Raw genomic sequence first — 57671 nt, 5'->3', positions numbered from 1 at the left:
CAATGCGATTGCGCGCCCGCCGAAAACCACCGGAGAAACGAAGAAGCAGGTCGGCGCAATGCCGACCTGCTTCTTCGTATTGTGCGCCGCCAGGGACTCGAACCCCGAACCCGCTGATTAAGAGTCAGCTGCTCTGCCAGTTGAGCTAGCGGCGCTCGGACTTCCTTGCTCCGTCCGACGCGAAGAACATTAGCACAGCGTCTCTCTCAGCTCCCAATCGCCTGGTCAGGGCAGGTGTGCCGCCCTGGTGCAGGGGGAACTTCGCCTTGGTAACGATCCAGCATCTCGGGCAACATCGTCAACCCTCCAGGCGTCACCTTGTCAGGGGACGCCGACAGGCTCTCGTCGCGGGCTGTCAAGGCGTTCTGGGGACGAAGCGGAGGACGGGATGTACCGCATGCGGGGGGCGCGCAGAGCGCTGGGGATCGTCGCGATCGGGTTGGTCGCGACGTTGATCACAAGTTGTTCGTCGGGCTCCGCCTCGACCGGGGCCGCGTCCGGTGAGACGTCCACCACTTCGTCCACACCGCCGCCCAAGCCCGTGTCGTTGAGCACCGGTCCCGCGGACGCGGCGGTGGACGTGGCGCCCGGTGTGCCGGTCGTGGCCACGGCCACCGACGGCAGGATCACGGCGGTCTCGCTGACCAACCCCGAGGGCAAGGTCGTGGCCGGCCAGGTGAGCCCGGACGGTCTCCAGTGGACCAACACCGAGCCGCTGGGCTACGAGAAGACCTACAAGCTGGCCGTCACCGGCGAGGGCGCGGACGGCAAGCCCGTCACCAAGACCTCGACCTTCACCACCGTCAAGCCGCGCACCCAGACGCTCCTCGCGGAGGTCTTCCCGTTCGACGGCATGACGGTCGGCATCGGCCAGCCGGTGCACTTCCGGTTCGACGAGCCGGTCACCGACAAGGCCGCCGCCGAGGCGATGCTCTCCATCACCACGGAACCGAGCGTCGAGGGTGCCTTCTACTGGTTCGACGACCAGAAGGTGCACTGGCGCCCGAAGGCCTACTGGGCGCCCGGCACCAAGGCCACCATCAACGCCAAGATCTACGGCAAGCACCTCGGCAACGGCGTGTACGGCCAGGAGGACCACGTGTCCACCTTCACCATCGGTGACGCGGTCGTGCACGAGGCCGACGGCCAGTCGCACCAGGTCATCACCAAGATCAACGGCCAGGTGGCGCGCACCATGCCGACCTCCATGGGCGACGCGCAGAACACCACCCCCACGGGCGTCTACGTCACCATGGAGAAGCACGACCACATGGTGATGGACTCCCGCACCTACGGCCTGTCCCTGGACGCGGGCGGTTACGTCACGCCGGTCGACTGGGCCGTCCGGATGTCCAACTCCGGCATCTTCTTCCACGGCGCGCCGTGGTCGATCGGGGACCAGGGCAGGCGCAACGTCAGCCACGGCTGCCTGAACCTCTCGCCCGAGAACGCCAGGTGGGTCTACGACATCTCCAAGCCCGGGGACATCGTGGTCGTGACGAACTCCGGCGGCCCGGTGCTGGAGCCGACCGACGGCTACGGCGACTGGCAGATCCCGTGGGAGGAGTGGGTCAAGGGCGGCGCGAAGTAGCGCTCACAGGTCCGTGACGCGACCCGCCGCCACCACCAGGCGGCGGGTCGTGCGCACCGCGTCCAGCATCCGCCGGTCGTGCGTGACCAGCAGCAACGTGCCGGTGTAGGAGTCCAGCGCGGACTCGAGCTGCTCGATCGCGGGCAGGTCGAGGTGGTTGGTCGGCTCGTCCAGCACGAGCAGGTTCACCCCGCGTGCCTGCAGCAGTGCCAACGCGGCACGCGTGCGTTCACCGGGCGACAGCGAGGCCGCCGTCCGCAGCACGTGCGCCGCCTTCAGCCCGAACTTCGCCAGCAACGTGCGCACGTCGGCGGGCACCAGGTCCGGCACGGCCGCCCCGAACGCCTCCAGCAGCGGCTCGTCGCCCAGGAACAGCCCGCGCGCCTGGTCGATCTCACCCACCACGACGCCCGACCCCAGGGAAGACGACCCGGACGTCAGCGGCACGCGGCCGAGCAGCGCGGCCAGCAACGTCGACTTGCCCGACCCGTTGGCCCCGGTGATGGCGATCCGGTCCGCCCAGTCCACCTGCAGGTCGACCGGCCCCAGCGTGAACGACCCCCGCGCCACGACCGCCGCCCGCAGCACGGCCACGACCGCGCCGGAGCGGGGCGCGGCGGCGATCTCCATCCGCAGCTCCCACTCCTTGCGCGGCTCCTCGACCACGTCCAGCCGTTCGATCAGGCGCTCGGTCTGCCGCGCCTTCGCGGCCTGCTTCTCGGTCGCCTCGGTGCGGAACTTGCGCCCGACCTTGTCGTTGTCGGGCGCCTTGCGGCGGGCGTTCTTCACGCCCTTCTCCATCCACGCCCGCTGGGCCCGAGCGCGCTCCTCCAGCGACGCGCGCGTGGACGCGAACTCCTCGTACTCCTCACGCGCGTGCCTGCGGGCGATCTCCCGCTCCTCCAGGTACGACTCGTAGCCGCCGCCGTAGGACCGCACCTGCTGCTGCGCCAGGTCCAACTCCACCACCCGCGTCACCGTGCGGGCCAGGAACTCGCGGTCGTGCGACACCACCACGACGCCCGCGCGCAGCCCCGTCACGAACCGCTCCAGCCGGGCCAGGCCGTCCAGGTCGAGGTCGTTGGTCGGCTCGTCGAGCAGGAACACGTCGTACCTGCTCAGCAGCAACGACGCCATGCTCGCGCGGGCCGCCTGCCCGCCGGACAGGGCCGTCATGGGCAGGTCGAGCGACACGTCCAGCCCCAGGTCGGCGGCGACCTCCAGGGACCGCTCCTCCAGGTCCGCGCCACCGAGCGCGAGCCACCGCTCCAACGCGTCGGAGTAACCGTCGTCACCCTCGCCCGCGGTCAACGCCTCGGTCGCCCGGTCCAGCTCGACCTGCGCCGCCGCCACGCCCGTGCGGCGGGCCAGGAACGCCCGCACGGTCTCGCCCGGACGCCGGTCCGGCTCCTGCGGCAGGTGGCCGACGGTCGCGGTGGTGGGGGAGAGGCGGATCACACCCTGCTCGGCGGGCAGCAGCCCGGCGAGCGTGCGCAGCAGCGTCGACTTGCCCGCGCCGTTGGCCCCGACCAGGCCGACCACGTCACCGGGTGCGACGACCAGGTCCAACCCCGAGAACAGCACGCGGTCGCCGTGCCCGGCGGCCAGGTCTTTCGCGACGAGTGTGGCGCTCAACGACGACTCCAGGGCAAAAGAAGACGCCCCTCGACGGCGTCGAGGGGCGTTCCGCTTGGGGTGAGTGACGGGACTTGAACCCGCGACACCTGGGATCACAACCCAGTGCTCTGCCAGCTGAGCTACACCCACCAAGACCGGTTGACCCGGCGCGTGAAGCATACAGTGCCCTACCGCCGGGTCTGAAATCGACCCTATTTCTGCCCGTCGGCGGCCAGCAGCTCGGCGGCCACGGCCTGCGCCTGCTCCGACGTCGGCCCTGGTTGCGGCACGAACGCCGTGCGCCGGTAGTAGGCCAGCTCGCGGATCGACTCCTTGATGTCGGCCAGAGCGCGGTGGGCCAGCCCCTTGCCCGGCTGCGCGTAGTAGATGCGCGGGTACCACCGCCGGCACAGCTCCTTGATCGACGACACGTCGACCATCCGGTAGTGCAGGTGGGCGTCCAGCTCGGGCATGTCGCGGGCGATGAACCCGCGGTCGGTGGCGATCGAGTTGCCCGCCAGGGGAGCGGTGCGCGGGTCCGGCACCCACTCCTTGATGTAGGCCAGCACCTGGGCCTCGGCGTCGGCCAGCGTCACGGTGGACCGCCGGACCTCCTCGGTGAGCCCGGACTTGGCGTGCATCTGCATGACGACGTCGGGCATCGAGTCGAGCGCGGTGTCGTCGGCGTGGATCACCACGTCGACCCCCTCGCCGAGCACGTTCAGCTCCGCGTCGGTCACCAGGGCCGCGATCTCGATCAAGGCGTCCTTGCCCAGGTCGAGGCCGGTCATCTCGCAGTCGATCCACACCAAGCGATCCATCACCCGCGCGAGCCTAGTCGCCCGGTCCGACCGGCCCCGCGTCGCTTCGGGTGGCGGCCCCTTCCAATCTCATTACGCTCAGGGCGATGACGGCCCAGAGCGACATCGCTGCCGGTTACGCCTCCCAAGGCGCGGCCATCGAACTCGGTGCAGTGCTCGTCGGCGGACAGGTGGAGGCCACCGCGCACGTGCGGCTCCCGCTGGCCACGATGAACCGGCACGGCCTGGTCGCCGGCGCCACCGGCACGGGCAAGACGAAGACGTTGCAGCTGATGGCCGAGCAGCTGTCGGCGGCGGGCGTGCCCGTGGTGATGGCGGACGTGAAGGGTGACCTGTCGGGGCTGTCCCGGCCGGGCGAGGGCGGTGAGCGGGTCACCGCGCGGGCCGCCGAGACCGGTGACGACTGGCAGCCGGCGGCGTGCCCGGTGCAGTTCCTGTCCCTGGGCACGGGCGGTGCGGCGGTGCCGGTGCGGGCGACCGTGACGAGCTTCGGGCCGATCCTGCTGGCGAAGGTGCTCGGCCTCAACGACACGCAGGAGTCCACGCTCGGGCTGATCTTCCACTGGGCCGACTCGCGCGGCTTGCCGCTGCTGGACATCAAGGACCTGCGGTCGGTGATCGGGCACCTCACGTCCGCCGAGGGCAAGGCGGACCTGAAAGGTCTGGGCGGGGTGTCGTCCGCGACGGCGGGGGTGATCCTGCGGTCGTTGGTGAACCTGGAGGCGCAGGGCGGTGACACGTTCTTCGGCGAGCCGGAGCTGGATCCGCGGGACCTGATGCGGGTGGTGGACGGCCGCGGCGTGGTGTCGTTGCTGGAGCTGGCGGAGTTGCAGGCCAGGCCGGCGTTGTTCTCCACGTTCCTGATGTGGTTGCTGGCGGAGCTGTTCGAGGTGCTGCCCGAGGAAGGCGATCTGGACCAGCCGAAGCTGGTGTTCTTCTTCGACGAGGCGCACCTGCTGTTCGCCGACGCGTCCAAGGCGTTCCTGGAGCGGATCACGCAGACGGTGAAGCTGATCCGGTCCAAGGGTGTCGGTGTGTTCTTCTGCACGCAGTTGCCGACCGACGTGCCGAACGCGGTGCTGTCGCAGCTGGGCGCACGGGTGCAGCACGCGCTGCGGGCGTTCACGCCGGAGGACCAGGCGGCGTTGGCGAAGGCGGTGAAGACGTACCCGACCACGCCGCACTACGAGCTGGACGAGGCGTTGACGTCGTTGGGGATCGGCGAGGCGGTCGTGACGGTGCTGAGCGAGAAGGGCGCGCCGACACCGGTCGCGTGGACGAGGTTGCGCGCTCCGCGGTCCTTGATGGACACGATCGGGGCGGACGCGATCAGGCAGGCCGCCGAGGGGTCCGAGCTGCACGGCAAGTACGCCGGGACGGTGGACCGCGAGTCGGCCTACGAGAAGCTGGCGGCGAGGGTGGCGCCGCCTCCCGCGCAGGAGGAGGCGGCGCCACCTCGGGAAGACCGGGCCGAGCGCGAGGAACCCGGCGTCGTCGCGCAGGTGCTCGGCAACTCGGCGGTGAAGTCGTTCCTGCGTTCAGCCGCCGGTGCGCTGGGTCGTGAGATCACCCGAGGGCTGTTCGGGACCTCCCGCAAGCGCCGGTGAGCGCTTGATCCTCATCGACAGGAACGCCGCGACGATGCTGAGCAGGCCGGCCGCGTACCACGTCGAGGAGTAGTTGCCGAAGTGGTCGCGGGCGATGCCGGCGGCCGTGGCGGCGATGGCCGCGCCGATCTGGTGCGAGGCGAAGACCCAGCCGAAGACGACCGGGGCCGAGAGGCCGAACACCTGGCGGCACAGGGCGACCGTCGGCGGCACGGTGGCGACCCAGTCCAGGCCGTAGAAGATGATGAACACGAGCATCGACGGGTGCACCGAGTCCTGGAACAGCTGCGGCAGGACCAGCAGTGACGCGCCGCGCAGCGCGTAGTACACGGCGAGCAGGACGCGGGAGTCGACGCGGTCGGTGAGCCAGCCCGACAGGACCGTGCCGACGATGTCGAAGATCCCCACCAGGGCGAGCAGGCCGGCGGCGGTGGTGGTGGGCATGCCGTGGTCGTGCGCGGCGGGGATGAAGTGGGTGCCGACCAGGCCGTTCGTGGTCGCGCCGCAGATCGCGAAGCCCGCCGCCAGGAACCAGAACGGTCCCGTGCGCGCGGCGCCGGCCAGCGCGCGGACGGCAGTGCGGGCGGCACCGCCCGCGGCCGGCGGCACGGGCACGACCTCGTCACCGCCGTACGGCGGAACGCCCAGGTCGGCGGGGTGCTCGCGGAGGAACAGCAGCACCAGCGGCACGACCGCGAGGGCCGCGACGGACACCACGACGCACGCCGTGCGCCACCCCGACGACTCCGACACCGCCGCCACGACGGGCAGGAACACCAGCTGGCCCGTGGCGCTGCCCGCCGAGAGGATGCCGGTGACCAGGCCGCGGTGCTTGACGAACCACCGGCCGGTGATCGTCGCCACGAACGCCAGCGCCATCGAGCCGGTGCCCAGGCCGATCAGCACGCCCCAGAACAGCACCAACTGCCAGGCCGCGGTCATGAGCACGGTCAGCCCGCTGCCCACCGCGACCAGCGTCAACGCCGAGGCCACGACCTTGCGCACGCCCAGCCGCTCCATCAGCGCGGCGGCGAACGGCGCGGTCAGGCCGAACAACATCAGGTTCACCGACACGGCGAAGCCGACCGTGCCGGTGGACCAGCCGAACTCGCGTTGCAGCGGTTCGATCAACGCGCCCGGGGTGGCCCGGAACGCCGCCGCGCCGACGAGCGCGACGAAGCCGACGCCGGCGACCACCCATGCCCAGTTCTGCCTGCTGCGAATCACGTGGGCCAGCGTCACCGATCGGGCCCCGATCAGGAAGTGGCTCGATGGCCATCATGTGCAAGAATCCGGCCATGGACCGCCGTCACCTGGTCGCCGTGCTCGCGCTGGACGAGGTGGTGACGTTCGACCTCGGCACCCCGACCCAGGTCTTCAACGCCGCCCGCGACGAGCACGGGCGGCGGCACTACCGGGTGCGGATCTGCACGCCCGGCGCTCGGCCGGTGCGCAGCGCGGCCGGGTTCACCATCACCCCCGACCACGGGCTGGAGCTGGTCGCCGAAGCCGACACGGTCATCGCGGTCGGGGTGAGCTACGGCGCGCAGGTGCTGGACGACGGCACGCTGGAGGAACCGGTGCGCACGGCGCTGCTCGCGGCGGCGGGCCGGGGCGCGCGGGTCATGTCGATCTGCACGGGCGCGTTCGTGCTGGCCGCCGCCGGTCTGCTGGACGGCCGCGCGGCCACCACGCACTGGGCGCACGCGGACAACTTCCGCCGCCTGTTCCCGGCCGTTGAGCTGGACCCGGACGTGCTGTTCGTGGACGGGGGCGACGTGCTCACCTCGGCGGGCGTGGCCGCGGGCGTCGACCTGTGCCTGCACCTCGTGCGGCAGGACCACGGCAGCGAGGTGGCGAACATGGCCGCGCGCCGCTGCGTCGTGCCGGCGTGGCGGCCGGGCGGCCAGTCGCAGTTCATCGTGCGGCCGATCCCGGACCAGGCCGACACGTCCACCGCGCCTGCCCGCGCGTGGGCCCTGGAGCACCTGGGCGAGCCGCTCGACCTGAGCGCGCTGGCCGCGCACGCCCGGATGAGCGTCCGCACGTTCACCCGCCGCTTCCGCGAGGAGGTGGGCGTCAGCCCCGGCAAGTGGATCACGCAGCAGCGCGTCGAACGGGCGCGCCACCTGCTGGAGACCACGGACCTGGCCGTCGACCAGGTGGCCAGGCACGCGGGTTTCGGCACGGGCGCGGCGCTGCGGCAGCAGATGAGCGCGACGCTCGGCGTGTCGCCCAGCGCGTACCGCACCACGTTCCGCTCAGTCGGCTAGCTCCAGGAACGGCCGCAGCAGGTCCGGCACCGCCTCGGCCGCCAGCGCCAGGCCGTCGGCCTCGGCCACGTCGACCACGTGGTACGCGCCGTCGCCCGCCGCCGTGGTGGCCGTGATGGTGACCAGGCCCGCGCGGCGCTGGAAGAACGAGCGGGAGACGCGCCAGCCGATGATGCCGGTGCGTTGCAGCGCCACGGTTTCCCGCACCGCCGAGCCCGCGCGGGCGAGCAGGTACCGGTCGGTCAGCGCGTGGCCGAGCGAGCGGTACCGGTCCCAGCCCAGGGCCGCGGAGAACGGCACGAGCGCCAGCACGACCTGCCACGTCCAGCTCGGCGCCGACCAGGCCAGCGCCGCCGCGAGCACGAGCAGCGGCACGACGGCGCGCACCATCCGGCGGCGCAGGGCGGCCATCGGGTGGCGCCGCAACGGCGTGCGGGTCGGCGGTTCGTCGGTGCGCAGCACCTCCGCCGACACGCGGTGCGCCTCGGCGACCGGAGCGGGTGGCAGCAGCAGGTTGCTCTCACCCTTGCGCCCCAGGCCGGTGGTCACGGTCTTGGCGTGCGCGCCCCGCCCGGTCCGCAGCAGCAGCGGCTCGACCAGCTCGACGCCGCGAAGTCGTTGCTCGGCAACGGAAACCGAACGGGTGGTGAGCAGGCCGCGGCGCACCCGGACCGTGTCGTCCGGCTCGCGCGTCAGCCGATAACCGTGGAACTGCACCACGTACACCAGCACCGAGCCGAGCGTGGCGACCAGCAGCACGACACCGGCGAACACCGCGATCGTCAGCCCGAGCGGCTGCGCGGCGACCCAGTGCGCGGCCTCGGTCATCGGCTCCAGCACCTCGATGTCCAGCTCCCGGGCGAAGTTCACCACGAACCCGAACAACGCACCGGCGGCCACCAGCCCGGACAACGTCAGCGGCGCGTACCGCAGCCACTGGTTGTCCCACTTGGACAGCTCCACGCTCGGCCGCTCCTCGGCCGGTTGGGCCACCGCGACGGGCGCCTTGGCGATCGTGAGCAGCAGCACCCGCAGCCGTTCCGCTTCGGCCGAGGACACCGCGTCCAGCGTCAGGCCGTCCTCGCCGGGCTGGTCGCGCTGCCCGGTGCCGACCCGGATCGCGGACAGCCCGAACAGCCGGTGGCCGAGCTTCGCGGTCAGGTCGACGGTGCGGATGCGGTCGCGCGGCACGGCCAGGCGCTTGCGCACCAGCAGCCCGGTGTGCATCTCGACCTGCTCGGTGGTGATCCGGTACCGGGTGGTGATCCAGCGCAGCAGGCCGAACAGCACGATCGCGACGATCACGCCGACGCTGACCAGGATGCGCCACGTCTCGCCCTTGCCCAGCACGAGCAGGCCGACGAACACCGGCACCAGGCCGAGCAGCTCGTTCAGCGGCCGGACGACGAGCATGCGCACGTCCAGCCGGTGCCAGTCCACGACCGGCTCGGCGTGCTCCGGCGCGGCGGGCAGCTCGGTGGTCACGTGGCATCACCCGGCGTGGCCTGGGTGGTGGTGGTCAGCTCGTCGGCCAGCCGCACCGCGTCACCGTGCTCCAAGCCCTCGATGAGCACGGGGCCGGCGGCCGAGGCGGTGGTGACGGTGACCGTGGACAGGCCGAGCAGCTGTTGCAGCGGACCGCGCTTGGTGTCCACGGTCTGGATGCGCGAGACCGGCGCGATCCGCCACTCCTGGTTCAGCCAGCCCGCCAGCGTGTAGACCGCGTCCGGGGTGGCCTCCCAGCGGTGCACGCGGTAGCGCCAGCGCGGCATGACCAGGGTGTGCGCCGTGCCGAGCACGAGGGTGGCGACCGCGGCGGCGACCTGCCACGGCGTCGCGGTGAAGACCAGCACGACCACTTGCGGCACCAGCAGCACCGCCCAGCCGATCAGCGCGTGCAGGGTCCAGAGGGTGATCGACTTGCGGCTCACCCGGTGCCGCGGCGCACGCAGGCGCAACACTTCGTTGCTCACGCCGTCCACTGTGCCTCACGGCCGAGCCCGCGTGCGCGCGAACCCGGCCGGGTCACCGACCGGTCAGGGCTGGGGTGAGTACGGCGCCTGGAAGACCCGCGCGTCGGCGCTCTGGCCCGAGACGGCCACGGCGGCGGGCACACCGGCGACGACCGCGAGACCGGCGCAGATGGCGAGCGCAGCCATGATCTTGTGCAGGGAGTGCACAACCATCGTCGAACTCCGTTCGATCGTAGCGGCTTTGTCGGCAGGGGGGAGCCGGACCAGATCCGCGGGCGACGCCCGGAAGCGTCCAAGCGGAGCATGGCACACAGGTGTCGTCACGGTCATCACCCACTTCTGCCTCTGCCCGCTGGGCAATACCCCCGGAGCGGTCGCCCCGATCGTCGGGGACATCCCACCATTACCGGTAACGAGCCGGAAAGGCGGAAGTGACTCAGTCGACCACCGCGCGTGCCCGTGCCTCGTCCTCCAGGTCGACCCACCACACCGCCGCCCCCGCGCGGTCGCGCACGTCGAGGGTCCGGTAGATGCGCTGGAGGTGGTTCTGCACGGTCTTCGGCGACAACGACAGCTCGGCCGCGATGGCGGCGGTGCTCTCACCTGCGGCGACCCGACGTAGCACCTCGATGCCGCGCCGGGTCAGCCCGGCCCGCAGCGCCCGCGCGATGCGCCGGTTGTCCTGCTCCGCGGTGGCCGAGCTGCGCAGCGGGTCCGGCGCCGACCGGGTGTCGCGGCGCAGCCCGACCGTGCGCTCGGCCAACTGGTCGACCAGCCGGGCGGACAGGTCGTGCTCCCGCATCCGCAGCAGGTCCCGACCTTCCTGCAGCTCCCACAGCCGGTACTGCTCCAATTGAGACCGGGCGTGTCGCAGCGCCGGTTCCAGCTTCCCGGCCCGCTCGTAGGCCTGGCTCAACGCGCCGTGCGCCCGCACCGCGACCTCACGGGCCAGCACGCCCATCGCCAGCTCCGCCGCCCGGGTCAGCTGCCGCACCTGCTCGTCGCACCGGCCGCGGGCGCCGCTGATCCGGGCCCGCGCCATCAGCAGCTCGGCCCGCAGCACGGGCCGGTCCTGCCCGGTCAGCAGCTGGTCGGCCCGCCGGCACGAGCGCAGCGCCCGGTCCACCTCGCCCAGGTCCAGCCGCACGTGCGTGAGCAGCAGGTTCAGCCGGGCCATCCGCAACGGCTGGTCCAGGTGCTTCCACCGGTCGCGGACCTGCGCGCACAGCGCCTCCGCGCGGCGCAGCTTGCGCGTGCACGGCTCCCCGTCCGGGCTGCACCGGCTCGCCGGCGAGCGCACCATGCAGTGCTCGTGGTACTGCGTGCGCAGCACGGTGGCCTGCTCGTACAGGATCGAGCCGATCAGCTCGACGTCCTTGGTCAGCTCGGCCAGGCCCAGGGCGCGGGCCAGCGAGTGCAGCGACCGCTCCCGCGAGTCCAGCCGCAGCTCCACCACGGCCTGCGAGAAGCTGCACCACGCCTGGAGCCCGACGTGCCGGTTGGCCGCCGCGATGGCCTGCACCCGGTCGATGGTGTCCAGCGCGCCCGGCAGCAGCCCGCGCTTGCCCAGCGCCACGGACTGCGCCAGCACGCTGTGCGCCACGCCCTCGGCGTCGTCCAGCCACGAGAACGCGGCCACGGCCTTCTCGGCGAACTCCAGCGCGTCGCCCGGGCGGCCCTCGTCCAACGCCATCCGCGCCTCGCGCAGGTTGGACACCGCGGCTTCGCGCGGGTCGGCCGCTCGCTGGACGGGAATCGTCATCGTTGCCCCCGCGCCGAGGGTACTCACCCCAGCTCGCGCTTGAGCACCTTCCCGGTGGCGTTGCGCGGCAGGGCGTCGAGGAAGACCACCTCCCTCGGCACGGAGAACTTGGCGAGGTTGCCGCGCACGTGCTCGCGCACCGCCTCCTCGTCCAGCACGCCCGGCTCCTCGCACACGACGTACGCGGCGAGCCGTTGGCCGAACCTTTCGTCCGGCACGCCGACCACGGCCACCTCGCGCACCCCCGCCAGGCCCGCCAGCAGGTCCTCGACCTCACGCGGGTACACGTTCTCGCCGCCGGAAATGATCATCTCGTCGTCCCGGCCCGCGACGAACAGCAGGCCGTCCTGGTCGCGGTAGCCGACGTCACCGGTCGACATGAGGCCGTCGCGGACCTCCTTGTTGCCGCCGTTGGTGTAGCCGTCGAACAGCATCCCGTTGGCCACGAAGATCCGGCCGGTCGTGCCCGCGGGCACCCGGTTGCCCTCGTCGTCCAGGATCTCCAGCCGGGTGCCGTGCGGCGGCCTGCCCGCGGTGTCCGGGTGCCGGGCCAGCTCGTCGGGCCGGGCGATGCTCACCCACGACACCTCGGTGGAGCCGTAGAGGTTGTAGAGCACCGGGCCGAAGTCGGTCAGGCACCGGCGCGCCACCGGCGGCGGCAGCGCCGACCCGCTGGAGGCGATCACCCGCAGCTTCGGCAGGTGCGGGCGTCCGGTGAGCTCCAGCACGCGTTGCAGCATCACGGGGACCACGAACAACGCGTCGCTGCCGTGCCGGCGGGCGTCGGCGAGCACGAGGTCCGGGTCGAACTTGCGGCGCAGCACGAACGTCGCGCCCAGCACCAACCCGATCTGGAACGCGGCCAGTCCCCACGTGTGGAACAGCGGCGCGGGCACGGAGAACCGGTCGCCCGCCTTGAGCGGGATGCGGGACAGCAGCGCGGCGGCGGGCGTGAGGCTCGCCGGTTCCGGCCGCTTGGCGCCCTTGGGCGCGCCGGTGGTGCCCGACGTCAGCACGATCATCCGGCCGCGCGGCGGTCGCCGGGGCAGGGGCGTGTCGGGTGAGCCGGCGATCAGCTGCTCCAACGTCTTGCTCTTCGTGGTGCCGTCCACCCACGCGATCACCCGGCGCACCTTGCGCGGCGCGTTGGTCAGCAGGTCGCGGAACTCGGTGTCGGCGACGACGACGGACACGTCCTGCTCGCGCAGCACCACGGCGATCTGCGCGGCGCTCAACCCGGTGTTGAGCAGCACGGCGTGCGCGCCAAGCTTCACGCACGCGGCCACGGTCTCCACGAAGCCGCGGTGGTTGCGGCACAGCACGGCGACCTTCGAGCCCGCGCGCACGCCCAGGTCGTGCAGGCCGTGCGCGAGCCTGGTGGTGCGCTCGTCCACCTCGGCGTAGGTGAGCGTGCCCGCGTCGTCGATGATCGCCGGCCGGTCGGGGTGGCGGGCCGCGCCGGTGGCGAAGCCGAACGCGACCGTGATGTCCCACCGGAGGAAGGCGTCCACGACGCCGAGCAGCCTGCCGGGGCCCATGGGCCGCACGACACCGGCGCGCACCAGCGTCGCCAGCGCGCGCAGCGCTCCCACGACCCGGTTCACCGCGTCGCCCGCAGGACCAGGCGGGTGATGCCCGCGGCGACGGAGGCGAGCGGCGGCGTGCGCGGCGCGCCCTGCTCCGGCATGGCCCGGTAGACCAGGTGCAGCAGCGATCGGACGGTCTTCGGCGCGGCCTTGCGCGCCAGCTCGACCAGCACCCCGGCCGGGAGGTTGACCTCCTCCGGACGGCGTTCCAGCGCGCGGACCACCCACTGCGCCGCGCGTTCGGGCGTGGCCGCGGGGAACGCGTCGTAGACCTTCGTCGGGCCGATCATCGGCGTGCGCACCAGCGGCATCCGCACGGAGGTGAACGTGACGCCGTCGGCGACGGTCTCACTGGCGGCCACCCGGCTGAACGCGTCGAGTGCGCTCTTCGAGGCGAGGTAGGCGGAGAACCGGGGTGTGTTGATCTGCACTCCCATGCTCGAGATGTTCACGATGTGGCCGAACCGCCGTTCCCTCATGTGCGGCAGCAGACCGAGGACCAGTCGCAGCGGTGCGAAGTAGTTCAACGCCATGGTGCGCTCGTAGTCGTGCAGCCGGTCCACGCTCAGGTGCACGCTGCGGCGGATCGACCGGCCCGCGTTGTTGACCAGCGCGTCGACGCCGTCGTGGTCGGCGAGCACCTGCTTGAGCAGCGCGCCCACCGCCTCCGCGTCGGTCAGGTCGCACGGGTAGGTGTGCGCCGTGCCGCCCTCCGCGCGGATCCGCCCGGCGACCTCCTCCAGCTCGTCGGCGCGCCGGGCGACCAGCAGCGGCACGGCGCCCTTGCGCGCCACGGCGAGCGCGCTGGCCGCGCCGATGCCCGAGGACGCGCCGGTGACGAGCACGGTCCGCCCGGCCAGGCCGTGCCCTCGGGCGGCGCGCAGCGGGTCGAGGTGGTCGGCCCAGTAGCGCCACAGCGTGTGCGCGTAGGTGGTGAAGTCGGGTGGTTCGAGGCCGGTGACCGCGCGGGTGGCCGTCGAGTCGAAATCGGCGTGCAGCGCGAGGTGGGGCACGAGCCGCGGCGGGACGCCCAGCTCCGTGAGCACGCCGGTGACGACCGCGCCGGTGGGTTCGGCGGGCAGCGGCAGCGGCACGCTGAACCGTACCTTCGGCGCGCCGGCGGCGTCGGCCAGCGCGTTGTAGACCTCGTCCATCCGCTGCGAGCGGCGGGCGGTGAGGTGGAACGTGCTGCCGGCCGGCACGTCGGCGTGGATCAGCCGGTCCAGCGCGGCCACCACGTAGTCGACCGGGACCACGTTCGCGACCCCGAAGTGCGGCGCGACCAGCGGCAGCCGGCGCGGCAGGCGGGCGAGCGCGGCCAGCGCCGCGAAGAAGTGGTACGGGCCGTCGACCTTGTCGACCTCGCCGGTGCGCGAGTCGCCGACCACCGCGCCCGGCCGGTAGATCCGCCACGGGACGCCGTCCTGGCCCCGGACGATCTTCTCGGCCGCGTGCTTGGTCGCGTGGTACGGCGAGCCGAGGTGCTGGCCGAGGTCGAAGTCGTCCTCGGTGAACGAGCCGCGGTGATCGCCCGCGACCGCGATGGACGACACGTGGTGCAGCAGGCCGGAGCCGGTGCGTTCGGCGTACTCGACGACCCGCCGGGTGCCCTCGACGTTCACGGCGTGGTGCGCCTCCGCGGACGCGGTGAAGTCGTACACGGCGGCCAGGTGCACGACGTGGTCGACCCGGTCGGCGTCGATCGGCGAACCGAGGTCGCCCAGCACCGGCGTCAGCTTCCCGTGGCGGTCCAGCTTGTCCGCCGAGTGCGGCCTGACCAGCGCGAACACCCGTTCGCAGTCCGGTCGCCGCAGCAGCTCGGCGACCAGGCGCCTGCCGATGAAACCCGTCGCGCCGGTGACGAAGTAGGTACCCACGTCCCCGATACTGGCATTACCTACCCGTGAGTAGGAAGAGTCCGGGGGGAATTCGGAACGCCGGCGATCAGTTCTCCGGCGTGCCGGAGGCGTTCACCACCGCGTCGCGCAGGGCCGCGCGCAGCCGGCCCACCTCCAGCGGCGTCAGCACGGCCGCCTCACCCGGCGGCACGGTCACCACGACGTGGCCCTGGCTGACGAAGACGGTCATGTCACGGCGACGTGACGCGATGTCGCGGCAGGCGATCTGCCACTCCTTGCCTGTGCTCACGGCACCCAACCTCCAGCTGTGTCGACACGGGGTGCTCGGACCAATCCGGGCGCTCTCGGGAGGAGACGCGCGTGGGTTGGTGCCATGACGGGACTTTCCGCCGGGCGACCGTGCCGAGCTGTCGCTAGCGTCGCATGAGGCTGTCCTCGCAGTCACCTGAAGGGGTGAGAAAGATGGCTGAACCGCAACGGATCGTGATAATCGGGTCGGGTCTGGCGGGCGCCTGGCGTTGCGGGCCGAGCTGACCGGAGGGGCCGAGGTCGTCATCGTCGGCGCGGGGTGGATCGGTTGCGAGGTCGCCGCCGCGGCCCGGCGGCACGGCGCTTCGGTGACCGTGGTCGACCCCGTGGACCTGCCGCTGCGCCGGGTGCTCGGACCGCGGATGGGCGAGGTGTTCCGCGACCTGCACGCCGAGCACGGCGTGAGGTGGCGGCTCGGCATCGGCGTGGACGGCTTCACCGAGCACGGCGTCCGGCTCGCCGACGGCGGCGCGCTGACCGGTGACGTGGTGGTGGTCGCGGTGGGCGCCGCGCCGAACCTGGACCTGGCGCGGGACGCCGGGTTGGCCTCGGACGGGGGCGGGGTGGCGGTGGACGGCGCCCTGCGCACGTCCGCGCCGGACGTCTTCGCCGTCGGCGACGTCGCCGCGCACGACCACCCCCGGCACGGCCGGCGGATCCGGGTCGAGCACTGGGCGAACGCCCAGGGCCAGGGCGAGCACGTGGCCGGTCCGGTCCTGGGCTCGGACGAGCCGTACGAGGCGTCGCCGTACTTCTTCACCGACCAGTACGACCTCGGCATGGAGTACCGGGGACTCGCCGACGCCGAGCACGACGAGCTGGTCGTGCGCGGTGACGTGGACGCGCGCGAGTTCACCGCCTTCTGGCTGCGCGAGGGGCGCGTGCAGGCGGCGATGAACGTCAACCGGTGGGACGACGGCGAGGCGTTGCAGCTCCTGGTCGACGCGCGGGCCGAGGTGACGCCGGAGCAGTGCGCTAGGCGTCACATGCAGGAGCCGTGGTCGGGCCCGTGACCCGACGCGATCAGGCGTTCCAGCAGCACGCGCAGCGTGCGCGCCTCCTCCGGCCCGAGCCCGGCGGTGAACTCCCGCTCCACCTCGACGTGCAGCTTCTCGACCTCGCCCTGGACGGTCCGGCCCTGCTCGGTGATCACGGGCACCCGCACGCGCCGGTCGTGCGGGTCCGGCTTGCGCATGATCAGGCCCGCGCGTTCCAACCGGTCCAGCTCCGCGGTCAGGGTGGTCTTGTCCACGCCCAGCGCGTGGCCGAGCGCGAGCTGGGTGCGCTGGAACTCCTCGCTGACCAACGCGGTCAGCACGATCTGCCCCCGCGTGGTGATGCCGTGCCGCACCGCGGCTTCCTGCGAGACCGCGCCCAGCTTCTGCGCCGCGCGGTGCAGCAGCCAGTTCAGGCCCGCGCGGCTGGTGCAGCCCAGGTCAGGGGCGAGGTCCATGCCCGCGAGCATACCCGTCGGGCTAGGTATTCTTAGGTCGGAACATCTTGACTCGTAACTCCTCAGCCAATATGTTCCGAGTTGAGAATTCCTAGGGGGATCGTGGCCCACCTGCCGCACACCGACACCAGCCTGCGCACCGCCGGCGAGGAGTTGGCGGCCGCTTCGCGGGAGGACGCGCACCGCTCGGTGCGCGAGCCGGCCGTCACCTGAGGGGGAGGCGGGTGACGGGCCGTCGTCGAGGGGGACGGCCCGTCACCCGATAGTGCAAGCCCGGAGGGCCTGCCACGATGTGGGCCATGTCGGAGCCGATCGCCGCGGTCGTGGTGCGTGCCGCCGAGCTGACCGCGCGCGGACTGCCGCGCCAGGCGATCGACCTGCTCCAGCCGGCGCTCGTGGTCAACCCCCTGCACGGTGAGGCGTGGTGCCGGCTGGCCGCCGCCTACCTCGACGCGGGCGAACCCGACCCGGCGCTGAACGCCGCCAAGCGCGCCTTGGTGCTCGACGGCGACCCGGCGTGGGCGCAACGGCTGACCGCGCTGGCGTTGAGCGAACTGGGGCGGCACGCCGAGGCGGTCGTCGCGGCACGGGAGTGCGTGCGCCGCAAACCCGGCGACTGGCGCTGCCAGGTGGTGCTGGCCGAAGTGCTGGCGAACAGCCCCGACGGCCGGCGGGAGGCCGTGGAGGTCGCCCGGCAGGCAGCGCACCTCGCGCCCGGGCAGGCACGCGCGTTCCAGGTGCTCGGCGACGCCGCCCTGCGCGTGCGCGACTGGGGCACCGCCGAACGCGCCTACCGCACCGCGTTGCGCCTGGACCCCGAAGCCGGCGACGTGCGCGCCAACCTCGACACCGTGCGGCGCAAGCGCGGTGGCGCGCCCATCCCGCCGCCGTCCGCCGAAGCGCTGCACGCCGCGCACGCGCTGGTCTGGCCCGCGTTGTCCCGGCTGGCCGCGCTGCTCGTCGCGGGCGGGCTGGTGCTGCTGCTCGGGGGCATGCCGCGGCCGACGCCGTTCCTCGGCTGGTTCTCCGGCCTGCTGGTCGTCGCCTGCGCCGCGGTCGTCGGGCTGGTGCTGGTCAAGGCGCGGCGCGGGGTGCGGCGGGCGCTGTTCCGGCTGCCCCGGCACCGGCCCAAGGTCGCCTTCACCGCGACCATGTTCGGTCTGTCCGCCGTCATCCTGACCGGCTGGACGGTGGCGCTGCTGCTCGGCGCGACGACGATGCAGCCGCTCGTCATCGCCTGGCTGTGCGCCCTGATCGGCGGAGCCGTCGTCGTCCTGGCCGGCGGTCGCTAACCTGGACGACGGGAAGGAGGCCGATGACCCGACGCGCGCTGCTCGCGATCCTGGCGTTGATCGCGGGTTTCGTCGTGTCCGGACCCGGCCCCGGTACGCCCGTCGACGTGGTCGCCGTCTCGTCCACCGTGGACGCCGCCCACCTGCCCGGCACGACCGCGCGCGCCACGAACGCCACCCACCCCGTGCAGGTGCACCCGGGTCAGCCGCTGGACGGCGTCCAGCCGGCCGTGCACGTCACGCCCGCGCCGCCGGTGCGGGTGGACGTGGTCGACCCGACCCACCACCTCCTCGAGCGCAACGGCCAGACCTCCCTGGGCGAACGCGCGCCGCCCGTGACCTCCGGTAGCTGAACCCACCCCGTTCACCTCACCCGGAGGTTCCTCCGCCATGCCGCGCTCCAACGCGCGGCGAGCTCTTGTCGTCCGCGGGCTGCTGGCCCTCGGCGTGCTCGTCGCGTCCACGTTCACCCTGCTCACCGTCCAACCGCGCCTCGGGCTCGACCTGCGCGGCGGCACCCGGATCGTGCTCGAGACCCCGTCCGAAGCCACCTCCGACGCCACCGACCGGGCGATGGAGGTGCTGCGCCGCCGCGTCGACGAGCTCGGCGTGGCCGAACCCGTGCTGGCCCGGTCCGGCGATCACCGCATCGTCGTGGAACTGCCCGGCGTGCAGGACCCGACCGAGGCCATCGAGGTGCTCGGCCGCACGGCCCAACTGCGCGTGCAGCCGGTGACCGGGCTCGGCGACGTGCCCACACCGACAGGTGACGCGGTCGCCCTGGGCGAGGTCGTGATGACCGGCGAGGGCATCGAGGACGCCCGCGCCACGCCCAACTCGCAGGGCGTCGGCTACCTGGTCGGCGTCGACTTCCAGGGTGACGCACCGCGGGCGTGGCAGCGGGTGACCGCCGAGGCCGCGTGCTCGCCACCGGGCGACCCGAAGCGGCGGGTGGCGTTCGTGCTGGACGGCCAGGTCGTGTCCGCGCCGCAGGTGGACCCGTCGGTGGTGTGCGGCACCGGCATGATCGGCGGCAGCACGTCGATCACCGGGCAGTTCAGCCAGGCCGAGGCCGAGGAGCTGGCGCTGGTGATCCGGTCCGGTGCGCTGCCCGTGCCCGTCGAGGTGGTGGAGCAGCGGACCGTCGGGCCCACGCTCGGCGCCGAGGCGATCGAGGCCAGCGCCCGTGCGGCGATCATCGGCGTCGCGCTGACCGGGCTGTTCCTGGTGTTCGCGTACCGGCTCGCCGGGCTCGTGGCCGTGCTGGCGCTGGCCGGCTACGCGGCTCTGGCGTACGCCGCGATGCTGGCGATCGGGGCGACGTTCACGTTGCCCGGCTTGGCGGGGTTCGTGCTGGCCATCGGCATGGCGGTGGACGCGAACGTGCTGGTGTTCGAGCGGTCCCGGGAGGAGTACGCGCGCCGCAAGCGCTTGCCCCGGTCCGTGGACCAGGGGTTCCGCGGCGCGCTGAGCGCGGTCGCGGACTCGAACGTGACCACGCTGCTGGCCGCAGGGCTGCTGTTCTGGCTGGCCACCGGGCCCGTGAAGGGTTTCGGCGTCACCCTGTCGATCGGTGTGCTGGCGTCGTTGTTCAGCGCGTTGGTGCTCAGCCGGGTGCTGTTGCGGTTGGTGATGCCTTTGCTGGAACGGCGGCCGACGTGGAGCGGGCTGCACTCGCTGGGACGGGTGCGCACGTGGCTCACCACACGCGGGATCGCGCTGTACCGGCGACCGCGGCGGTGGCTGCTCGCCGCCGGCCTGGTGCTGCTGGCGGCCGTCGGCGGCCTGGTCGTGCGCGGGTTGGAGCTGGGGGTCGAGTTCACCGGCGGGCGGATGCTGGAGTTCACCGCGTCCTCCGTCGACACGAGCCGGGTGCGGGCGGAACTGGCATCCGCCGGGTTCGGCGACGCGGTCGTGGCGACCTCCGGCTCCGACGGCATCTCGGTGCGCACCGGTCCCATCGACTCGGCCGCCGCCGTGCGGCTGGGTGAGGCCGTCGACCGCGCGACCGGCGGCGCGGAACAGGTCAGCAACGAGCTGATCGGGCCGAGCCTCGGCTCCGAGCTGCGGCGCAACGCGTTGATCGCGCTGGCAATCGCCGTCGCCGCGCAGCTCGTCTACCTGGCGGTGCGGTTCGACTGGCGGCTCGGCGTGGCCACCGTGGTCGCCCTGGTCACCGACGTGGTCGTGCTCGTCGGCGCGTTCGCGTGGCTGGGCAAGACGGCCGACGCGGTGTTCCTGGCCGCGCTGCTCACCGTGATCGGGTACTCGGTGAACGACTCGGTGGTGGTGTTCGACCGGGTGCGCGAGCTGAAGCGGACCAAGGCGCCGTTCCCCGACGTGATGAGTTCCGCGGTGCTGCAAACCCTGCCGCGCACGGTGAACACCGGCATCGGCGTGCTGTTCGTGCTGGCCGCGCTGCTGGTGCTCGGTGACGGCTCGCTGGCCGACTTCTCCACCGCGCTGCTGGTCGGGCTGGTCGCCGGCACGGCCTCGACCGTCGTGACGGCGGCGCCGGCGGCGATCGTGCTGGAGCGCCGGTAAGCGCGGGCCACGCGCTGCTCGTCGTTGGGGCGTTCCCGGCCGCCGCCGTCCGGATCGAACTGCCGACCATCCCGCTGTTCATGGTGGCGGGCATCCTGTTCGGACCCATCACGCCCGGTCCGTCGCTTGTGGACGACCCCGGCGAGCCGGCCCGCGGTCGCGCGCCGGGGCCGCCGGGTGGTGACCGGTCTGTTCCGCTCGGCGGACGACGAGCTGCTGGTCGTGGCTCCTGCCGAAACGCCTGTTCTTGTAGCAAGGTGTCCCCATGACCGGATTCGCCTCGTACCAGAACGAGATCTACCTGCAAGGCCTCGCGGGCAACGTCCCGCCGTTCACCACCGACCCCGAAGCGCTGGAGGCGTCCGCCCGGGAACGGCTCGGGCCCGGGCCGTTCTGGTACGTGGCGGGCGCGGCCGGTGGGGGTGCGACGGCGCGGGCGAACCGGGAGGCGTTCGACGACTGGCGGATCGTGCCGCGGATGCTCACCAACGCCACCGAGCGGCACCTGCGGACCTCCGTGCTGGGTACCGACATGCCCGCGCCGGTGCTGCTCGCGCCGGTCGGCGTGCAGTCGATCCTGCACCCGGACGGCGAGCTGGCAACGGCACGGGCGGCGGCCGAGTTGGGGGTGCCGTTCGTGCTGTCCACGGCGTCGTCGCACACGATCGAGGAGGTCGCGGAGGCTGCCGGTGACGCCGCCCGCTGGTTCCAGCTCTACTGGCCCAACGACCCGGACGTGGCGGTGAGCATCCTCGGCCGGGCGCGTGAAGCCGGGTACCGGGTGCTCGTCGTCACGCTCGACACGTGGACGCTCGCCTGGCGGCCGCACGACCTCGACCAGTCCTACCTGCCGTTCCTGCGCGGCGTCGGCACGGCGATCCCGTTCTCCGACCCGGCGTTCCGGGCCGGGCTCGCCGCGTCACCCGAGGACGACCTGCCGATGGCGATCCTGCGGTGGGTGCAGCTGTTCACCGGCACCGACAAGTCGTGGGACCAGTTGTCGTTCCTGCGCGAGCACTGGGACGGTCCGATCGTGCTCAAGGGCATCCAGCACCCCGACGACGCGCGCAAGGCGGTCGACGCGGGCGTGCAGGGCATCGTCGTGTCCAACCACGGCGGACGGCAGGTGGACGGCGCGGTCGCGTCGCTGGAGGTGCTGCCGGAGATCGCCGACGCCGTGGGTGAGCAGGTCGAGGTGCTGTTCGACTCCGGCATCCGCAGCGGCGCGGACATCGTCAAGGCGCTGGCGCTGGGCGCGAAGGCCGTGCTCGTCGGCCGCCCGTTCGCCTACGGATTGGCGCACGGCGGCCAGGTCGGTGTCCGGCACGTGCTGCGGAGCCTGCTCGCCGACTTCGACCTGACCCTGGGCCTGTCCGGGCACCGCAGCCCGGCCGAGCTCAGCCGCGAGGTGCTGCGTCGGCGCTGAGCTGCCGCACCCGGTTCTGCAAGGTGGTGAAGTCGGCCGGCTGCACGGTGATCCACGGGGTGCCGTCGCGGCCGGGCGTCTTCGCCGACAGGTAACGACCGGTGATCGTGTCGAAGTACGTCAACGGCGCGGCGCACCGCTGCTTGCGGCCGAACCGGTCCCGGCGCGCGGCGTAGAGCTGGCCGCCGCCGGTGCGCTGCTCGGCCAGCAGCCTGCGAACCTGCTGCACCTCGGCGACGTGCGCCCCGGTCGGCCTGCTGGCCTGCAGGAACGACCCGCCGTCCTCGTCCGGACGGGGCTGGCGCGGCTTGTCGTCCAACGCGTCGGCGGGCAGCGAGACCACGCCGCCGCGTCCCGGCTTCACCTCCGGCAGCGCGGACACCAGCGACTGCACCACGTCCTCGACCCGCACGGGTTCCAGCACGAAGTGCTTGTCCGCCCGCAGCACCACGCGCAGCGCGTCGTCCCCCGACTGCACGACCAGGGCGGTGCGCGTCTCGTCCCCACCCTGGTTGAAGAACGCGTAGTACTCGGCGCTCGCGTTCGCGATCAGGCGCAACGACCGGCCCAGGTCGGCGTGCACCTGCCGGCCGCGGGCGAGGCCGAGCCGTTCCAACTCGGCCCACCCGCGGCGCGCGAGGTCGGCCAGGACCGTGACGTCACCCTCGGCGAGCTGGTCATCGTCGAAGTCGACCTGCGCCAGCAGCGCGTTGTGCAGCGTCGGCAGACCTTCGGCCTGCCAGGCGTTGTAGAGCGCGACGACCGGGATGGCGACCCTGGTACGCAGCACTTTCCCCCCTGTTCCCGCTATTCGCCGATGACCGGTGGGGCCACCATCGTGCCGTCGCCGAAGATGTCCTCGGTCTCCTGCAGGTAGGACGCGGACTTGTGCTCCTTGTCCTCGTCACCCCCACCGCGGGCGCCACCGGCACCCATGCCGGCCATGCCGGCCGCACCCGGAGCACCACGACCACCGGCCGCGCCACCGGGCCCGAACCCGCCCGCACCACCCGGCCCGAACCCACCTCGGCCCTCGCCGTGGCCCAACGCGCCGGACGCGCCGCCGGGGCCGAAGCCACCCGGCCCCATGCCGCCGACGCCCATGCCACCGGGTCCGCCCATACCGGGGATGCGCCCACCGCCGAACCCACCGGCGCCACCGCCACCCCCGCGACCGCCGCCGCCACCGGGCATGCCGGGCGGCGTCCCCGGCACCCGGTTGCGCGGGTTGTTGGGGTTGTTGGGGTGGTTGGGGTTGCGGGGGTCGTTCGGGTTGCGCGGGTCGTACGGCAACCTCGGGTCATAGGGCAACCGCGGGTCGTACGGCAGGCGGTCCTTCGGCAGCTCCGGCGGCCGGTAGCCGATGTCGGGCTTGGGCCCGTTGGGATCGGGCTGCACCCACGACGGCCTGGTCGTGTTGTCGGTCGTGCCGGGCGGCGGGATCGTCGGCTCGGTCCACGACGGCTTGGTCGTCCCCGTGCCGTTGCGATCACCGCTACCGTCGCCGTCACCCGTCCCGTCACCGTCACCGGTGCCGTCGTCCTTGCCCGGCTTGGGCGGCGGGATGACGATCTTCTCCTTCTCGACGTCCGCCCCGATCTCGTCGGGTGACTGGAACGTCGGCATCCCGGCGCCCGCCGTGTTCGCCGCTTCGCCGTAGCTGCTGAGCACGGCGACGTTGTGCGAGTTGACCTGCTGGCTCTCCTCGACCGCGTCGTCGTAGTCGGTGTTCCACGGGATCGCGTCGTTGTACCAGGGCTTGTCGGGCACGTCGACGGGCTTTTGCAGGCTGTCCTTGGCCTGCCGGAAGGCCCGACTGATTTCCGCGGTGTTGTCGCTCGCGGTCAGGGCACTGCTGCTCGCCGCGTCGGACCAACTGGCCAGCGGCGTGGTGGCGGATCGCGCCCGATCACCGGCCGCGCCTTCCCACGCCGCGCCGGAAGCCCGGACCGCCTGGTTGATCAGGTCGCTGACCTCGGTCTGGCCGTTGGAGATGGTGCCCCACGTCTCGAGGCCGGAGTCCGTGGTCTGCTCGGGCCCCTTGCCGTCGTGGAACCAGCCGTAGATCTTCTCCGCGCCCATGCCCATCTGAAGGAGCACGAAGCCCCCCAGGTCCATGTCCACATCGCCGGCCATGTCCCTACCCCTTCAGGTTCCCGACAATCGTCTCCGCTATGGCGCCGGAGACCGAGCACGGGTTCTTGTACTCGGGCAGCTTCTCGTCGTTCACGATGCTCTGGACGAGGAAGCCCTGGCCGTCGGCCACCCCGACGCCGGTGGTGCAGGACCCGCTCTTGAGGTCGGTCTTGCTCGCGTTGAAGCCCGGGTAGCCCGCGACCTGGATCTCCTCGAACTCGGCGTAGTCGTCGCGGTTCTCGTAGTAGCCCGCGATGCCGTCGGTGTTCTCCAGGATCGTGGCGCTGAAGCTGGTGCCGAGGACCCGGTCCTGCGGCCGCCACTGGCACGTTTCGCCGGCGGCGTCGGTGGTGACCTCGCCGGGCTTGGTGACGTCGTGGGAGGCCAACTGGTCGGCCTTGAGGAGTTCGCACGCGCCGGACTTGGACAGGTCCAGCTCCGGCCCGCTGATGGGGGGCATCCCGTTGCCGTCCGGGGCGGAGGACCGAGTGGTGGTCGAGCCGCCCATGGTCGTCGCGGCGGGGCCGGGGGTGCCCCCGGTCGACGTGCAGCCCGCGACGATCGCGACCAGGGACAGAACTGCCAGAACTGCTCGCCTCACGACTACTTCCCCTCGCCCTTGAAGGCGTCGGCGGTTGCTTCGTCTTGGCCCTTGTAGTTCTCCAGGGCCGCTTGGATGTTCAGGATGGTGTTGGTGAGGGCCTTGTAGGCCTCCTTGTTCGCCCACACGTACCCGCCCGGCTCGCCGCCTGCGGATCGGCGGATGGCCAACGTGGCGAAACCGCTGTACGGGTCCTTGCCGGGTGACTGGACGCCCGCGAGCCGCTCGGCCTGCAGCACCAGTCCCTGCAGTTTGTCACGAGCCTCGATCAAGCCGTCGATCAGCTTCTGCGCCTGCTGCGGGTCGACGGTGAACCGGGTCTGGCTCGCCACCAGCCCCGAACCCGCTGGTCCCGCCGCCACGGTGTCGGCGATGAAGCCGATCTGCTTGGCGCCCCCGCCGCCCCCGGCGTCCAACATCGTCGTGCTCCCCTCACACGCTGAACTGCCCGAAGCGATGATGGCACAGGGTCTTGGCCCCATCGGGACTATCGCCGCAGTTACTCCTACCGGGGGATGGACGGCCGATTCGTTCAAGACGCAGCAAGGCGGACAGGCCTACCGTCGGGGCATGATCGAAGCGGCACGTTCCTTCATCCGGCTCAACGCGCGCGTCCTGGAGCAGCGGCGGTTCGGTTACCTGTTCGACGGTGGGCCGGCCGACGCGGTGGTGGCGGCGGTGGCGGCGTATCGCAACGACGACGGCGGGTTCGGGCACGCGTTGGAGCCCGACGGGCGGGGGCCGGAGAGCCAGCCGTTGCACACCTACACCGCGTTGTCGCTGCTCGAAGAGGCGGGCAGCACCGAGTACGCGCGGGAGGCCTGCGACTTCCTGGCCACGATCACGAACGCGGACGGCGGGGTGCCGAACTGCCTGGACACCGGGCGGGCGGACCTGCGGGCGCCGTGGTGGCAGCCGTCGGGCGACAGCGACCTGCTGGTCACGGGGCTGCTGGCAGGAGTCCTGCACAAGATGGGCGTCGAGCACGGCTGGCTGGACGGCGCGACGGACTTCTGCCGGCGGCGCATCACCGACCTCACGAAGTCGCACCCGTACGAGGTTAACGCCAGCGCCCGGTTCCTCGACCACGTGCCCGACCGGCCGTGGGCGGAACGGGAGGCGGCGCGGTTGGGCGCGTTGGTGCGCGAGCAGGGCCTGGTCGACCTGGGGGGCGGCAAGGCGCACGAGGGGTACGCGGAGGGGGAGACGCACAAGCCGCACCACTACGCGCCGACGCCGGACAGCCTGGCCCGCGAGTGGTTCACCGACGCGGAGATCGACGCGGACCTGGACGCGGTGGCGGCGGCGCAGCAGGACGACGGCGGGTGGACGTTCCCGTGGGCCTCGTGGACGCCGGTGACGACCTACGAGTGGCGGCCCATTGTCACCATCACGGCGTTGCTGGCGCTGCGCGCCTACGGCCGGATCAGCTGACCCAGCGGCACGCCCGCCAGCTCGCGCACCTCGCGCGACAGGTGCGCCTGGTCGGCGTACCCGGTGCGGTGGGCGATGTCGGCGAACGGCACGCCCCGCCACGCCAGCTTGACCGCGCGGTCGAACCGCAGCACGCGGTGCAGCACCTTGGGGCCGTAGCCGAACGCGGCCAGGCTGCGCCGGTGCAGCTGGCGGCTGCTGAGCCCCAGCGACCAGGCCAGATCGCCGACGCTGCCCGAGGACGACGCGATGACGCCCACCACGGGGTCCGGCGGCGTCTCCCGCAACCGGGCCAGGGCGGCGGACGCCAACACCGAGCACGGGTCCGCCGCCGCGCCGAGGGCGTCCTCCAGGCGAGCCGACGGTCCCCACAGCTCCGACAGCGGAACGCGCTGGTCACGCAGCTCCACCGCGGGCACGCCGAACGCCGGGGGCCCCACGCCGGGACCGAACCGGACGCCGAACAGCTCGCCCGGCCTCGACCGCGTCACGTGCCCGACCGTGTCCGGCCCGGCCACGAACACCTCACCCGTGCCCGCCGAGTAGATGATGTCGGTGCACCCGTCCGGCACGACCCGCCCCACGGCGGTCGACGACGTGGTCCGGCGCCACACGCAGGCCAGACCGGGGAACGGGCGTTCCGCGTACACGCCCACCGATGGTAGTGGCGGGCCGCGCAGGAGGAGGCACGCGCGGCCCGCCACGAGCACTCACGTGCCGAACCGGATCCAGTTCAGGCTCACGTACGGCGAGGGCTGGCCGCTGGTGAACGTCACGTAGACGTCGTGCGTGCCGGTGACACCCGAGATGTTCGCCGGCACCGTGCGCCAGCTCTGCCACCCGCCGGTGTTGGCGATGGCGAAGCTGCCGATGGGTGCCGCGGTCGGGCTGTCCAGTCGCACCTCGACCAGGCCGCTGGCCCCGCCGGACGCCCCGGACGCGGCCCGTGCGACGAACTGGGTGGCCGTGCGCGAGCCGAACCGGACGCCGGAGAACCGCAGCGAGTTGCCGTTGCGCAGCTGCGCCACGGTCTGGCCGCCGTCACCGGCTTCGAGGTAGCCGCCGGACCGCGAGGTGGCCTGCTCGGCCTGGACGTCGGCGAACGCGTCCCAGCCGCTGCCGCCGGGCTGCGTGGTGGTCGTGGTCGTGGGCTGCGTGCCGCCGCCGGTGGACCACACCGCGACGTAGTCGACCACCATCGAGTGACCGGACTGGGTGGCCGAGGTCGGCGTGCCGAAGCCCGCCACGCCGTTGGGGAACGCGCCGCCCATGGCCAGGTTCAGCAGCAGGAAGTAACCGGCGTGGCCGGTCATGTTGTTCCACGTGGTCGCGTCGAGCTGGGCCTGCGTGACGCTGTGGAACTGCTGCCCGTCCACGTACCAGCGCAGCGCCTTGGCGCCGTCGTCCCACTCGAACCGGTAGGTGTGGAACGCCGACTGGCACGTCGAGCCGGGGCACGCGCGGCTCGCGCCGAGGCCGTTGGTCTCGTTGCACGGCCCGCCGGGGTTGACGCCGCAGTGCAGCACGCCCCACACGGAGTTGATGCCGTTGACGTTCTCCATGATGTCGAACTCGCCGATGGCGGGCCAGTTCCAGTAGTTGCCGCGGTAGGGCGAGCCCAGCGCCCAGAACGCGGGCCAGTAGCCGAGCGCGGCCTGGCCGGTGACGTTGGGCATCTGGATGCGGCCCTCGATGGCGAGCTTGCCGCCCGCGGGCGGCTTGAAGTTCGACCGCTGGGTCTCGATGCGGGCGGACGTCCAGTTGCCCGAGCCGTCGCGCAGCGCGGTGATGCGCAGGTTGCCCGCGCCGTCCAGCTTGATGTTGTTCGTGCTGTTGGTGTAGTTCTGGATCTCGCCGGTGCCCCAGTTGCCCGGGCCGCCGGGGTAGCCGTGGCCGAGGTCGAAGATCCAGTTCGAGGACGACGGCAGGGTGTTCGCCGCGCCGGTGAAGTCGTCGCTCCACTGCAGGGTCCAGCCCGACGGGGTGGACGGTACCGAGGCGTCGGCCGACATCGTGGCGACGACCGCCAACGGCACGGCGGTGATCAGTGCGGCAGCGGTCGCGAGGGCGCGTCGTCGTCTGCTCGGGCTGAACTCCATGAGCGGTGACCTCCTTGTCACTGTCCTCCAGCGTTCGGCACGACAACACATTGCCGTGCAATCATGAGAGCGCTCTCACCAAGATCGTTCAAGCGACCGAACGGCGCAAAGCGGCTATTTCGCGTCCGCGTAGGAGTCCACCGGCACGGCCTTGAGCGGGAACCGGACCGGTGTCGCGCCGAACACCAGGCGGGACGCCTCCGCGCCCGCCGCGGTCACCTCGGCGCACACCACCTCGGCCAACTCCGCCGGGCAGTGCACCAGCACCTCGTCGTGCTGGAAGAACACCAGGTGCGCGCCCCGCGCCGACTCGTGCAGCCGCCGCCGCAGCACGCCCAGCAACGCCGCCGTCCAGTCCGCCGCGCTGGCCTGCACCACGAAGTTGCGGGTGAACCGGCCCCAGTCCCGTGCCGCCCGCCGCGACCGGCGCACCGCGTCCTCGCCGTCGTCCGCGCTGCCGGTCACCTCGCGCCACGCCTGCGACGGCGGCGGGCTCGTGCGGCCCAACCGCGAGCGCACCATCCGTCCTTGCTCACCCGCCAGCGCGGCGGCTTCCACGTACCCGACGGCTTCGGGGAAGCGGCGGCGCAGCACGGCCATCGCGGGACCGGCGTTGCCGCCCGTGCCGCCGTACATCGCCGACAGCATGGCGAGCTTCGCCTTGCCCCGGTCGCCGTCGAACGCCTCCTCGGCCAACGTGGTGTAGAGGTCGTCGTCCGACGACACCTCGGTGAACTTGTGGTCGTTCGCCAGCGCCGCCAGCACCCGCGGCTCCAGCTGCGCCGCGTCGGCCGCGACCAGCTTCCAGCCAGGGTCGGCCCGCACCGCCGTGCGCAGCGTGCGCGGGATCTGCAACGCCGCCCCACCCCGCGTGGCCCACCGCCCGGACACCACGCCGCCCACCACGTAGTCCGGCCGGAACCGGCCGTCGGCGACCCAGGCGTCCAGCCACGTCCAGCCGTGCGCCACCCACAGCCGGGCCAGTTCCTTGTACTCCAGCAGCGGCGCCACGGCCGGGTGGTCGATCCCCTTGAGCACCCAGGCGCGGGCGGACGGCACGTCGATGCCCTCCCGGGCGAACGCGCGCACGATGCCCGGCGGGTGGTCGGGGTTGACCTGCTTGCCGCCGAACGCCGCCGTGATCCGGTCGGCCAGCTCGGCCAGCCTGGCGGGGCGCGCGCCGCCGGCCGGCCGCGGGCCCAGCGTGTCCACCAGCAGCTCCTCGTGCACGTCCGCCCGCCAGGGCAGGCCGAAGTGGGTCATCTCGGCGGCGGCCAACGCGCTGGCGGACTCGGCCGCGAACAGCAGCCGCAGCCGGTCGGCGTGGGGGAGCGTGGCGGCCAGCCGCTGCTGCTCGGCGTGCACCCCGACCACCGCGTCGAGCGGGTCGGCGTCGCCGGGCAGCCGCTGTTGTTCGGGCTCGAACAGCGTCGGCTGAGCGTCCCGCTTGCGCGGCCCCTGGTCCTCCGGCACGGGCAGCCCGCGCAGCCGGGCGACGGCCGCGCCCAGGCCACGCGGCTCGGCGTGCCGACCCTGGTAGGCGAGCAGCAGGTACTCGACGTGCGCCAGGTCCTGGCACCGCTCGACCCGCACCCCGCGCGCCAGCAGGTCGGGGTAGACCTCCGCGGTCTCCGCCCACAGCCACCGGGGCCGGTGCCGGTCCTCCAGTTCGGACACCGCGGCGGCCAGGTCCGCCGTCCGCCGCACGGGTCCTTCGGGCACCCCGGCGTCGGAGAGCACGCGGAGCCGACCCGCGTTCCCGCCTTCCGGCACCAGCGCGATGAGCATGCCTCCGATTGTGCAAGGCACCCCCGACAATCCCGGTGGCCGGCGGTCACCCGATCGTGGCCGAGGGCGGGGAGCAGGATGTGGCCGGTGGACCGCACCCTGTCGCCCGGTGAGCTGCTGGACCCGCGGTACGAGGTGGTGCCGTTCCACGGGCGCGTGGACGAGCTGGCCGAGCTGGCGCGGTGGTGGGACGACGGGTCGCGGTGCTCGGTGCTCCTGCTGCACGGCCCGGCGGGCGTCGGCAAGACGCGCCTCGCGCGGCACTTCCAAGCGGGCTCCGGCGTCGTGGTCGTGGACGACGCCGACCTCGTCACCGGTCTTGACCTGCACGAACCGCGCGTGCTGCTGATCGCCCGGACCCCGGGCTGGTGGTGGTCGGCCGTGCGTCAACGCGCCACGCGCCAGGGCTACCGCACCGACGACCTCGCCGTCACGCCGTGCCCGGACGAGCACGAGACGTCCTTCGCGACCGCGTGCGCCCACTTCGCGTACGCGCTGGGCCTCACCCTCCCGACCGCCGCCGCGCCCGACGTGGCGACGTTGCACGAGCTGCACCTGGCCGCGCTCGCGGAGGTGTGCGCCACACCGGCCCACTGGCTGGTCACCACCGACCCGGCGCCCGGCCGGCTCGCCGAGGACGCCCTGGCCGTGGCGCTGCTGGACGACCGGATCAGCCCCGACCGCACCCCGGACGCCCTGCAGACCCTGCTGCGCGCCGCCGCACGCCTGCCGCACGTGCGCCGCCGTGCCGAAGAGCTGTTCACCGCGCACCCGGAACTCGCCGACCGCGCCGCGGTCGCCGCGCTGCGGATCCTGGCCGAGTGGCCGGCGACCGCCGGTGCCGTCGCGCGCCGGGTCTTCGACGACCCCCGCTGCCACGGCGACCCGCTGCCCGCCATCCTCACCCGGACCCTCGCCGAGCAGGCCTCGACCAGGCTCGAACGGGCCGAGCTGCACGGCCTGCTGGCCGCCCGCGCGGCCCTGGCGTCACTGCACGAGGAAGCCCTGGCCGCGGCCCGGCACGAAGTCGCCCTCTACCGGCAACTGGCCGCGGAGGACCCGGACGAGCACCGCCCCGCGCTCGCGAACGCCCTGAGGGACCTGGGCTTGCGGCTCGTCGCCGCGCACCGGCCCGAGGACGCCCTGGCCGCGTCACGGGAGGCCGTGGCGCTGTGCCGGGTCGTCGCCGTCGAGGACCGCGACGCCACGTCACGCCTGGCCGACGCGCTCGACCAGCTCAGCCGCCGCTACGCCGCGCTGGGCCGCCGGACCGAGGCGTTGGTCGCGGTGGACGAGGCCGCCGAGCTCTACCGCGGCCTCGCCCGGGCCCACCCGGAGCTGTTCCGGGTGGACCTGGACGAGGTGACGCGCAGGCGCAGCGCGCTAGCCCGTGGTGATCAGTGAGCGGAGGAAGAACGCCACGTTCGCCGGGCGCTCGGCCAGCCGCCGCATGAAGTAGCCGTACCACTCGTCGCCGTACGGGACGTAGACGCGCATGCGGTTGCCGGCGGCCGCGATGCGGCGCTGCTCGTCGGGCCGGATGCCGTAGAGCATCTGGTACTCGTAGGTGTCGGGCGAGCGGTCCTTCGCCAGTTGGTCCGCGATCGCGATGAGCCGCGGGTCGTGCGAGGCGACCATCGGGTAGCCCTCGCCCGCCATCAGCACCTTCAGGCACCGCACGTACGACCGGTCGACCTCGGTCTTGTCCTGGAACGCCACCGCGGCGGGCTCCTGGTACGCGCCCTTGCACAACCGCACGCGCGACCCGGCGTGCGCGAGGTCCCGGCAGTCCTGCTCGGTCCGCTTCAGGTACGCCTGGAGCACCGCGCCCACCCACGGGAAGTCCACCCGCAGCTCGCGCAGGATGCCCAGCGTCGAGTCGGTCGTGGTGTGGTCCTCCATGTCGAGGGTGACGGTGGTGCCGACCGCGCCCGCCGCCGCGCAGATGCGCCGGGCGTTCTCCAAGGCGATCTTCTCGCCGTCCACCGGCAGGAACTGGCCCACCGCGGACAGCTTCACCGACACCTCGGCCCGCTCGGTGTGCCCGGCGAGCTCGAGCAGGCGCAGCAGGTCCAGGTACGCCTCGGCGGTGGCCGCGGCCTGCGCCGCGTCCCGGGTGTCCTCGCCGAGGTGGTCGAGGGTGACGTACCGGCCGTCGGCCAGCACCTCGCCGGTGGTGGCGACGGCCGCGGCCACGTCGTCGCCGGAGATGAACCGCTTGACCACCGGCCGGGTCAGCGGCGTGCGTTCGACCAGCTCGCGGATGGCCCCGGAGCGCGAGGCGGCGAGCAGCGCGGTGCGGAGCATGATCACCCCTGGTGCGGGTAGCGGTAGGAGGTCGGAGCCGCGAACGTCTCCTTGATCGACCGGGGGCTGACCCAGCGCAGCAGGTTGTGCACCGAGCCGGCCTTGTCGTTGGTGCCCGACGCCCGACCGCCGCCGAACGGCTGCTGGCCGACGACCGCGCCGGTCGGCTTGTCGTTGACGTAGAAGTTGCCCGCGGCGAACCGCAGCTCCCGCTGCGCGTGCGCGATCGCGGCCCGGTCCTGCGCGATGATCGCGCCGGTCAGGGCGTACGGCGCGGCGCCCTCCATCTGCTTGAGCACGGTGTCGTAGTCGGAGTCCTCGAACACGTGCACCGCCAGCACCGGCCCGAAGTACTCGGTGGTGAACACCTCGTGCTCGGGGTCGGTGCCCAGCAGCACGGTCGGCCGCACGAAGAAGCCCTCGGAGTCGTCGGCGGTGCCACCGGCCACGACCTCCAGGTGGTCGTCGCCGCGCGCGGCGTCCAGCACGCCCGACAGCTTGTCGAACGAGCGCCGGTCGATGACCGCGCCCATGAAGTTCGACAGGTCCGTGACGTCGCCCATGGTCAGCGACTCGACGTCGGCCAGGAAGTCGTCCTTCATCCGGTTCCACACCGAGCGCGGGACGTACGCGCGGGACGCGGCCGAGCACTTCTGGCCCTGGTACTCGAACGCGCCGCGGACCAGGGCGGTGCGCAGCACGTCCACGTCGGCGGACGGGTGCGCGAGCACGAAGTCCTTGCCGCCGGTCTCGCCGACGATCCGCGGGTAGGAGCGGTAGTTCGCGATGTTCGCGCCCACCTGGCCCCACAGGTGCTGGAACGTGCGGGTGGAGCCGGTGAAGTGGATGCCCGCGAGGTCCGGGTCGGCCAGCGCCACCTCGGACACGGCCAGCCCGTCACCGGGCAGCAGGTTGATCACGCCGGGCGGCATGCCGGCCTCTTCGAGCAGCCGCATGGTCAGGTGCGCGGCGAAGCTCTGCGTCGGCGACGGCTTCCACAGCACCACGTTGCCCATCAGGGCGGGCGCGGTGGGCAGGTTGCCCGCGATGGCGGTGAAGTTGAACGGCGTGATCGCGTAGACGAAGCCCTCCAACGGGCGGTGGTCCGTGCGGTTCCACACGCCGGGGGAGGACTGGGGCTGCTCGGCGAGGAGCTGCCGGCCGAACGAGACGTTGAAGCGCCAGAAGTCGATCAGCTCGCACGCGGCGTCGATCTCGGCCTGGACGGCGGTCTTCGACTGGCCGAGCATGGTGGCCGCGTTGAGCGTGGCCCGCCACTTGGTCGCGAGCAGGTCGGCGGCGCGCAGCAGGATCGCGGCGCGGTCGTCGTAGGACATCGCGCGCCACGCGGGCGCGGCCTGCTTCGCGGCGGCGATGGCGTCCCGCGTGTCCTGCTGGGTGGCGCCGTGCAGGGTGCCGAGCACGGCGCGGTGGTTGTGCGGCTGCACGACGTCGAAGCGCTCGCCGCCGCCGACCCGCTGCTCACCGCCGATGGTGAGGGTCAGCTCGGCGGGCTCCTTGGCCAGCTCGGCCAGCTTCGCCTGCAACTGCGCCCGTTCCGGGGTGCCGGGGGCGTAGCTCAGGACGGGCTCGTTCACCGGTGCGGGGACCGCGGTCACGGCATCCACAAGCAGCTCCTTCGCCACAGGGTTGGGGTTGACCCAACGGTAGGACTTCCAACCCTGCGTCCCGTTGTCCGCCCGTCTAGGCTTGGCCACCCGTCGTTGTGGAACTGGACAAAGATGAGCCTGCGGCAGGTCCTGATCGCGCTCGGTGATCCGCTGGTCGAGGTGCAGGTCGCGCCGCGCGGGCTGGAGGGCGACGTCCTCGACGTGGTCATCCTCGACCCCGACGACACGCCCGACGTGCGGCCCGGCGACCTCGGGTTGGTCGTGGGCGCGCGTGGCCGTGCCGCGGCACCGCTGGTCAGGGCGGCCGGCGCGGGGGGAGCGGTGGCGGTGGCGGTCAAGGTCGACACGCCGTCGCCGGTGCTGCGGCAGGCGGCGGCGGACGCGGGCGTGGCGCTGCTGGCCGTGCGGCCCGAGGTCCGCTGGGAACACCTCGAAGCGCTCGCCCGGGGGGTCGTGCACAACGCCCGCGTGACGGCCGACGCGGGCGTGGGCGAGGTGCTCGGCGACCTGTTCGGCCTGGCCCAGACCATCGCGTCGCTGACCGGCGGCATCGTCAGCATCGAGGACACCGCGAGCCGCGTGCTGGCCTACTCCCGCTCGACCGACGAGGTGGACGAGCTGCGCCGGCTCTCCATCCTGGGCCGCCAGGGGCCGGAGCCCTACCTGAAGATGCTCCGCGAGTGGGGTGTCTACCAGCGGCTGCGCTCCGGCGAGGAGGTCGTCCGCATCGACGAGCGCCCCGAGCTGGGCATCCGCCGCCGCATCGCGGTGGGCATCCACGCGGGCACGCAGCCGCTGGGCACGATCTGGGTGCAGGAGGGCGGCACGCCGCTGGCCGAGCAGGCCGAACGGGCGCTGCTCGGCGCGGCCCGCGTCACGGCCCTGCACCTGGTCCAGCAGCGGGAGCCGGCCGCCGCGTTCCGGGAGAACCTGCTCGCGTCCCTGCTCGACGGCCGGATGGACGCCGGGGCGATCGCCGAGCAGATCGGCGCCGACCCGGACAAGCCCGCCGCCGTCGTGGTCTTCGCGCTGCGCGGGCAGGAGCACGCCGACCGCACCGAGCACGAGCTGCGCCGTGCCGAGATGACCAGCCTGATCTCCGTGCACGCCGCCTCCTACCGGCGCAGCGCGCTGGTCAGCCAGCAGAGCGGGCGCACGTACGCGCTGCTCACGGACCTGCCGGCGAAGGCGCCGCTGCTGACGTTGACCAGGGAGATCGTGGCCGCCGCGCGCAAGCACATGGGCCTGCGGGTGCAGGGCGCGATCGGCTCCACCGTGCCCACCGTGAACGAGGTGATGATCTCCCGGGCCGAGGCGGACCGCGTGCTCGACGCGATGTCGCGCGACCTCGACGCCGACGTGGCGACCCTGGAGGACGTGCGGTCGCGGGTGTTGATCAGCGAAACGCTCGCCCTGCTGGCCGAGCACCCGCGCATCCGGGATCCGCGGCTCGCCCGGCTCGATGGGGAACTGGCCCGTTCCCTTTTGGCGTACCTCGACGAATTCGGTGATGTGAAAAGCGCGGCGGCGAAGTTGCACGTGCACCCGAACACGCTGCGATACCGCGTCCGACGTGCGGCGGAGGTCGGCGGATTCGATCTGGACGACCCGCTGCTCCGGTTGTTCGCGCAGTTGCAACTCAGGCTGGGCTGAACCGGTGGCCGCGCGCGCCGTACCCTCCGGGAGTGAGCACCCAAGCCCGCGGCAGCGACTTCGCTGAATTGTCCAGGCTGGTCAAGCAGCAGGGTCTGCTGGACCGGCGCATCGGTTTCTACATCACGTTCCTGGTCGGCGTGCTCGCCGCGTTCGGCCTCACCGGGGTTTCCATGGTGCTGATCGGCGACTCGTGGTGGCAGCTCGTGCCGGCCGCCGTGCTGGGCGTCGTCTTCACGCAGATCGCCTTCCTCGGGCACGACGCGGGCCACCGGCAGGTGTTCGCCGACCACAAGACCAACCAGACCATGGGCCTGCTGCTGGGCAACCTGCTCATCGGCGTCGGCTACGGCTGGTGGATGGGCAAGCACACCCGGCACCACGCCAACCCCAACCACGAGGACGAGGACCCGGACGTCGACATCGCCGTGCTCGCGTTCAGCGCCGAGCAGGCCGAGCGCAAGCGCGGCTTCTTCCGCTGGGTCGTCAAGCACCAGGCGTGGTTGTTCTTCCCGCTGCTGCTGCTCGAAGGCTTCAGCCTGCACGTCATCAGCGCCGCCGCCGCGGTCCGCCGGGAGGTCAAGGGCTGGAAGCTGGAGCTGGTGCTGATGGCCGTGCACGTCGTGGTCTACCTGGGCGCGGTGTTCCTGCTGATGTCCCCGCTCAAGGCCGTCGTGTTCATCGCCGTGCACCAGGGCGTGTTCGGCGTCTACATGGGCATCTCGTTCGCGCCCAACCACAAGGGCATGCCGGTGCTGCAGGCGGGCCACCAGCTCGACTTCCTGCGCAAGCAGGTGCTGACCTCCCGCAACGTCACCGGCGGCTGGTTCACCGACTTCCTGCTCGGTGGCCTGAACTACCAGATCGAGCACCACCTGTTCCCGAGCATGCCGCGGCCGCACCTGCGCCGCGCGCAGGCGCTGGTCCGCGACTTCTGCCTGCGGCACTCGGTGTCCTACGCCGAGTGCGGCCTGTTCACCTCGTACGGCTTCGTGCTGAAGTACCTGCACGAGGCGGGAGCTGAACTGCGCGGTACAGGAAAGCTCGCTCCAGCAGGGTCCAGGTAGTCGTCGTCACCAGGTAGACGCCGGCCGCCAGCGGCAGCACGGCGGCGATCAGCACCGTCCCGAACGGCAGGAGCCGCAGCAGCCCGGCGAACGGCGGCTGCGGCCCGCCGGTGCGGCGCGCCACGGCCGCCTGCCACCGCGAGGTGGCGAACGCGACCCCGGTGAGCACGGCGAACAGCGCCGCGAACACCGGCGTGTGCGCCCACACCCCGAACCAGTGCGTGCCCAGCGGCACGCCCAGCAGCGTGCCGTCCAGCAGCGGGTTCGGGGTGGTGACCAGCCGGTACATCACCATGAAGAACGGCACCTGCACGAGCGCGGGCAGGCACCCGGCCAGCATGGACGTGCCGCGGGACCGGTAGAGCTCCAGCGTCTTCTCCTGGAGCTTCACCCGGTCCTTGCCGTACTTCTCGGACAGCTTGCGGACCTCGGGCGCCAACGCGGCGCGGGCCTTCTCGCCGCGCACGGCGGCACGGCTGAGCGGGTGCACGAGCAGCCGCACGGCGGCGGTGAAGGCGACGATGGCCAACGCGGGCGTGGCGAACGCGGCCAGGGCTGAGCCCAGGGCGTGGAACAAGGGTGAACTCCGTCCTCAGAGCAAGGGGAACTGCGGGCCTCGGGTGCTAGAGGCCCAATCCCGGAGCTCGAGGACGGGGACGGCCCGCCGCGTCGGGGTCGCGCAGCCGCAGGAACGCGGCGCGCAGGGACTTCTCGCGGATCGACAGCGACCGCACCCACGCGGGCGCGGCCCGCACCACCGGCGCGGCGGTGAGCAGCAGCACGACCAGGGCCACGGCCGTCACGGCGGCCAGGACCTCGGTGGGTGTGCTGAGCAGGGTGAGGGCGTAGACGGCCAGGAGGCACAACGCGGCCAGGTCAACCCACAGCAGGCGCAGCCTGGTCATGTCCTCACCTCCCCTCAGTCCACCTTACCCACGAGGGCGGGCCGCGCGGGGTGGTCGTAGCGCACCGTCACGTCGGCGCGCGGCTCGTAGGAGGCGTACGCGGGCAGCGTCCACCGCCACTCGTCGGGCATCTGCCGGTCCAGCGCTCCCGGCGACAGCCACAGGTGCGCGGTCAGCTCGGCGGGCAGCCACTTGTCGAGCAGCACCGTGCCGTCGACCAGCAGCACGCCGCCCGCGCCGAGCGCCACGTAGTCGGCCCGGTGCGCCCGGTCCGTCGCCGCGTTCCACAGCGCCGGCAGCACCCGCCCCGACCCGCCGGGGTCCAGCGGCTCCAGCACCTCGCGCAGCAACCCGCCGACGTCCAGCCACGAGTCGCGGAACGAGTCGGGGTCCTCGTGCCCGTACTCCAGCCGCACGGACGCGGGCCGCAGGAAGTCCCACGCCGACACCCGCAGCACCGGGCGTCCCAGCGCGCGCAGCGGCTCCACCAGGGTGTCCGCCAGCTCGCCCGGCCTGGTCGGCAGCGCGCCGTCGACCAGCACCCGGGCCCACGTCGTGCGCGGCAGCGCGTCGATCCGCCCGACCAGCTCGTCCACGAGGGTCTGCGGGGAGAGGGGCACGACCTTCACGGCAGCGGGTGGTCCTCCCAGCCGGCGGGCAGTGCCGGCACCGGCCAGCCCGGGTCGGGTTCCCACGACCCCCACGCCGGGTCCCACCACGTGCGGCCGTCGGTCAGCATGGCCTCGACCTCCTTCGCGGTGCGCCGGATGCCCTCGGCCTCGGCGGCGTCGTACTTGCCGTCGGCGACCATCTCCTCGAACTCGTCGCGGTCCAGCTCCTGCCAGTCGCCGTCGACCGGCGCCCAGAAGTCCAGCGCGTGGTCGAGGGTGTCGAAGCCGTGGGCGGTGCGGCGGAACGGCGCCTGGAGGTTGAGGTAGAAGCCCGCGAACCGGCGCTGCTCGCCCTGCCAGTACAGGTCGACCGAGTAGGCGTCGCCGGGGCGGTGCAGCTGGAGCTTGCCCAGGCCGGTCCAGCGGGTGCGGCCCAGCTCCCGCCAGTGGTGGGTGCGCGGGTGCGGGTGGAAGCCGAACTCCGTGCCCGGCGCGGTGTAGACGACGAGCAGGTCCGGCCCGTCCCGGACGACCCGGGTCGGGGTGACCACCCACGGCTCGCCGTGCAGCACCTCGCGCCGCAACGCCACGTCCCCCGGCCGGAAGTACCCCATGTCGATCAGGCTAGATGAGCGCCCGCCGCAGCCGGGTCGCCGCCACCTCGCGGCGCGGGTCGGTCCGCGGCAGCAGCAGGACCAGGCGTTCCAGCACCGTCGCGTCGTGCGCCACCAGGCCGAACGCCCACAGCGCCTCCACGTCGCCCCGGTCCAGCACGCCCCGGCGCAGCGCCGCGACCAGGTCCTCACGCTCCTCGCACACCACCGGCGCCTCGGACCGGGGGAGCAGCTCGCCCCGGTACGCCGCTGCGGCCGTGCCCACGTCACCGGCCCGCAGGGCGTCCCGCACCGCCAGGAAGTCACCGCGCACGTCCGCCGACAGCCGGTACGGCCTGGTCAGCAGCACCTCGCCCAACTGGGCGCGCAGCCGGTGCAGCTCGGCCCGCACGGTGGTCGGGTTGCCGCGCTCGCCGTACAGGTGCAGCGCCAACTGCTCGGCCGTGAGCCCGCGCGGGTGCAGCGCCAGCGCCGTCAGCAGCTCCGCGTGCCGCAGCGACAGCGGCAGCGCCCGCCCGTCGACCGAGCCCTTCACGTCGCCCAGGAACCGCAGCGAGAGCACGGGTCGCCGGGTCCGGTGCCGCGGCACCCGCAGCAGGTAGCCCTCGTCCAACCGCTCCAGGACCGCGTCCCGCCCGTCGGCCAGCCGCACGCCGTCGCCGCTCACGTCCACGCGGGCGGTCAGCAGGCCGTGCGGCTCGGCGGCCAGCACCCGGCCGCTCGGGCTGAGCAGGGCGCCCGGCTCGCCGCGCAGGCCGATCAGGTGCCGCATGTTCAGCGACCGCAGCCGCTCGTCGCGGGCCGCCAGCCGCTCCTGCAACCGGCCTTCCGCCAACCGGGCCGCGGCCGACACCAGCGCCACGAGCGCCGGGTGCGTGCTGGTCAACGGCCCGCTGACGTCGACCACGCCGATCGTGCGGCCGGTGTCCGGGTCGCGCACCGGGCTCGCCGCGCACGTCCAGCCGTGGTAGGTCCGCACCAGGTGCTCGGCGGAGTGCACGGTCACCGGCGCGCCCACCGCGAGCGCCGTGCCCATCGCGTTCGTGCCGATCGCGTCCTCGGCCCAGCACGCGCCCTCGGTCAGCCGCACCCGTTCGGCCGGGCGGCGCACCGAGTTCGCGCCCTCGCACCACAGGATCGTGCCGTCCGCGTCGGTGACCAGCATGACGTGCTGCGCCTCGTCGGCGATCCCGACGAGCGTCTCGCGCAGCACCGGCAGCGCGGCCGCGAGCGGGTGCGCGCGACGCCGGTCGACCACCTCGTCCGGGGCGAGCACCACGGGCGCCTCGTGCCGGTCGGGGTCGACCCGCGCGGCCAGCGACCGCCGCCACGACTCGACGATCAGCTCACGCGCACCGCGCGCCCGACCACCGCCCAGCACCGCCTCGCGCGCGTGCGCGAGCCGTCGCGGGTCCGGTTGCATGGGCGCCTCCCGGACCAGGATGACGCTCCCGCGCCGATCGCGGCAAGCGAAACGCTGATCCGTTCGGGTGCAACGCGACTGCAACGTTGTGCGGCCGACGCTGCACCCCGCACGACCGACGCGAGGGGAGCGGGGAGATGGCGAGGTACGCGGCGCCGGGCGCGCGGGGGAGCGTGGTGTCCTACCGCGACCGGTACGACCACTTCATCGGCGGCGAGTACGTGCCGCCCGCCAAGGGCGGCTACTTCACCGACCCGACCCCGGTCACCGGCGAGGTGTTCACGGAGGTCGCCCGGGGCACCGCCGAGGACGTCGAACGGGCGTTGGACGCGGCGCACGGCGCGGCCCGCCGCTGGGCCCGCACGTCCCCCGCCGAGCGGGCCACCGTGCTCGACGAGGTCGCCGACCGGATCGAGGACCACCTCGAAGCCCTCGCCGTCGCCGAGACCTGGGAGAGCGGCAAGCCGGTGCGTGAGGTGCTGACCACCGACCTGCCGCTGGCGGTGGACTGCTTCCGCGGCTTCGCGGGCGCGGTCCGGGCCCAGGAGGGCGGCATCACGCAGATCCGCGACGACCTGGTGGCCTACCGCTTCCCGCAGCCGCTGGGCGTGGTCGGCCGGCTCGTGCCGTGGAACTTCCCGCTGCTCATGGCCGCGTGGCAGCTCGCACCGGCGCTGGCGGCGGGCAACGCGGTGGTGCTCAAGCCCGCCGAGCAGACCCCGGCGTCGATCCACGTGCTGGTGGGCCTGGTCGCCGACCTGCTGCCGCCCGGCGTGGTGAACGTGGTCAACGGCTTCGGCGCGGAGGCGGGCATGCTGCTGGCCGCGAGCCACCGGGTGGCGCGGACCCCGGTCGCGCCCAAGCCGGGCGGCAAGAGCGCGATCGTGTTCTTCGCCGACGTGGCCGCGCGGCGGGACGCGTTCTACGACAAGGCGCTGGAGGGCTTCACCGCGTTCGCCCTCAACCAGGGCGAGGGCTCCACGTGCCCGTCCCGCGGCCTGGTCCAGAGCCCGATCTACGACGAGTTCCTCGCCGACGCCACCGAGCGGACCGAGGCGGTCAAGCAGGGCCACCCGCTCGACACGGGGACCGTGATCGGCGCGCAGACCAGCCGCGAGCAGCTCGACAAGGTCCTCGCCTACCTGGAGATGGGCCGGCGCGAGGGTGCGCGGGTGGCGTGCGGCGGTGAACGCGCCGACCTCGGCGGCGAGCTGTCGGGCGGGTACTACGTCACGCCGACGATCCTCGAAGGCGACCACAAGATGCGGGTCTTCCAGGAAGAGGTCTTCGGCCCGGTGGTGTCGGTGACCCGGTTCGACGACTTCGACGACGCGGTGAAGACCGTCAACGACACGCCGTGCGGCGTCGGCGCGGGCGTGTGGTCGCGCGACGGCGGCCTGGCCTACCGCGCGGGCCGCGAGATCCAGGCGTCCCGGGTGTGGGTGAACAACCACCACGCCTACCCGCGCTCGGGCGTCGGCCGGGAGGACCACCGCGTCGTGCTCGACCACTACCAGCAGACCAAGAGCATGCTGGTCGGCTTCTGAGCGGGAAGGGGGAGCCGGTGCCACGGCTCCCCCTTCCACCCGTCACTTCTTCCAGGGCACCTGCGGGGACGCGTAGTAGTTCACGCCCATCACGTCCCACCGGTCGGCCTGCGCCGCCAGCCGGACCTTGAACTTCTCCCAGTCGTGCGTCGACCACGGCGACCAACCCAGCTCGGCGATCGCGGGCAGCCGCGGGAACGCCAGGAACTCCAGGTCGGCGGAGTCGGTGACGGTCTCGCTCCACAGCGGCGCCTCGACCCCGCGCACCGCCTCGGCCGGCAGGCCCTCGATGTACGCGCCGGGGTTCCAGTCGTACGCGTCCTGCACGTCGGTGTAGCCGGCCCAGCTCAGCCCGAGCTTGGTGTCCGCGTCGTACTTCATGTCCAGGTACGCCTTGGTGGCGGGCGACAGCACGATCTCGCTGCCCCGCTCGGCGGCCGCGACCATGTCCGGCGCGACCGTCTTCGTGCCCCAGAACTGCGGGACGGCCGACGCGGGCGGACCGGCCTTGACGAACTCGTGCCAGCCGGTCGCGGTCTTGCCGTGCTTGGCGACCAGCGGCAGCACCTTGTCCATGAACAGGTCGAAGTCCGGGTCGGTGGTGGCGTGCGCCTCGTCGCCGCCGATGTGCAGGTACTGGCCGGGGGTCAACGCGGCCACCTCGCGCAGCACGTCGTCCACGAACCTGTAGGTGATGTCCTTGTCGATGCACAGCGAGCTGAAACCGACCTCGATGCCGGTGTAGGGCGGCGGCGCGACGCCGTCGCAGTTCAGCTCCGGGTACGACGACAGCGCGGCGTTGGTGTGACCCGGCATGTCGATCTCCGGGATCACCGTGATGTGCCGCGCGGCGGCGTAGGCGACGAGGTCCTTGTACTGCTCCTGCGTGTAGAAGCCGCCGGGGCCGCCGCCGACCTCCGTGCTGCCGCCGTGCGCGGTGAGGTTGGGCCAGCTCTTGATCTCCAGTCGCCAGCCCTGGTCGTCGGTCAGGTGCAGGTGCAGCCGGTTGACCTTGTAGAGCGCGATCTGGTCGATGTACCGCTTGACCTCGTCGACCGAGAAGAAGTGCCGTGCCACGTCGAGCATCGCGCCCCGGTGGGCGTAGCGCGGGTAGTCCAGCACCCGGACGCCCGGCACGGTCCACGGGCCGCGCTGCTTCGTCTTCGCCTCCACCTTCGCGGGCAGGAGCTGGCGCAACGTCTGCACGCCCGCGAACAGGCCCGCGGCCGTCCGCGCCCGGACCAGCACGCCCCGCCCGGTCACGTCGAGCTGGTAGCCCTCCTCGCCGACGCGGGCGTCGGCGCCGACGAGCAGCAGCGAGATGTGCCGACCGGACGCGCCGGGCACGACCGGCAGCCGGTAGCCCGTGGACGGGCGCAGCACGCCCGCCAGGAACTCGCCGACCCGCTTGGCCGCGGGCGAGCCGGGTTGGGTGTGGATCCTGGTGTCCGCGCTGAGCGTGAACGTCACGCCCGGTCGCGGGGTGGCAGTGACGGGAGCGGGCACGATGTGCGGCAACGGCGTCTCCGGAGCTGCGTGGGCGGGAACCGCCGCGCCCACCGCGCCGACGAACAGCAGCGCGGCGAGCGCTCGACCGAACCCGCGCCGTCCGGCGCCTTCTGAGAGAAGCACTGACGTCCTCCTGGCCAGCGTGGATCACCGAGCGGCGGCTCCAGCCACCGTTTCAGCCGCACCAGGAGGTGTCAAGGTCCAGACCAATTACCGCAGCTTCGGCTTGCCGAGACGACGCCACGCGTCCGGGAAGCGGTCCTCCACGCGCTGCGCCGCCGCCGTCTCCAGACCGTGCAGCAGACCGAACGTGAAACCGTTCTCCCCGTCGAGCTGGGCCTTCGCGCCCAGCTCGCGCAGCACCGGCCGCGCCACCACGCCGTCCTGGTGCTCGCCCAGCAGCTCCTGCACCGCCTTCACCTTCTTGCGGTACTTCGCGGCCCGCTTGCCGAACCTCGGCTCCGACACCTCGACCGCGTACCGCAGCCGCTTGGCCGCCTTGCGGGCCTCGTGCAGCGCGACGTCGTCCTGCGCGCTCCCGGCCCGTTTCGCCAACCTGCGGTAGGTCTTGTCCACCAGCGCCGGCAACACCTTCGCGGCCTTCTCCCGCGCCGCCGGCGTGAACGGCGGGTCGGCCACCAGCGCGTCGACCGCGTCCAGCAGGGCGAAGTACCGGTCGCTGTCCAACGCCGCCACGGACGCCTCGTGCGCGGCCGCCTCCAACGGCGCGAAGTGCCGGGTCAGCTGCGCCTTCACCGGGCCCAGCACCAGCTCGTCGTCCAGCGCCGCGACCGCGTTCTCGAACCGGTCGCGCAACACCTCCAGGTCGCGGGCCTCCCCGAGCACACCCGCGAGCCACTTCAGCTCGTCGGTCAGCTGACGCGTGTCGTCACGGTCCACGATCGCGCCGAACGCCTGCAGCGCGCTGCGCATCCGCCGTGTCGCCACCCGCATCTGGTGCACGGCGTCGTCCTCACCCCGGCGCACGCGCGGGTCCTGGTGCTTCAACGCGTCGGCCTGCTCCCGCAGGTAAGCCAGCACGACGTCACCCGCCGACCTGCCCGTCGCGGCCGGCGGCGCGCTCGTCGCGGCCAACCGGTCGGCCAGCAGCCGGGTCAGCTTCGCCGACGACGTGGACCGCGTGATGCCCGAGCCCGCCAGCCGTTCCTCGACCCGGTCCAGCAGCGCGACGTCACCGCGTTCCCCCAGCTCCACCTCGATCTCGCGCCACGAGTCGACCGGCGAGTCGCCCACCAGCGCCTGCCCGGACACCAGGTCCTCGACCACCTCGGTGAGCAACCCGCCCCGGTCGTCCACGAGCTGCCAGCGCTGCCGGGTGGTCTGGATGCGCGCCACCGGTGCCAGCTCGCGCCCGCGCGCGTGCACCCGGACCAGCGAGCCGAGCTCCTCGGGCGGGTGCTTGGCCGCGCGCCCCGGCGGCAACCGCACCTCCTCGCGCGTGTCCACGCCCACCGGCAGCTTCAGGTGCCAGCCCGCGTCGTCACCGCCCGTGCGGCGGCGCAACGTCAACCCGGCACGCGCCAACCTCAGGTCCGCGGTGTCGTAGTAGACCGCTTCCAGGCGTTGCTCCTCCGGTCCCGCCACGGCCGCCACGCCGGGCAGGTCGGCCAGGTCCGGCAGCGCGGTGCCGCCGGGGGCCTCGTACTTGCGTTCCGTCTCGTGCACCGACCTCGACATGCAACAGAGGTACACCGTTTGATCCGAGTTCAGGCACGTCACCGTGCGTGATCGACCGTTAACCAGGCCGGGGGTTTGTGTCGGCCCGTACGCGTGGTTTCCCCGTTTCATCCCTGGACTGGGCCGTGACGTGCGGTTGGCTGGATCGCGTGCCCACCGAAAAGGAACGGCTCGACGAGGTCGAGCCGACCGTCGCTGATCTCGTCGCCACCACCCAGGCGCTGACGGCCGAGCTCGGTCGGGTGAGCGCACGCCTGCACGTCCTCGAACGCAGGCTGTCCGGCGCCGGGTCGGGCCCGGACGAAGACCTCGACTCGACCGGGGACATCGCCGACACCGTGCGCGCGCTGCGCGCCGCGTGGGACGCCGAGCAGGACCTGCTGGCCGACTCCGTCCGCGCCGAGCTGCGGGCCGAGGTCGGCGAGTACGAGTCGATGAAGCAGCAGCGGGACGCGGGCCTGGCCAAGCTCTCGTCCGGCCGCATGCCCCGCTTCGAGCGCGACGCGTTGCAGCACGAGGTGCAGAACCTGGAGTGGCGGGTCAACGCGCAGGAAGCGGGCGCGGTCGCCGCCGCCCACCGGCTGGCCGCCGACCAGGTCGCCGCCGAGGAGCCGTGGCGCGCGGACGCCGTCGTGGCGGGCGAGAAAGCACGCCAGGAAGTCCTCGACATCGCCCGCCGCCGGCTCGAACGAGCGCTGGCCGCCGACACCCGGCTCCCGCTGTGGTTCCGCGTCGGCCTGGGCGAGATCACCACCCCCGACCCGTCCCGCTGGGTCGAGGCCGCCGTGGCGCTCGTCGCCTACCGCCTCGAGTACGGCGTGACGGACCCGATCTCACCGCTGGGCGAAGTCCCCTCGGCCGCCTCGGGCTTCGCCGCCTGGGTCCGCCGGGCCGAGGCCTACACCGACATCGTCGATCAACTGGAATCCCTGCGGCCCTAGCAGGTCTTGAGCATCGCGCCCAACGCGTCGCGCTCCGCCTCGTCCACCGTCAAGGCGTACAACGTCTTCACCGACACCACGGCCCGCGCGTACGTACACCAGTACGACTGCACCGGCGGCTTCCACTTCGCCGCGTCCTGGTCACCCTTGGCCCGGTTGCTGCTCGCCGTCACCGCGATCAGCTGCAACCCGCCGAGATCGTTGGCGAACTTCTCCCGCTGCTCGTCGGTCCACTTGTCCGCACCCGAGCGCCACGCCTCGGCCAACGCCACCGTGTGGTCGATGTCCAGCTCACCCGGATCGGCCACGACCTTGCCGTCGTAGGCGCTCGTCCACGTCCCCGACGTGATCTTGCAGCGCTCACCGGTCCGCACGTCCGCGCCCTGCCGCTGCAACACCACGTCCCGCGTGTCGCACCCCTGGCCCTGGCTGCTCCAGTGCGGGAACCGGTCGCGGCTGTAACCCGCCATCTTCCCCTCGGGCGCCACGGTCAACGCCGCCAACTGCGCCGCCGGGTCGTCACCGGGCGCCGCCGGACCCGTCGGCACACCCGCGGACGACGTGGTGTCCGGCGTGAGCACGCCGGTGCCACAACCGGCGACGATCAGGAGGAGGACCAGGACACCGCTGACGACCGCCGACCGCTTGCCGCTCATGCCACCATGATCAGCGATGATCGCCCCGACCGGAACACCGGGGCCGAACATTCGGCCGACCCGCACCCGATTCGACGCGCGTTCGACCCGGCGCCGAGCCCTTTCGGCCTACCGGCACGGGGCCCACCGCCCCGTGCCGTCGGCACCGGCATCAGGGCCGGCTGGTCAGGTACCCGCCCATGTGCGTGAAGTACTCCGTCGCGCCCAACTCCGTGCCGTCCTCCGTGCGCACCCGCTTGACCAGCAACGCGTGGTTGCGGCCACGCCGCGCCAACGCCCCCGCGACGATCGCGACACCGTCACCCTCGCGGTAGAAGATCCGACCGGGCGTGCCGCCGTAGCACTCCCGGGACACCTCGGCCTCCAGGATCTCCAGCCGCTTGCCCTTGTGGAACGCGAACGCGCTCGGGTACGGCGGGCACTGGGCGCGGACCAACCGGTCCAGCTCGTCGGCCTCCCACGTCCAGTCGATGCGCAGGTCCTCCTCCGCCCGCTTGTGGAAGAAGCTGGCCTTCGACCGGTCCTGCTTGGCGAAGTCCGTGCGCCCCTTGGCGATTTCGGCCAGGCCGTCCACCGTGATCGGCCCGAACAGCGCCAACGTCTTGTGGAACAGGTCCGCCGTGGTGTCGCGCGGACCGACCGGGACGGCGCGCTGGAGCACGATGTCGCCCGCGTCCAGCGTCTCGTCCATCATGTGCGCGGTGACGCCGACCTCCTTCTCGTCGTTGATCAGCGCCCAGATCAACGGCGAGAAACCCGCGTAAGCGGGCAGCAGCGAGTCGTGCACGTTCAACGTGCCGTGCTTGGGCAGGGTGAAGATGTGCGGCGGGATCCACGTGCGCCAGTTCGTGGCGACGATGACGTCCGGCTCGACCTCCTTGAGCCGCTGGAACAGCTCGTCGTCGTCCGGGCGGTTGCGGATGAGCGTCTCGACGCCGTGCTCGGCGGCCAGGTCCGCGACGGAGTCGCTCCAGATGCGCTCGTAGGCGTGGTCGCTCTTGGGGTGCGTGACGACCAGCACCACCTCGTGCTCGGAGTCCAGCAGCGCCTGGAGCGTGCGGTGACCCCAGGTCTGGTAGCCGAACATGACGACCCGCATGGGAGCTCCTCCTTGGATAGGCTCGCCTAAGTTATCCAACCCTAACCTAAGTGAGGTGGGCTAGCCTTTGCGGGTGATCCTCGACCTCAAGGTGGTGGGCGGACGGGTCGTCACCCTGGACCCGACCCGGCCGACGGCGTCCGTGATCGGTGTCTGGGCCGGGAGGATCGTCGGCTTGGACGACGACGTCGCCGACCTCCCCGCGCGCCGCGTGGTCGACCTCGACGGCGCGGTGGTGCTCCCCGGCTTCGTGGACGCCCACAACCACCTCGCCTGGACCGGACGCGCCGCGCGCACCCCGGACGTCTCGTCCTGCACGACCGTCGCCCAAGTCCTCGACGTCCTCCGGGGCGCACCGCGCTCGTCCGGCTGGGTCGAAGCCGCCGGCTACGACCACCGCGCCCTGGACCGCCCGCTGACCTCACGCGACCTGGACCTGATCGGCCCCCGCGTCTACGTGCAGGACCTCTCCGGCCACGCCTGCGTCGTCAGCGGCGACGTCCTCGCCGTCCTGCCCGCCTCGGCGCTGCGCGAAGCCCAACGCGACGCGACGGGCACCCCGACCGGCTTCCTCGCCGAAGCCGCCCAAACCGCCGTCCGCGCCCTCCGCCTGCCCTACTCGCTGGAGGACATCGCCGCCGACGTCGAATCCGGCGCGCACCAGTGCCTCCGCGAGGGCGTCGTCCTGGCCGCCGAAGCCGGCGTGGGCGGCGGCCTGATCGGCAGCAGCCCGCTGGAAGTCGAGGCCTACCAACGCGCCACCCTGCCGATCCGCATCCAACTGATGGTCTCCGCCGACCGGCTGGAACCCGTGACCGCCCACGCCACCGACGGCATCCGCCGTGCCCTGCCGCTGGGCCTGCGCACCGGACTGGGTGACGACCGCCTCTCCATCGGCCCGCTGAAGCTGTGGACCGACGGCGGCATGCTGGCCCGAACCGCCGCGCTGACCTGGCCGTACGAAGGCATGGACACCGCCGGCCAACTGCAGGACGACCCGGACTCGATGCGCGCCGCGATCCTCGACGGCCACGCCGCCGGCTGGCAACTGGCCGTGCACGCCATCGGTGACCGCGCCGTCGACTTCGCCCTGGACGCACTGGCCGAAGCCCAGCGGGCCGTCCCCCGCCTGGACACCCGGCACCGGATCGAACACTGCGGCCTCGTCCGCCCGGAACAACTCGACCGGATCGCCGCCCTGAACGTCATCCCGGTCATCCAACCGACGTTCCTCTGGGCCTACGGCGACGACTACGCCACCATCATGGGCCCGGACCGCACCCCCTGGATGTACCGCGGCCGGGCGTTCCTGGACCGGGGCATCCCGATCGCCGGCAGCTCCGACCGCCCGGTCGCCGACGGCAGACCGTTGCGCGCCATCCAGTTCATGGCCGAACGCCTCTCCAAGGAGGGCAACCCCATCGGCCCCACCGAGGCGACCACCGTCCACGAAGCCCTCGCGGCGTACACGATCGGCGCCGCCTACGCGTGCCGCCAGGACCACGCCCTGGGCACCATCACCCCGGGCAAGCTGGCGGACTTCACCATCCTCGAAACCAACCCCCTGACCGCAGACATCTCCACCATCTCCGACATCCCCGTCGCCGCCACCGTGATCGCGGGCGACTTCATCCACAACCCCGCCGACTTCACCTGACCCGACCCAGGCCCCCGCCCATGCCTCCTCGCCGCCGGCCGGCCGTTTTCTCCGGCTAACGTGAGAAATGCGGTTCAGGTTGTCAGAGGTTGTCCGCTTCCCCCGATCGTGTGCCCGCAACGCACGCCGGCCAACGACCGCGGAAGCTCGATTCGACGTGGTGCCGGTACGGGCACCACGTCAAATCGAGCCGGACCGGACCACCAAGCCGAATCCGGCCCCCTGTTACGCGCTCATCCGCCAATGCACCACATACCCCGCCGCCTCCGCCGCGATCAGCGCGTCCAACTTCGCCAGGTTCGTCCGCCGCGACATCCGGAACGCCCGCCCCCGCCGCGCGTCCAACACCAGCGGCACCGCGCCGGGCAGTGTGTCGGCCACCGTCTGCTGCAGGATCCGCAACCCGACGTTCGCCGCCTCCTGCGTCATCGGCGTCTCCTTCACGTACACCAGCACCGCCGCCTTCGACCCGTCCGGCAACCGCAGCCCCAAGTGCGGTCGGACCCGCAGGGCCAGGTCGCCTGCCTGCCACCGCGCCGCTCCCGTGGGCACCCCGGTAGCCCGGGTCGACTGCAACCACGGCAGGAACCCCTCCCGCAGCTCCTCGAACGCGCGCGGCCGGCCGGCACGGGGGTTGCGGTGCGCGGCCTCGACCACCTTGTCCAGCTCCGCGGCCGGGTCGGGCGAGTTCGCCGCCCGCCGCATCGCGTCACGCACGGGGTTGTAGAACCCGGCCACCCACTGCTCCGACGACAGGTAGATGCGCCGCTGCTCGGACACGATGCTGATGCGGCCCCGCTGACCGCTCATGACGTACTCGGTGAAGGACAGGGCGGTGACGCTGATCGGCTCCACGGCAAGCTCCCCTCGCGCGCGATCGAACTCGTGTTCGATTCTACCGAGGGGGTCCGACAATCCGCGGGGTGCGAACGGACCATCCGCGGGCAGTACGCGATCGGCCTGACCTCGGGTCACGGCCACCCGACGCCTAAGCTGCCGGACCTGGGGAAGGAGCAAGCCGTGGGTGAACGACCGGACATCGACCTGACCAGGCCGAGCGCCGCCCGGGTCTACGACTACTACCTCGGCGGCGCGCACAACTTCGCCGTCGACCGGGAGATGGCCGAGCAGGCGATCACCATGTGGCCGGAGCTCCCGCTGATCATGCAGGCCAACCGGGCGTTCCTGCGCCGGGCCGTCCAGTTCTGCGTGAGCCGGGGCGTCACCCAGTTCCTCGACCTGGGCTCCGGCATCCCGACCGTCGGCAACGTCCACGAGGTGGCCCGTGAAGCCGGCCCGGCCTCGCGCGTGGCCTACGTCGACAACGACCCGATCGCGGTCACGTACAGCCGCACGATCCTCGGTGACGACCCGCGCACCACCGTCGTCCAGGAGGACCTGCGCCACCCGGACGCGGTGCTGGCCGCCCCCGAGGTCGCCGCGCTGCTCGACTTCGACCGGCCGGTCGCGGTCATGATGGTCGCGGTGCTGCACTTCGTGCCGGACGAGCCGGTGAAGATCATCGCCGCCTACCGCGACGCCGTGCCGCCCGGCAGCTACCTGGTGATCTCCCACGCCACGCACGACGGTCAGGACGCCCAGGCCGACGAGCACACCGACCTGTACCGGCGGCGCACGGCCACGCCGATGACGATGCGCTCCAAGTCCGAGGTCGAGGCGTTGTACGAGGGGTACGAGCTGGTCGAGCCGGGTGTCGTGCACCTGCCGCTGTGGCGTCCCGCGTCGCCGGAGGACGTGGACGAGCACCCCGAGCGGTTCGCCGGCCTGGCCGCCGTGGGCCGCAGGCTCTGAAAAACCGAGGAGTTCGCACCTTCGAGTGATCGTGCCCCGCCGGCCAACGTCGTTGTTGTAGTTTTGTGACCTGGCAGGTGCGGCTGCCACCGAGGCTCCTCCTGACCCGGATGGAGTGGGTGCCTCCAGAGCGCGTCGAGGGGACGCGTCCCGCATGTCCGCCTACTTTCCCGGGGTTCGTCGTCCACGCGGTCGCACCGGTGTGCGCTCGTGCGTCCGTGAACCCGGTGGCGTCGACCGGGTGGCGTCCGCGGAGGTTCCTCGTGTCGACAAGCTCTCTGGTCAAGCGGTACTGGTGCACGGGCGAGACACCGAACATGGTGCGCAGGCAACGCGGCGGTGCCGTCCCCGGCCCGGTCGTGCCCGCCGCCCGCACCCCGGGTCAACGCCGGTTCGAGGCCGCGCTGCTGTCCGCCGTCACGCGCACCATGGCGGGCATGCGCAGGCGTGGCCACCCGCTGCGCCCGACTTCCGTGGTCGGCCGGGTGCGGCCGGACGAGAAGGTGCTCGGCCTGCGCGTCCACGACGCCGCGTTGGACGACCTGCTGACCCAACTCCTCCCGGCGGTCGCGGGCGACCGGCTCCACGGCGTGCCCGGCCTGCGCGTCCGCCCGCGCCGTGACCACCTGGACCTGCGCTCACCCGACGGCGAAGCACGACTGCTCGGCGTGACGCGGGAACGCTGGCGGCGGGCCGTCGCCGCGGGTCTGCCCGTCGACCTCGCCCTGGCCGACCGCCCCCAGCCCCTGGAAGCGGCCGCGGCGGACCAACCGACCCCGCCGACGTCGGACCTGATGAGCGGGGTCCTGCGCCGCCTGCCGCTGTGGCGCGGCGCCGCGTGGCTGGACGGCGTCGTCGTGGGTGACACCTTCGAGCTGTACTGGCGCGGTGGCCCGCCGGGCGGCTCGGTCGCCGCGATCCTGGCCGGTTCCACGTGCCGCGTCCCGTCCTGCGCGGCCATCCCGTACCGCCTCCGCAACGACGTGCACGGCGTGGCCCTGTCCGCCGCCCCGCACACCGCCCCTCACGCCTTGGCGCCGCCGCCCGAACCGGACTGGGCGTGGAACGACTGGCTGGCCGCCACCGCGCCCGGCCCCGCCGTGGACGAACGGGCGGTCCGCCCCCTGCTCCCCGTCCGACCCGACCTGCCGGACGTGTGGGAGCACCACGAGATGCGCACCGCGCTGGCGTTGCGCGACATCACCACCGTCTACCGCCTGCTGACCCACCACGGCGTGCCGCGCGACCGGATCGCCGCGCTGACCGGCCAACCGCACCACGACGTCGACCGCGTCCTGTCCGGTGCGAAGGTCGAGTCCTACGACACCCTGACCGCCATCGCCGAGGGGCTCGGTGTCCCGCTGGGCTACATGGGCCTGGCGCACGACGAACCGTCCCACCCCGGCGCCGGGTGCGCCTGCGCCCACCTGGACGAGCGCACGAAACGCGACCGCTTCCTGGCCCACGCCGCCCTCGTCACCGTGGGCACGACGACGGCCGGCTGGGGTTGCCCCACCGAGGGCTGCCGCTCCACCCGCCCGGTCTGACCCGCCGGCTCGGCCGCGCGCGGGCACGAGTTCCGCGCCTTTCGACGCAGGACGTCGGGTCATGGCCCGCGCGGATCACCACCCGGAGCGGGGCCGACACGTTCGTCGTCCGACTCCGCACGTCGTGCCGCCGCGGTGCGGTACGAGGTCTCGGACCTGAGAAGTAGATCATCGCGGGTGTGACGTGGGCCGATCTTGACCGGAGATCGGCTCCGACGTCCTCACCCGCACTGCTGCGCCCCCGGCAGGATTCGAACCTGCGACCTCGGGATTAGAAGTGTCCATCTACTTCACCGTGGTGGGCGCTACCAGCTACTATGATGAACGAAGCGTTCGCACCAGAGGCTCAACTGTCACGGATCTACCACAGTTCGCACCACGGCCCGCACCACGCCAACGGACCGATCGCGACCGTGGACGCGTAGCCTTGCCGACCATCGTTCAACTCCTAGGGCCGGCGCATCGATACCGCTACGGCGCGACCACAGAACTGTGGGTAGTGATGATCTTTTGTCCACTGAGTTTATGCAGTTTCAGTCGGGCGCCGACTTCGTCAGGATTAGATAGATCAATATCGTTCAGGGACATTGCCCACATTCGAACCGAGTCCTTCATCGACTCAAGATCTTCTCGGGTTACAATCCGGGTACCTGCTGGCAAAGATGCATCGCGGTTCGGCCTGTTGACCGGATGGAACAGAACGGGAAGAGCGGTTGCGGGGTGTGAGTATTCGGCCCGAAACCAGTTCATCGATCCGGCAAGCTGATCCGCATCCTTTTTTCTGATATAATCTGTCGTCACTGCACTCTTGCACTCGATGACGAAGTAGTTAGTTTCGTTCAAAGCCCAGAGGTTATCTGAGCCACGTTTGAAGTCGCGCTCGGGGCGCTGCGTCACGAGCCCTAGGTGATCTCCTAGATCGTATACAGCTTGCTCGAACGGCTCTACTGTGTTCGGATCCTGATCGTAGATCAGATCCGAGAGGAGCGCGTTGATCGCGGCAGCAGCTTCCGTGCCATTTGAATACTGTCCTGACAGAAAGGTTGCTGCGCTTACTGCTTGTTCCTGTGCCCGCCCCTTCAGGCGGACGTACGCAACTCCCTGCTTTGGGCGCAGGAGGCTCGAATTATGGTCAAGCGCGACAGTCTGAATTTCCTGTGCTCGGACCGCATCTGTCGGATGGACAAAAGCAGCCTGTTGTTGCATCAACCAACCGCGCTCACGCGGTGACTGTGACACTGCGTTGACGGCCTTTTGTTGAGCATCTGCAGCCTCGGGGTAACGTTGTTGCACAGCTAGTTCAAACGCCCGGCGTGACTGCACAGCAGCCTCTGATACGCTCCCGGTGCCGTATTTGACCCCGTTAAGAGCATTTCTGCTGGCAGTAACCCATCCGGGGTGACGAGTGAGGAACTGTGAAATGGCGGTCTTGATATCGTCGACAGTGCCGTCTCGGAGTTGGTCGAATACTTGGTTTGCAAGCTGCATCTGCGCGCGGGTCGCCGGGCTGAAGTGAGCTAGTGCATCACCTTCGATAAGACGCCTAATGAGTCGCCCGCCCAGCAATAGAACTACGCAATGGTCGTCGCGGGACCTGATACCCCGCCCCATTCCTTGTTCTGTTCTTTGTAGCTGCCGTCCCGTCATTGCGTGTGTGTCGTCGAGAGCGCTGGCTTCCACTCTGGCGAGGCCATCGTATGCCTCAGGGACGCCATCGATAACGAGGACTCGGCAAGCGTCATCGGGAAGATCCACACCGTCATACTTGCCGATGAGCACGGTCAATCCGATTCGTCCATCGCGAAGTGCCTTAATGCCAGCCTGCAGCTTGCCCGCGTCCAACGTCTGATCAGCTATGTCTGACCACCAGTCCGCCCTTCGCTTAGAAGGAACGATCACAACAACGTTATGGACCTTTGAGATTTCCGACAGATATCCCTTGAGATCGTCATCGGACCATGCTGGCTGGATCATCTGAGGCGCAAGTATCATCCGATCGCCGATATCATCGGCTGCGCTAGGCGTGAGCGACTTGCGGATTGAGTCAGCGTCCGCAGCGAAATGTGTGACTACGACACTGTCGTCAGAGAGAGTTGCAGTCAAGTATATCCTTCGTTTCGCCTGGGCGAAACTTGGAATGACATCAACTGGTGGAAGGATCGGTTTGATCTGCACCTCGGCTGCATCAATCACACATCTACACTGTGAGAGGCATCCGCTCACAAGTGGCCACGTCCATTCAAGGGGCTCGTCGCTCTTGTGGGAATGCAAAATCTGCATGATTTCAGGTTGAGCGTCGTACCAATCCCATGGTGGTACGAGAAGTGCTGGCTGTCGTTCACCGTCGAGAATGGCAAGGAACTTTGCGTGATCTTGAGCTTCGAGTACTGAGCTGAACCGCCTGCGGATCTTTTGAGACGCTGCATGTTCAGCCGGTATCTTGATCTCGAACTGTTCCTCAATGACATTCAAGCAAGCGTGAGCATCGTCGATCAGTACGGAGCCAAGGCGAATCTTTCGACCTTCGGATCCAACTCCGAACTTGCTTCTTCCGTTGAAAAGCGTCTGTACGGTGGCAACCAGGATCGCCTTGCCTGCCGCAACATCAGGATCACGAGGGTCTCGCGCAACTCTAAGTCCCAACGCCATCGCGGTATCTGTAACCTCGTCGGCGAGGAAAACTGAAGGCGTGAGATATGCTGCAGGGTAGACGCCTTCATTCAAACAGCTCTTCAGCATGAGAAGGCCAACGAGCGTCTTTCCATTCCCCGTGTTCATCTTGACGACTAGGTCCCGCTCTGTGCGGCGGAGATGCCAGCCATCGAATACTTCACGTTGGACATCGCGAAGATACTCGAAGCGTGATGATTTACTGGGCAATGCGGCAAAGATATCTCTGGGATGGGTTTCCCGATCGGCGGCCGAAGGACCGCTGAGCGCATCGAAATTTAACCCGGACATGGTGCCCACCTTGACTACTTGCAGTGCTTGGGGTTGTCACACTACTGGGTGGCAGGGCGCAAATCATCACCTGATCTAGCTAACAGGAGCAACGCCTCGCTACGGTTGGTGTGTGGTCGATATACTGTCTGTAACTCAGGTTCTCGCGGCCCGTTCCAGTAACTAGGCGAAGCCAGTAGGTGATGTAGTAGCCATTCCGGTATTCCCTGGTCTGCTTGGGCCGCTCAGGACTCCACAGCCCCTGTCTCACCTCGTCCCCGTTAGCTGACTTGATATGCTATTGCATGAATATCGTCAAGCCGCCCTGAAGTGTTACTGGCGGAAACTTGCCGATAACGCACAATTTGTAGCAACAAACCGTTGATATTTGCTGTTCAAAATGGTTAGCCCTCATGAAAGCTTGCCATCAAGGTGTGTCTGAACGGGTTCGAAAAAGCCATAGGGGACATACTCGGGCAGTTCGCCTCGTGAAACCCAGGCAATGGAATCGAGTTCTTCGTCATCTGCTACGCTGGCTTGTCCTTCGATGTGATTAAACGCAACGTAGATCATCGTACGACCTGTCTTGGGGTGTACGCGTTCGCCCAGAAGCTTTCCTTCTGCAACGGTCACGCCGGTCTCTTCATTGGCTTCGCGCGCCGCAGCTTCGAGAGGAGTTTCTCCCGGCTCCACTTCGCCAGCCGGAAATTGCCATGAGAGGCTTCCCTCCGAGACGCGACGCCTGACCATGAGGACGCGGTTATTCAGTGTAATGATTGCGGCGGCGATCGCCGGACGCGGCGTCTCAGGTGTCACGTCGGTCATGTGCAAGCTCCTCAATGGCATCTAGTACTGGCGAGAATATTAGGTCGATTGGGATGAAACGGGTCAATCGGTCGCTAGTTGTCCACGTGACACTGACGTTTTCCACCACGTCCAGGTTCTGCGCATCACCGCCCAAGTACTCGCACAGCAGGTAGTCACAGTACACGTGGGTGGTTGGATGTAGCCGGCTTCCGAGGTTGCGAACGACCGCGCAATGAATACCGGTCTCCGCGAGCGTTTCTCGTACGGCGACGATCTCAGAGGATGCTCCGGGCTTCACCATTCCGGCAGGGAACTGCCAAGAGATTCCACTGGAATCTTCACTGCGACGCTGCACGATTAGAACTTGTGAGCCTTTGAGAACTATGGCAATTGCGACGCGAAGAGCGTGAATCGGTGTACTTGAGTCAGTCGACTGGCGAGATGCACCACTGTCGGTCGCGAGGATCGTCGCAAATCTGTTTCGCTCGGCATCCGACGCGTTCTCTAGAGTCCGGTCAAGTATCTGTTGCACTTCAGGTCTCGGTTTGAGTGTTGGCTTTTCATGCCACGCGGCGACGGCCCTGGGGGAGACTCCTAGACGGTCAGCGAAGGACTCGTTTGACTCCCGCAGTGCTGCTTGGAGCACGCAGGCTGCTCGACCGCTCCACTCCCGCACTATGTCCACTGGCCTGTGCCTTCGTGGTGGCGAAGTGCACTGAAAGTGCATTGGCCGTGCAGTGGAACTGCACTGGTTGTGCATGGTTGGTGAAGGCTGCTCGGCGTTGACTTCTTGGCATGAGAAGCAGCAGCCATCAGTTCCCCTTAGCGGCTCGGTCGGTTGAGGTTCGACTCCACGAAGGCGAGCATTTTTGTCACGTTCTCGCTGAGTTGATCGACTCGGTCGCTGAGCGTCTCGACGCTGTCGAGTTGCTGGCGGATCTCGCGGAGCTGGTGCTCGATGACTGCCAGCCGGCCGGGAATGTCGTCGTCGCCGCGGGGCGTTGGTTCGCCTTGCCGCGGAGGCAGGTGACCTGCCAATACGGCGGTCAGGTGGCCTGGATGCCAGTCGAGCGCTG

General features: G+C 71.3%; 50 protein-coding genes, 2 tRNA genes and 1 pseudogene (1 of these 53 running past the window's edge). 17 read left to right on the top strand and 36 right to left on the bottom strand.

Annotated elements, in window-relative coordinates:
- Window positions 1–82: 82 nt before the first annotated feature.
- A tRNA-Lys gene (locus FHX81_RS15140) sits at window positions 83–155 on the bottom strand.
- A gap of 233 nt (window positions 156–388) precedes the next feature.
- Here FHX81_RS15140 and FHX81_RS15135 point away from each other — a divergent pair.
- Window positions 389–1591 carry a L,D-transpeptidase gene (locus FHX81_RS15135; protein ID WP_141978782.1) on the top strand — a complete coding sequence of 401 codons (1203 nt, stop codon included), beginning with the start codon at window positions 389–391 and terminating at the stop codon, window positions 1589–1591.
- A gap of 3 nt (window positions 1592–1594) precedes the next feature.
- On the opposite strand, the gene FHX81_RS40530 is transcribed toward FHX81_RS15135, so the two are convergent.
- From FHX81_RS40530 to orn, 3 genes are all read right to left on the bottom strand, one after another.
- Window positions 1595–3226 carry an ABC-F family ATP-binding cassette domain-containing protein gene (locus tag FHX81_RS40530; RefSeq protein ID WP_170232059.1) on the bottom strand — a complete coding sequence of 544 codons (1632 nt, stop codon included), beginning with the start codon at window positions 3224–3226 and terminating at the stop codon, window positions 1595–1597.
- Window positions 3227–3282: 56 nt separating this feature from the next.
- Window positions 3283–3358, bottom strand: a tRNA-His gene (locus FHX81_RS15120).
- A 62-nt stretch (window positions 3359–3420) separates the two neighbouring features.
- Window positions 3421–4032 (bottom strand): oligoribonuclease, encoded by a 612-nt coding sequence (gene orn, locus FHX81_RS15115; protein ID WP_141978780.1) that lies wholly within the window; start codon window positions 4030–4032, stop codon window positions 3421–3423.
- Between the two features lie 83 nt (window positions 4033–4115).
- Here orn and FHX81_RS15110 point away from each other — a divergent pair, with 83 nt between their 5' ends.
- Window positions 4116–5636 carry a helicase HerA-like domain-containing protein gene (locus tag FHX81_RS15110; protein ID WP_141978779.1) on the top strand — a complete coding sequence of 507 codons (1521 nt, stop codon included), beginning with the start codon at window positions 4116–4118 and terminating at the stop codon, window positions 5634–5636.
- Here FHX81_RS15110 and FHX81_RS15105 read toward each other — a convergent pair.
- On the bottom strand, window positions 5568–6863 hold the full coding sequence (locus FHX81_RS15105; protein ID WP_141978778.1) for an MFS transporter: 1296 nt from the start codon (window positions 6861–6863) through the stop codon (window positions 5568–5570). The genes FHX81_RS15110 and FHX81_RS15105 overlap by 69 nt on opposite strands.
- A gap of 71 nt (window positions 6864–6934) precedes the next feature.
- Between FHX81_RS15105 and FHX81_RS15100 the strand changes: the two genes are divergently transcribed.
- Window positions 6935–7909 carry a GlxA family transcriptional regulator gene (locus FHX81_RS15100; RefSeq protein WP_246107824.1) on the top strand — a complete coding sequence of 325 codons (975 nt, stop codon included), beginning with the start codon at window positions 6935–6937 and terminating at the stop codon, window positions 7907–7909.
- On the opposite strand, the gene FHX81_RS15095 is transcribed toward FHX81_RS15100, so the two are convergent.
- From FHX81_RS15095 to FHX81_RS15070, 7 genes are all read right to left on the bottom strand, one after another.
- Window positions 7898–9322, bottom strand: coding sequence for a PH domain-containing protein (locus tag FHX81_RS15095; RefSeq protein ID WP_141983946.1), 1425 nt, complete (start codon window positions 9320–9322; stop codon window positions 7898–7900). The two genes, FHX81_RS15100 and FHX81_RS15095, sit on opposite strands and share 12 nt — an antisense overlap.
- Window positions 9323–9390: 68 nt before the next feature.
- Complete coding sequence (locus tag FHX81_RS15090; RefSeq protein ID WP_246107823.1) at window positions 9391–9882, bottom strand: PH domain-containing protein; 492 nt, start codon at window positions 9880–9882, stop codon at window positions 9391–9393.
- 63 nt (window positions 9883–9945) lie between these two features.
- On the bottom strand, window positions 9946–10095 hold the full coding sequence (locus tag FHX81_RS40525; protein ID WP_170232057.1) for a hypothetical protein: 150 nt from the start codon (window positions 10093–10095) through the stop codon (window positions 9946–9948).
- Between the two features lie 223 nt (window positions 10096–10318).
- On the bottom strand, window positions 10319–11644 hold the full coding sequence (locus FHX81_RS15085) for a response regulator transcription factor (protein ID WP_141978776.1): 1326 nt from the start codon (window positions 11642–11644) through the stop codon (window positions 10319–10321).
- A 23-nt stretch (window positions 11645–11667) separates the two neighbouring features.
- Window positions 11668–13248, bottom strand: a complete 1581-nt coding sequence (locus tag FHX81_RS15080) for an AMP-binding protein (RefSeq protein WP_141978775.1) — start codon at window positions 13246–13248, stop codon at window positions 11668–11670.
- Complete coding sequence (locus FHX81_RS15075; RefSeq protein WP_141978774.1) at window positions 13245–15107, bottom strand: SDR family oxidoreductase; 1863 nt, start codon at window positions 15105–15107, stop codon at window positions 13245–13247. The genes FHX81_RS15080 and FHX81_RS15075 overlap by 4 nt, the downstream gene beginning before the upstream one ends.
- Window positions 15108–15174: 67 nt before the next feature.
- Window positions 15175–15378, bottom strand: a complete 204-nt coding sequence (locus FHX81_RS15070) for a hypothetical protein (RefSeq protein ID WP_141978773.1) — start codon at window positions 15376–15378, stop codon at window positions 15175–15177.
- A gap of 223 nt (window positions 15379–15601) precedes the next feature.
- Here FHX81_RS15070 and FHX81_RS15065 point away from each other — a divergent pair.
- Window positions 15602–16411: pseudogene (locus FHX81_RS15065) on the top strand (NAD(P)/FAD-dependent oxidoreductase); the annotation flags it as partial.
- On the opposite strand, the gene FHX81_RS15060 reads toward FHX81_RS15065, so the two are convergent.
- Window positions 16381–16851, bottom strand: coding sequence for a MarR family winged helix-turn-helix transcriptional regulator (locus tag FHX81_RS15060; RefSeq protein ID WP_246107822.1), 471 nt, complete (start codon window positions 16849–16851; stop codon window positions 16381–16383). The pseudogene FHX81_RS15065 and the gene FHX81_RS15060 sit on opposite strands and share 31 nt — an antisense overlap.
- A 299-nt stretch (window positions 16852–17150) precedes the next feature.
- Between FHX81_RS15060 and FHX81_RS15055 the strand changes: the two genes are divergently transcribed.
- The 4 genes from FHX81_RS15055 to FHX81_RS15035 all read left to right on the top strand — a co-directional run bounded on the left by FHX81_RS15055 (window position 17151) and on the right by FHX81_RS15035 (window position 22113).
- The gene (locus FHX81_RS15055) at window positions 17151–18143 is read left to right on the top strand and encodes a tetratricopeptide repeat protein (protein WP_141978770.1); all 993 of its coding nucleotides are present in this window, start codon (window positions 17151–17153) and stop codon (window positions 18141–18143) included.
- A gap of 23 nt (window positions 18144–18166) precedes the next feature.
- Window positions 18167–18496, top strand: coding sequence for a hypothetical protein (locus FHX81_RS15050; protein ID WP_141978769.1), 330 nt, complete (start codon window positions 18167–18169; stop codon window positions 18494–18496).
- A 37-nt stretch (window positions 18497–18533) separates the two neighbouring features.
- The gene (gene secD / locus FHX81_RS15045) at window positions 18534–20687 is read left to right on the top strand and encodes a protein translocase subunit SecD (RefSeq protein WP_141978768.1); all 2154 of its coding nucleotides are present in this window, start codon (window positions 18534–18536) and stop codon (window positions 20685–20687) included.
- A gap of 265 nt (window positions 20688–20952) precedes the next feature.
- A complete protein-coding gene (locus tag FHX81_RS15035; protein WP_141978767.1) occupies window positions 20953–22113 on the top strand; it encodes a lactate 2-monooxygenase in 1161 nt (386 codons plus the stop codon).
- Here FHX81_RS15035 and FHX81_RS15030 read toward each other — a convergent pair.
- Genes FHX81_RS15030 through FHX81_RS40520 form a run of 4 tightly spaced genes read right to left on the bottom strand, consistent with a single transcriptional unit; the run spans window position 22085 to window position 25269 of the window.
- A complete protein-coding gene (locus FHX81_RS15030; protein ID WP_170232056.1) occupies window positions 22085–22903 on the bottom strand; it encodes an ESX secretion-associated protein EspG in 819 nt (272 codons plus the stop codon). The two genes, FHX81_RS15035 and FHX81_RS15030, sit on opposite strands and share 29 nt — an antisense overlap.
- Before the next feature lie 17 nt (window positions 22904–22920).
- Entirely contained in the window at window positions 22921–24249 is a 1329-nt protein-coding gene (locus FHX81_RS15025) for a hypothetical protein (RefSeq protein ID WP_141978765.1), read from the bottom strand.
- 4 nt (window positions 24250–24253) lie between these two features.
- The gene (locus FHX81_RS15020; protein WP_170232055.1) at window positions 24254–24850 is read right to left on the bottom strand and encodes a DUF3558 domain-containing protein; all 597 of its coding nucleotides are present in this window, start codon (window positions 24848–24850) and stop codon (window positions 24254–24256) included.
- Between the two features lie 2 nt (window positions 24851–24852).
- A complete protein-coding gene (locus FHX81_RS40520; RefSeq protein WP_170232054.1) occupies window positions 24853–25269 on the bottom strand; it encodes a hypothetical protein in 417 nt (138 codons plus the stop codon).
- Between the two features lie 151 nt (window positions 25270–25420).
- Between FHX81_RS40520 and FHX81_RS15015 the strand changes: the two genes are divergently transcribed.
- Window positions 25421–26284 carry a hypothetical protein gene (locus FHX81_RS15015; protein ID WP_141978763.1) on the top strand — a complete coding sequence of 288 codons (864 nt, stop codon included), beginning with the start codon at window positions 25421–25423 and terminating at the stop codon, window positions 26282–26284.
- Here FHX81_RS15015 and FHX81_RS15010 read toward each other — a convergent pair.
- The 3 genes from FHX81_RS15010 to FHX81_RS15000 form a co-directional block, all read right to left on the bottom strand.
- Window positions 26266–26934, bottom strand: coding sequence for a DUF6597 domain-containing transcriptional factor (locus FHX81_RS15010; RefSeq protein ID WP_246107821.1), 669 nt, complete (start codon window positions 26932–26934; stop codon window positions 26266–26268). The genes FHX81_RS15015 and FHX81_RS15010 overlap by 19 nt on opposite strands.
- Before the next feature lie 60 nt (window positions 26935–26994).
- A complete protein-coding gene (locus tag FHX81_RS15005; RefSeq protein ID WP_141978761.1) occupies window positions 26995–28383 on the bottom strand; it encodes a carbohydrate-binding protein in 1389 nt (462 codons plus the stop codon).
- 114 nt (window positions 28384–28497) lie between these two features.
- Window positions 28498–30171 carry a bifunctional 3'-5' exonuclease/DNA polymerase gene (locus FHX81_RS15000; RefSeq protein WP_141978760.1) on the bottom strand — a complete coding sequence of 558 codons (1674 nt, stop codon included), beginning with the start codon at window positions 30169–30171 and terminating at the stop codon, window positions 28498–28500.
- A gap of 87 nt (window positions 30172–30258) precedes the next feature.
- Between FHX81_RS15000 and FHX81_RS14995 the strand changes: the two genes are divergently transcribed.
- Window positions 30259–31575 carry an ATP-binding protein gene (locus tag FHX81_RS14995; RefSeq protein WP_141978759.1) on the top strand — a complete coding sequence of 439 codons (1317 nt, stop codon included), beginning with the start codon at window positions 30259–30261 and terminating at the stop codon, window positions 31573–31575.
- On the opposite strand, the gene FHX81_RS14990 is transcribed toward FHX81_RS14995, so the two are convergent.
- Both FHX81_RS14990 and pruA read right to left on the bottom strand, forming a co-directional pair.
- Window positions 31555–32478 carry a proline dehydrogenase family protein gene (locus FHX81_RS14990; protein ID WP_141978758.1) on the bottom strand — a complete coding sequence of 308 codons (924 nt, stop codon included), beginning with the start codon at window positions 32476–32478 and terminating at the stop codon, window positions 31555–31557. The two genes, FHX81_RS14995 and FHX81_RS14990, sit on opposite strands and share 21 nt — an antisense overlap.
- A gap of 2 nt (window positions 32479–32480) precedes the next feature.
- Complete coding sequence (gene pruA / locus FHX81_RS14985; RefSeq protein WP_141978757.1) at window positions 32481–34106, bottom strand: L-glutamate gamma-semialdehyde dehydrogenase; 1626 nt, start codon at window positions 34104–34106, stop codon at window positions 32481–32483.
- Window positions 34107–34220: 114 nt separating this feature from the next.
- Between pruA and FHX81_RS14980 the strand changes: the two genes are divergently transcribed.
- Together FHX81_RS14980 and FHX81_RS14975 are read left to right on the top strand one after the other, a co-directional pair.
- Entirely contained in the window at window positions 34221–35762 is a 1542-nt protein-coding gene (locus FHX81_RS14980; protein WP_141978756.1) for a PucR family transcriptional regulator, read from the top strand.
- Window positions 35763–35794: 32 nt separating this feature from the next.
- Complete coding sequence (locus FHX81_RS14975; protein WP_246107820.1) at window positions 35795–36829, top strand: fatty acid desaturase family protein; 1035 nt, start codon at window positions 35795–35797, stop codon at window positions 36827–36829.
- On the opposite strand, the gene FHX81_RS14970 is transcribed toward FHX81_RS14975, so the two are convergent.
- From FHX81_RS14970 to FHX81_RS14950, 5 genes are read right to left on the bottom strand one after another with little or no spacing between them, the layout of a single operon-like run.
- Window positions 36738–37406 (bottom strand): YidC/Oxa1 family membrane protein insertase, encoded by a 669-nt coding sequence (locus FHX81_RS14970; RefSeq protein WP_141978755.1) that lies wholly within the window; start codon window positions 37404–37406, stop codon window positions 36738–36740. The two genes, FHX81_RS14975 and FHX81_RS14970, sit on opposite strands and share 92 nt — an antisense overlap.
- A gap of 46 nt (window positions 37407–37452) precedes the next feature.
- A complete protein-coding gene (locus tag FHX81_RS14965) occupies window positions 37453–37734 on the bottom strand; it encodes a DUF6412 domain-containing protein (protein ID WP_141978754.1) in 282 nt (93 codons plus the stop codon).
- A 14-nt stretch (window positions 37735–37748) separates the two neighbouring features.
- The gene (locus FHX81_RS14960) at window positions 37749–38363 is read right to left on the bottom strand and encodes a nucleoside/nucleotide kinase family protein (protein ID WP_141978753.1); all 615 of its coding nucleotides are present in this window, start codon (window positions 38361–38363) and stop codon (window positions 37749–37751) included.
- Window positions 38360–38959, bottom strand: a complete 600-nt coding sequence (locus FHX81_RS14955; protein WP_141978752.1) for a ribonuclease FAU-1 family protein — start codon at window positions 38957–38959, stop codon at window positions 38360–38362. Before FHX81_RS14955 ends, FHX81_RS14960 begins: the two co-directional genes overlap by 4 nt.
- Window positions 38960–38969: 10 nt before the next feature.
- Window positions 38970–40382 carry a GAF domain-containing protein gene (locus FHX81_RS14950; protein ID WP_141978751.1) on the bottom strand — a complete coding sequence of 471 codons (1413 nt, stop codon included), beginning with the start codon at window positions 40380–40382 and terminating at the stop codon, window positions 38970–38972.
- A 137-nt stretch (window positions 40383–40519) separates the two neighbouring features.
- Here FHX81_RS14950 and FHX81_RS14945 point away from each other — a divergent pair, with 137 nt between their 5' ends.
- Window positions 40520–41929, top strand: coding sequence for an aldehyde dehydrogenase family protein (locus tag FHX81_RS14945; protein WP_141978750.1), 1410 nt, complete (start codon window positions 40520–40522; stop codon window positions 41927–41929).
- 42 nt (window positions 41930–41971) lie between these two features.
- Here FHX81_RS14945 and FHX81_RS14940 read toward each other — a convergent pair whose 3' ends face one another.
- Complete coding sequence (locus tag FHX81_RS14940) at window positions 41972–43561, bottom strand: beta-N-acetylhexosaminidase (protein ID WP_141978749.1); 1590 nt, start codon at window positions 43559–43561, stop codon at window positions 41972–41974.
- 87 nt (window positions 43562–43648) lie between these two features.
- A complete protein-coding gene (locus FHX81_RS14935; RefSeq protein WP_141978748.1) occupies window positions 43649–45136 on the bottom strand; it encodes a CYTH and CHAD domain-containing protein in 1488 nt (495 codons plus the stop codon).
- Between the two features lie 149 nt (window positions 45137–45285).
- On the opposite strand from FHX81_RS14935, the gene FHX81_RS14930 reads away from it, so the two are divergent.
- The gene (locus FHX81_RS14930; RefSeq protein ID WP_141978747.1) at window positions 45286–46077 is read left to right on the top strand and encodes a hypothetical protein; all 792 of its coding nucleotides are present in this window, start codon (window positions 45286–45288) and stop codon (window positions 46075–46077) included.
- Here the strand turns inward: FHX81_RS14930 and FHX81_RS14925 are convergent.
- A complete protein-coding gene (locus tag FHX81_RS14925; protein WP_141978746.1) occupies window positions 46074–46733 on the bottom strand; it encodes an HNH endonuclease family protein in 660 nt (219 codons plus the stop codon). The genes FHX81_RS14930 and FHX81_RS14925 overlap by 4 nt on opposite strands.
- Window positions 46734–46884: 151 nt before the next feature.
- Window positions 46885–47832: a methionyl-tRNA formyltransferase gene (locus FHX81_RS14920; RefSeq protein ID WP_141978745.1), complete on the bottom strand. Its 948-nt coding sequence runs from the start codon at window positions 47830–47832 to the stop codon at window positions 46885–46887.
- A 73-nt stretch (window positions 47833–47905) separates the two neighbouring features.
- Between FHX81_RS14920 and FHX81_RS14915 the strand changes: the two genes are divergently transcribed.
- On the top strand, window positions 47906–49489 hold the full coding sequence (locus FHX81_RS14915) for an amidohydrolase (RefSeq protein WP_141978744.1): 1584 nt from the start codon (window positions 47906–47908) through the stop codon (window positions 49487–49489).
- A gap of 225 nt (window positions 49490–49714) precedes the next feature.
- Here FHX81_RS14915 and FHX81_RS14910 read toward each other — a convergent pair whose 3' ends face one another.
- Window positions 49715–50344 (bottom strand): hypothetical protein, encoded by a 630-nt coding sequence (locus tag FHX81_RS14910; RefSeq protein ID WP_141978743.1) that lies wholly within the window; start codon window positions 50342–50344, stop codon window positions 49715–49717.
- A 165-nt stretch (window positions 50345–50509) separates the two neighbouring features.
- On the opposite strand from FHX81_RS14910, the gene FHX81_RS14905 reads away from it, so the two are divergent.
- Complete coding sequence (locus FHX81_RS14905; protein ID WP_170232053.1) at window positions 50510–51301, top strand: SAM-dependent methyltransferase; 792 nt, start codon at window positions 50510–50512, stop codon at window positions 51299–51301.
- Window positions 51302–51564: 263 nt separating this feature from the next.
- On the top strand, window positions 51565–52848 hold the full coding sequence (locus tag FHX81_RS14900) for a hypothetical protein (protein WP_141978742.1): 1284 nt from the start codon (window positions 51565–51567) through the stop codon (window positions 52846–52848).
- A 471-nt stretch (window positions 52849–53319) separates the two neighbouring features.
- Here the strand turns inward: FHX81_RS14900 and FHX81_RS14895 are convergent, their stop codons facing one another.
- The 4 genes from FHX81_RS14895 to FHX81_RS14880 form a co-directional block, all read right to left on the bottom strand.
- The gene (locus FHX81_RS14895; protein WP_141978741.1) at window positions 53320–55809 is read right to left on the bottom strand and encodes a helicase C-terminal domain-containing protein; all 2490 of its coding nucleotides are present in this window, start codon (window positions 55807–55809) and stop codon (window positions 53320–53322) included.
- A gap of 390 nt (window positions 55810–56199) precedes the next feature.
- The gene (locus FHX81_RS14890; RefSeq protein WP_141978740.1) at window positions 56200–56613 is read right to left on the bottom strand and encodes an NUDIX hydrolase; all 414 of its coding nucleotides are present in this window, start codon (window positions 56611–56613) and stop codon (window positions 56200–56202) included.
- Window positions 56594–57241 carry an NUDIX hydrolase gene (locus FHX81_RS14885; RefSeq protein WP_211363486.1) on the bottom strand — a complete coding sequence of 216 codons (648 nt, stop codon included), beginning with the start codon at window positions 57239–57241 and terminating at the stop codon, window positions 56594–56596. Before FHX81_RS14885 ends, FHX81_RS14890 begins: the two co-directional genes overlap by 20 nt.
- A gap of 176 nt (window positions 57242–57417) precedes the next feature.
- Window positions 57418–57671, bottom strand: the 3' portion of a protein-coding gene (locus tag FHX81_RS14880; RefSeq protein ID WP_141978738.1) for a helix-turn-helix domain-containing protein. 175 nt of this gene lie beyond the right edge of the window; only the last 254 of its 429 coding nucleotides appear in the window; the start codon falls outside the window, past its right edge; it ends in the stop codon at window positions 57418–57420.

It is taken from the genome of Saccharothrix saharensis (genome assembly GCF_006716745.1).
Taxonomy (GTDB): Bacteria; Actinomycetota; Actinomycetes; order Mycobacteriales; family Pseudonocardiaceae; genus Actinosynnema; species Actinosynnema saharense.
This window is presented reverse-complemented; position numbering and strand designations above follow the sequence as displayed.

Bases quoted from the DNA above. Each gene is read 5' to 3' on its own strand.
- FHX81_RS14895 (WP_141978741.1), bottom strand. From the start codon at position 55,809: ATGTCCGGGTTAAATTTCGATGCGCTCAGCGGTCCTTCGGCCGCCGAT.
- FHX81_RS15055 (WP_141978770.1), top strand. From the start codon at position 17,151: ATGTCGGAGCCGATCGCCGCGGTCGTGGTGCGTGCCGCCGAGCTGACC.
- FHX81_RS15085 (WP_141978776.1), bottom strand. From the start codon at position 11,644: ATGACGATTCCCGTCCAGCGAGCGGCCGACCCGCGCGAAGCCGCGGTG.
- FHX81_RS14980 (WP_141978756.1), top strand. From the start codon at position 34,221: ATGAGCCTGCGGCAGGTCCTGATCGCGCTCGGTGATCCGCTGGTCGAG.
- FHX81_RS14950 (WP_141978751.1), bottom strand. From the start codon at position 40,382: ATGCAACCGGACCCGCGACGGCTCGCGCACGCGCGCGAGGCGGTGCTG.
- FHX81_RS15005 (WP_141978761.1), bottom strand. From the start codon at position 28,383: ATGGAGTTCAGCCCGAGCAGACGACGACGCGCCCTCGCGACCGCTGCC.
- secD (WP_141978768.1), top strand. From the start codon at position 18,534: ATGCCGCGCTCCAACGCGCGGCGAGCTCTTGTCGTCCGCGGGCTGCTG.
- FHX81_RS14965 (WP_141978754.1), bottom strand. From the start codon at position 37,734: ATGACCAGGCTGCGCCTGCTGTGGGTTGACCTGGCCGCGTTGTGCCTC.
- FHX81_RS15035 (WP_141978767.1), top strand. From the start codon at position 20,953: ATGACCGGATTCGCCTCGTACCAGAACGAGATCTACCTGCAAGGCCTC.
- FHX81_RS15135 (WP_141978782.1), top strand. From the start codon at position 389: ATGTACCGCATGCGGGGGGCGCGCAGAGCGCTGGGGATCGTCGCGATC.
- FHX81_RS40525 (WP_170232057.1), bottom strand. From the start codon at position 10,095: ATGGTTGTGCACTCCCTGCACAAGATCATGGCTGCGCTCGCCATCTGC.
- FHX81_RS15100 (WP_246107824.1), top strand. From the start codon at position 6,935: ATGGACCGCCGTCACCTGGTCGCCGTGCTCGCGCTGGACGAGGTGGTG.
- FHX81_RS15060 (WP_246107822.1), bottom strand. From the start codon at position 16,851: ATGGACCTCGCCCCTGACCTGGGCTGCACCAGCCGCGCGGGCCTGAAC.
- FHX81_RS15000 (WP_141978760.1), bottom strand. From the start codon at position 30,171: ATGCTCATCGCGCTGGTGCCGGAAGGCGGGAACGCGGGTCGGCTCCGC.
- FHX81_RS15015 (WP_141978763.1), top strand. From the start codon at position 25,421: ATGATCGAAGCGGCACGTTCCTTCATCCGGCTCAACGCGCGCGTCCTG.
- FHX81_RS15050 (WP_141978769.1), top strand. From the start codon at position 18,167: ATGACCCGACGCGCGCTGCTCGCGATCCTGGCGTTGATCGCGGGTTTC.
- FHX81_RS15110 (WP_141978779.1), top strand. From the start codon at position 4,116: ATGACGGCCCAGAGCGACATCGCTGCCGGTTACGCCTCCCAAGGCGCG.
- FHX81_RS14890 (WP_141978740.1), bottom strand. From the start codon at position 56,613: ATGACCGACGTGACACCTGAGACGCCGCGTCCGGCGATCGCCGCCGCA.
- FHX81_RS14955 (WP_141978752.1), bottom strand. From the start codon at position 38,959: ATGGGGTACTTCCGGCCGGGGGACGTGGCGTTGCGGCGCGAGGTGCTG.
- FHX81_RS14920 (WP_141978745.1), bottom strand. From the start codon at position 47,832: ATGCGGGTCGTCATGTTCGGCTACCAGACCTGGGGTCACCGCACGCTC.
- FHX81_RS14925 (WP_141978746.1), bottom strand. From the start codon at position 46,733: ATGAGCGGCAAGCGGTCGGCGGTCGTCAGCGGTGTCCTGGTCCTCCTC.
- FHX81_RS40520 (WP_170232054.1), bottom strand. From the start codon at position 25,269: ATGTTGGACGCCGGGGGCGGCGGGGGCGCCAAGCAGATCGGCTTCATC.
- FHX81_RS14935 (WP_141978748.1), bottom strand. From the start codon at position 45,136: ATGTCGAGGTCGGTGCACGAGACGGAACGCAAGTACGAGGCCCCCGGC.
- FHX81_RS14945 (WP_141978750.1), top strand. From the start codon at position 40,520: ATGGCGAGGTACGCGGCGCCGGGCGCGCGGGGGAGCGTGGTGTCCTAC.
- FHX81_RS15095 (WP_141983946.1), bottom strand. From the start codon at position 9,322: ATGCTCGTCGTCCGGCCGCTGAACGAGCTGCTCGGCCTGGTGCCGGTG.
- FHX81_RS14990 (WP_141978758.1), bottom strand. From the start codon at position 32,478: ATGCTCCGCACCGCGCTGCTCGCCGCCTCGCGCTCCGGGGCCATCCGC.
- FHX81_RS15025 (WP_141978765.1), bottom strand. From the start codon at position 24,249: ATGGCCGGCGATGTGGACATGGACCTGGGGGGCTTCGTGCTCCTTCAG.